The sequence below is a fragment of the Nonomuraea sp. NPDC050663 genome (assembly GCF_044456985.1).
Lineage (GTDB): Bacteria > Actinomycetota > Actinomycetes > Streptosporangiales > Streptosporangiaceae > Nonomuraea.
On sequence record NZ_JBITGL010000003.1, the window covers coordinates 764766 to 821134 of the forward strand.

The following is a 56369-nucleotide window of genomic DNA, read 5'->3' on the forward strand; positions in this document are numbered from 1 at the left end:
CCGACCAGGCCAGGGTGCTGAGGGTGACCGGCGTGGAGTCCGAGGCCGACCTGCCCTTCGCCGCCCTGCACCGGCTGCTGCGCCCGGTCCTGCACCACGCCGAATCGCTGCAGCCCCAGCAGGCCGGCGCCTTACGCGGCGCACTCGGGCTCGGCCGCCCCGCCCAGGGCGACCGCTACCTCGTCGGCCTGGCCACCCTCAGCCTGCTCGTGGACCTGTCGGCCGAAGGCCCGGTCCTGTGCCTCATCGACGACGCCCACTGGCTGGACGGCGAGTCGGCCGACGCCCTGCTGTTCGCCACCCGCCGCCTGCACACCGAACCCGTCATGGTCCTGCTCGCCGCCCGAGACCCCTTCCCCCCGACCGACCTGCCCGAACTGCGGCCGGCCACGCTGGAACCCGACGCCGCCCGGCAGCTCCTGGCCCGGAGAGCCCCCGACCTGCCGCCCGCCGTACGCGACCAGCTCGTCGCCGAAGCCCAGGGCAACCCGCTCGCCCTGGTCGAACTGCCCCGCATGCTCACCCCCGAGCAGCGCGCCGGCGCCCCGCTGTTCCTGTCCGCCGGTTCCGCGACGCCCGTGACCGACCGGGTGCTGGGCGGCTTCCGCGACAGGATCGCGGCGCTGCCCGAGGCCACCCGCTCCTGCCTGCTGGTGGCCGCCCTCGACCACCGTGATCTCGACCACCGTGCCCTCGACCACCGTGATCTCGCTGGCGGCCTCGCTCGTGACACCCTCGAACGCGATGGCCTCGACCACCGTGCCCTCACTCGCGACGGCCTCGACCGTGCGGGCCTCGAACGCGACGGCCTGGACGCGCTCGCCCGCGCCGCCGGCCGGCTCGGCGCGTCACTGGACGACCTCGCCCCGGCCGAACACGCCGGCCTCGTCCGCGTCACCACCGCCGGCGTCGCCTTCCACCACCCGCTCGTGCGCCGGGCCGTCCTGCTGGCCTGCGACATCGCCGCCCGGATGGCCGCCCACCGCGCGCTGGCCCAGGCCGCCGACGACGACCGCCGGGCCTGGCACCTGGCAGCCCTCACCCCGCACCCCGACGAGGAGGTGGCCGCACTGCTGGTGGAGCTGGCCGTACGCGCCCGGCAGCGCGGCGGTCAGACCGCCGTGTCCGCGGCCTACGCGCGGGCGGCGCAACTGTCGGCCGACCCCGCCCTCGCCGCCGGCCGATGGACGGCGGCGGCCGCGGCCGCGGTGGAGGCGGGCCTGTGGCGGCGCGCGGCCGACCTGGCCGACCAGGCCGTGCACCTGACCGCGACGACAACCGTCCCCGGGTCCGTCACCGCCGAACTCGCCGCCGTCCGCGCCAAACTGGCCGTCGAAGCCGACCGCCCCCTGCAGGCCGTCCGCCTGCTGCACCAAGGCGCCGAAGCGAGCACCGACCTGCCCACCCGGCTGTCGCTGCTCGGCCTGGCCGGCTACTACACCTGGGCCAGCGCCACCCACCCCGACCAGCCGGTCCTGGCCCGCCGCACCGAGGAACTCACCCCGGCAGGGGAAGGGCTGCCCGCCGTGGTGCGCTCCATCAACACCGCCTTCCGCCTCATCCTCGAAGGCCGACCCGTCGACACCCACGCCCACCTCACCCCAGGCCCCGCCGACCACGTTCCGCCCGAGCTGCGGTTCCTCATCGCCTTCCAATCCCTGCACCGCGCCGACCGGACCGGCATGCTCGCCGACGCCGCCGACCTCGTCGCCGGCTGCCGCGCCCAGGGACGCCTGGGACGCATGCCCCAGGCGCTGACCCTGCTCGCCATCGCCCAGCTGCTGGACGGCAGACATCCGGCCGCCCGCGCCACCGCCGCGGAAGGCATCGCCCTGGCCGCCGACCTGGGCCAGCCGTACTGGCGCGGCTACCTGGCCGGCGTCCAGGCCTGGCTGTCGGCGCTCGCCGGAGACGACCACCAGGTGGCCGAACTCGCCGAGCAGGCCGTCCACGCCGCCGACCACCGCAACTGGATGCCCGGAGCCTGCTGGGCGCAGTGCGCGCGAGTGATGCTCGACCTCGGGCAGGGCCGCCACGACGCCGTCCTGGCCCGGCTGGACGAGGCGATGACCGGACCCACCCGCCACGCCTTCATCTGGCGCTACCTGTGGCCCGACCACATCGAGGCCGCCATCCGCGTCGGACAGACCCGCCGGGCGGGGGAGCGGCTGACCGCCTACACGCAGTGGGCCGAGGCCACCGGCCGGGCCACCCCGCTGGCCGTCCTGCACCGCGTCCGCGCCCTGCTGGCCACCGAGAACACCGCGCCCGCCCTCTTCGAACGCGCCCTGACCCTGCACGCCGACGAGCCGCAACCCTTCGACGAGGCCCGCACCCGGCTGCTCTACGGCGAATGGCTGCGCCGCCACAAGAGCCGCGCCGAAGCCCGCACCCACCTGCACGCCGCCCTGGAGACCTTCGACCGGCTCGCCGCCACCCCCTGGGCCGCCCGCGCCGCCGCCGAACTGCGCGCCGCCGGCTACGCCCTGCCCGACCGCCCCCGCCCCGCCGGCCCGCTGGCCGTCCTGACCCCGCAGGAACTGCAGGTGGTACGGCTGGCCGTCACCGGCGCCTCCAACCGGGAGATCGGCGCGCACCTGTTCCTGAGCCCGCGCACCGTCGCCTCCCACCTGTACAAGGCCTTCCCCAAGCTAGGCGTCACCAGCCGCGCCGAACTGGCCCGCCTGATCGACCGGCTCGAGCCCCAGAGCACGAGCAGCGGCCCAGGCCCGCGCCAGACCGAACTCCGCCATCCCCCGAAACAGATCCCGCAGGGTCTCCTCGCCGGCGCCCGCACCCCTGGCCAGCTCGGCGTGCAGGCGCAATGACTCGCCCAGCGTCTGGTACAGCACGTCCACCGCCACACACGCGATCGCCCGCTCCCGGACAGTCAGCCCCGGCCTGGCCCAGCGCTGGGCCAGCTGATCCTCACTGAACGCCGCCAGCCCGGCGTCGACCCGCTCCAGCTCGCGTACGGCACGCGCCAGCACCCCGTGCAGCGGCACCGGCTCGATCGGCCCGGCCTCGGCCGCCTCCGGCAACCCGAGCTCGACCAGCCGCTGAAAACCCGAAACGACCACCGGATAGCCCACATACGGCGCCAGATGCCGAAACAGCTCCCGGATCGACTCCGGCTCCACCCCCTGGTCCAACGCCATCCGCACATGCATGGCCAGCGGCACCCCCAGATGCGGATGACACAGATCCGCCGTCAGGCAGACGAACGCCTTCTCCCGCACCGTCAGATGCGGCAACCCCCACAGATGGTGCCCGGCCCCCACCGCGAGCCTGGCGAACACCGGATCCAACGAGACCAGAGACTCAGCCCCGGCAAGTGATGTCACGAAACGCTCCGTTCAGGACAGACCGAGCGCCCGCAGGCGCAACCGGTCGAGGGTGTACTGCGGGACGACCCGCCCCAGCGTGCTCATCAGCCGCGACTTCCTGCCGACCGGATAACGCGAGCGAGGCCGGCGCGCGGTCAACGCGTGCAGCACCGCCCGCGCGACCACCTCGGGGCTCGACCCCGCACGCTCCTCCTTCAACCCGGCGGCGACCATGGTCCGGTACGCCGAGCCGTACAGCCGCCTGCCCTCCGCCCCCAGCGAAGCCAGCCGCGGCTCCAGCTCGTCTTCGAGCTTGTCGACGGCATCGGTGTGAATGGAACCCGGCTCGACGAGCACCGCGGCCACGCCGAACGGCTTCAGCTCCATGCGCAACGCGTCGTTGAGCGAGCGGATGGCGTGCTTGGAGGAGCACAACGGCCCGCCGAACGGCAGCGTGATCCAACTGCCCACCGAGCCGACCGTGACCACCCGCCCCTTGGAAGCCCGCAACTTCGGCACCATCACCTGCGTGACGGCCACCTGGCCGAAGACGTTGACCTCGTACTGCCGCCGCAACGCCTGCAGCGGCACGAACTCCACCGGGCCGGTCACCCCGATCCCGGCATTGTTGACCAGCGCGTCGAGCCGCCCGATCCGCTCACCGGCCTCGGCGACCTGCTCGCCGTCGGTGACATCGAGCAGGACCGGCACGACCCCGGAGCCGAGCGCCGCGGCGTCGGCCTCCTTACGCACCCCGGCGTAGACGGTGAAACCCTCCCCGGCCAGCATCAGCGCGGTCGCCCGCCCGATACCCGTCGAGGCGCCGGTCACCAGCACGGACTTGCCCATGAGCCCTCCTCTGCCATCGGTGCATCGATCAGCTTCATGCCGCCGACGCTAGAACCCGCCCCCGGCCCGCCGCCTCCGTCACCCGACTGAACTCCCGCGCCGTCACACCAGTACGGTGACGGTGATCACCTCCTCGCCCCGGTCCCCGGACACCGTGATCGACAGCTCCCACACCCCGTCCATCGTGAACACCTCCCGCGTGGCCACGAACACGCCGGGCCCGGCGAGCACGGTGGCGACCGGCGGCAGCGCGTGACCCATCGCCGGCATGACCGCTTTCTACCGTTCCGGCCATGACCCGACGACCTGAACCCTATTCGGCGATCGTGATGGCCATCCTGGCCCTCGCCTTCTGCGCCTGGGCCCTGTCCACCCTGCCCCTGCAGGGCGCGGCGATCCTCGTGGTGGCCAGCGTGCTCGGCTGGAGCGGCTGGATCACCTTCAGCTACACCCGCCCCGTCCGATCCCGCAAGGTGATCGCCGTCTACCTGTGCGCGGTCGGATTCCAGCTCATCCACATGGCCGAGGAGTACACCGGCGGCTTCCCTCACGAGATCGTCGAACTGTTCGACTCGCCACGCGACTGGCCCGAGAAGGAGTTCCTGCTCGTGTTCGTCTTCGGGTTCGGCGCGCTCTACTTCTTCGCCGGCGCCGGCGCCCTCTACCGCATCAGGGTCGCCAACTTCTTCCTGTGGTGGTACGCCCTGGGCGCCGGCCTGCTCAACGGCATCGCGCACTTCGTCTTCCCCATCATCAAGGGCGGCTACTTCCCCGGCCTCTACACCGCCGCCGGCCACCTGATCATGAGCGCCCTGCTGATCACCTTCCTGGTCCAGGAGCACCGCCGCCTCAAAGCCGAGGTGTGACACACCTCGCACCGCACTCCCGTCACACCACCCGCCGCGGCGGCATCTCCATGAACGCCAACACACCGCCGAACGGCAGGGACCACCATGAACCAGCCCAGGATCGCCCTCATCACCGGAGCCGCCAAGGGCATCGGCCGCGCCGCCGCCGACCTGCTCGCCGCCCAGGGGGTCACCGTCGTCATCGGCGCCCGCGACCCCCACCGCGGCGAGCAGGCCGCCGCCGCCATCCGCGCCGCCGGCGGCCATGCCCACGCCCTCACCCTGGACGTCACCGACGCCGCCACCGTGCATGCCGCCGCCTCCTGGATCGACGGCCGCTTCGGCCGCCTCGACATCCTGGTCAACAACGCCGCCATCACCGGCTCAGGCAACGCCGCCCCAAAGGACGCCCTCGACCGCGTACCCAGCGCCGTCGACGTGGACCTGGTCCGCGCCGTCTTCGACACCAACGTCTTCGCCGTGATCACCGTGACCAACACGATGCTGCCCCTGCTGCGGCGATCCCCGGCCGCGCGCATCGTCAACCTGTCGAGCCACTCGGCCTCCCTGACGATGACCGCCGAAGCCGACGGCCCCCTGTCAGGCCTCGTCTCGGCCGCCTACTCACCCTCCAAGGCCGCCCTGAACGCGCTCACCCTGCAATACGCCAACGAACTACGCAAGAACACCGGCATCCTCGTCAACGCCGCCGCCCCCGGCTACGTCGACACCGACATCAACGGCCACACCGGCGTGCTCACCCCGGCCCAGGGCGCCGCCGTGGTGGTGCGCCTGGCCACCCTCGGCCCCGACGGGCCGACGGGCGCCTTTCACAGCCAGGAAGGCCCCCTGCCCTGGTGACGGCGCCGCCCGTGAGGGCCCGCGATGCGCGCGGGCCCTCACAACTCCATGCGCAACACCATGCCCGGCCACTGACCCACCGTGAACGGCTCCTCCCGTACGAACCCGCACCCCTCGTAGAAGCCCACCAGTGCCCCGTCGTCACCGGCATAACAGTCCACCCGCAACACCCGCTTGCCGCGCGCCCTGGCCTCCCGCTCGGCCCACTCCAGCAACCCCGCACCCACCTTGCGCCCGGCGAACGCCCGGTCGATCACCAGCGCCTGCACATACAACTCCGGCTCCGGCGAGGCCTTCACATACGCCGGCGGCACCTCACCCACCGTCACCGTGCCCGCGGGCAACCCGTCGAGCACCGCGATCCGCATCCCGCCCGACTCCGCCCACGACCGCACCTGCTCCTCACGTTTGGCGTTCCCGGTGAACGGCTGATCACCCCACTGGCCCGTACGGCCCCGCGCCACCATCCACGCCACCGCGCTGTCGAACATCGCCAGCACCGCGGGCACATCGCCCACATTCCCCTTACGAATTTCCATCCGCCGACCATACTTGGACGGATGGAGATCCATCACCTCAACTGCGGCTCCATGCGGCCTCGCGGCACCAGCCCCACCGTCTGCCACGTCCTGCTCATCGAACACGCCACCGGCCTCGTCCTCATCGACACCGGCATCGACACCCACATCCCCCTGGTGTCGAAATGGCTGCTCAACCCCGCACTCGACCCCGACCAAACCATCACCGCCCAGCTCAAGACCCGCGGCATGAACCGCACCGACGTCACCGATATCGTCCTGACCCACCTGGACTTCGACCACGCAGGCGCCCTGCCCCGCTTCCCCCACGCCCGCATCCACCTGCACGCCGACGAGCACACCGCCCGCACCCACAGCCGCTACCAGCCCGCCCAATGGGCCCACGACCCCCGCTGGACCACCTACCACGGCACCGGAGACCCCTGGCTCGGCGACCTCACCGCCCTACCCCTCGACGGCCTCGACGACCTGCTCCTCATCCCGCTGCCCGGCCACAGCCCGGGCCACTGCGGCGTCGCCGTCCACACCGGCGGCCCCACCCCATGGCTCCTGCACGCCGGCGACGCCTACTTCAACCGCCACGCCGACCGCCCCACCCGCCTGAGCGAAGCCATGGTCGCCACCCACCACCGCACCCGCCTGGCCACCCGCCGGCGACTCGACCACTTGCCCGCCGACGCCGTACGCGTCTTCAGCGCCCACGACGCCGGCGAACTGGCTACCCTCGCAACGCCCGCGCCAGCAGATTCGACCCCTCCGCCACCACCGGCTCGGTGAGGAACACCGGCGACTGCGCCATGAACCGCGGCACCCCGCCCCGATGCTCATCGGCGGCGTGCACCGTGAACGGATGCACCAGGAACACATCCCCCGGCTCACCCGTCGCATAGGCCACCGGAAAACCACGACTGGCCTCGTCGACCACCGGACCGGCCTCCATCGGATCCAGCACCCGACCCGCGAGCGCCTCCGCGACCGCCCGATGCGAACCCACCCGGATCCGCGTCGGCGCGTCGTCGGCACCCACCGACGACAACAACGTCAGCAACAACATCGTCTGAGGACGCCCCCCGGTCGCATACCCGCCGTCCGGCAGCACCACATTCGCATCCACGTGCCAGCCCCGGTCATCGACGACCGCCTTACCCGGGAACCGCACCGGAATCATCCCCAGCGCGCCCCGCGGCGCCCAGCCGCCCTTCCCGCACACGACATCCAGCGCCTCGGCCACCAGATGACTGCGCGCCACCTCACCCAGCGGCCCCTGACCCGTCATGTCCGACGCCCACACCACCGGCTCGTCCCACCCGGAAACATCGTCGGGGGAGCGGCCGATCTGCGCCCACAACTGCGCCCGCGCCGCATCGGCCAGCTCACGCGGCGAAGCCCCCGCCAGCTTGACGAACCCGTCACGGACGAACGCCTCAACGTCGATGATCTGCATGCCCACCACCGTAGCCACCAGGTCAACCGAATTCCGGCGACCCCGATCTCAGACCAGGCTCAGCCTCAGAACAGGCCCCTCTCAGACCAAGCCCAGCCTCAGACCAGGCTCAGCCTCAGACCAGGCTCAGCTGATCGAACGGCCGCTCCACCACAGGCTCACCCACCGGCGCCATCCCATACGAGGCCGCCAGCTGCGCGATCTGCCCCACGATCCGCTCCTCATACGCCGCCGACGGCACCCCCGAACGGTCGTACAACTCCTCATACCGCTCCACCAGCGCCGGATGCCGCTCACCCAGCCACTGCAGGAACCACTGCCGCGTCCCCGACGGCAACCGCAACACCACCGGATGCACCCCCGACGCCCCCGACGCCGCGATCCGCCGCACCGTCGCCGCCAGCTGATCACCCGCATCCGTCAGCAACGGCAACACCGGCGCCATCAGCACATGCGTCGCCACCCCCGCCTGCGCCAGCGCCGACACCAGCTCCAACCGCGCCTGCGACGACACCGCACCCGGCTCCGTCGCCCGCCGGATCCGCTCATCGACCGACGCGATCGACACCGCCACCCGCGTGCCCGCCCGCGCCAGCACCTCCGCATCACGCAACACCAGCGGCGACTTGGTGTACACCGTCAACGCCACCCCGGCCCGCGCCGCTGCCGTCACGATCTGCGGCATCAACCCGTAGACGCGCTCCGCCTCCTGATAGCAGTCACCGCTGACCCCCACCGCCAGCGGCCGGCCATCCCAGCGCTGCACCTCACGCGCGAACCGCGCCGCCGCATTGGCCTTCACCACCACCCGCGTGTCGAAGTCACGCCCCGCATCCAGACCCAGCCGCCGATGACCACCCCGCGACACACACCCCAGACACGCGTGCGCACACCCCCGATACGGCGAGACCGCCCACCCCTGCGGGATCCCCGCCCAATCCGGCACCCGCTCGATGATCGTGCGCGCCTGGGTCTCGAGAAACCCGCCACGCAGCACCGACCGCCGCTCGATCAACGGCCGATCGTCTCGAGCCTTCTCCACAAGCGAAAGCGCGTCCCAACCCACACCACCCAATGGAACACGCATTCGAGCAACCCCGCAAGCTAATGTGCACAACCATGGCCTGGTTCCTGCTCGCCGTCGCGATCGCCACCGAAGTCCTCGCCACCACAGCCCTCAAACTCAGCAACGGCCTGACCAACTGGTGGACCGCCGCCGTCATCCTCGGCTACGCAGCCTCCTTCACCCTGCTGTCCCAAGCACTCAAACTCCAGCTCGAAGTCGGCACCGCCTACGCCGTCTGGTCCGGCGCCGGCACCGCCGCCATCGCCGTCATCGGCGCCCTGTTCCTGGGGGAGAGCCTCACCCTGGCCAAAGTCGCCGGCATCGTCCTCATCATCGGCGGCGTCGTCGTCCTCAACCTCGCCGGCACCTCCCACTGACCCGAAAACCCCTTCGCACCCCCACAAACCCCCTCCATAGACTCGAACGCGTGCTGAAGCCCGAATACCCCATCACCACCGAGCGCCTCACCCTGCGCCCCTTCACCCCCGACGACCTCGACGCCATCCACGCCTACAGCAGCCGCCCCGACGTCGCCCGCTACCTCTACTGGGAACCCCGCGACCGCGCCGCCGCCCAGACCTACCTCGACAAAGCCGTCACCCGCACCACCGTCAACGCCGAAGGCGACATCATCGACCTGGCCGTCACCCGCACCGACACCGGCCACGTCATCGGCAGCGTCCTGCTCATCCTCACCAGCCACACCCACCGCCAAGGCGAAATCGGCTACATCCTCCACCCCGACCACCACGGCCACGGCTACGCCACCGAAGCCTCCCGCGAAATGCTCCGCCTCGGCTTCGACGACCTCCACCTCCACCGCATCGTCGGCCGCCTCGACGCCCGCAACACCGCCTCCGCCCGCGTCCTGGAAAAACTCGGCATGCGCCGCGAAGCCCACCTCATCGAAAACGAACAGGTCAAAGGCGAATGGTGCGACGAAGCCATCTACGCCATGCTCAGCCGCGAATGGCACGCCCGATGACCACCACCCCCGGTGACCCCACCGGCCCCAGCGACTCCACCGACCCCACCAGCTCAGCCGGATACAGCCACCTCTTCGACGCCCACCCCGGCTACCTCAACACCGCCAGCTACGGCCTGCCACCCCGCACCGCCACCGACCACCTCACCACCGTCCTCGACCAATGGCGCACCGGCTCCACCGACTGGCACCCCTGGGACGCCACCGTCGGCCACGCCCGCACCGCCTTCGCCCACCTCATCCACGCCCACCCCGCCGACATCACCATCAGCTCCACCGCCAGCCAGATCATCTCCACCATCGCCACCGCCCTGCCACCCCGCGCCAGAGTCCTCATCCCCGACATCGAATTCACCAGCAACCTCTACCCCTGGCTCACCGCAGGCGCCACCGTCGAAACCGCCCCACCCGACCGCCTCGCCGACGCCCTCCACCCCGGCATCGACGCCATCGCCTTCAGCCTCGTGCAATCAGCCACCGGCCACGTCGCCGACCTGACCGCCATCACCACCGCAGCCCGCACCGCCGGCGCCCTCGTCATCGCCGACGCCAGCCAAGCCGCCGGCTGGCTCCCCATCACCACCACCGGCATCGACGCCCTCGCCTGCGCCGCCTACAAATGGCTCCTGGCCCCACGCGGCGCCGCCTTCGGCTACCTCTCACCAGCCCTGCGCGAACGCATGACCCCCCTGGCCGCCAACTGGTACGGCACAGCCGACCGCGACAACGGCTACTACGGCCTGCCCATGCACCTGGCCCCCGACGCCCGCGCCTACGACCTGTCACCCGCCTGGTTCAGCTACGTCGGCGCCGCCCCCGCCCTCCACCTGCTCAACCACATCGGCGTCCCCGCCATCCACCACCACAACCTCACCCTGGCCAACCGCCTGCGCACCGGCCTCGACCTGCCACCCTCCGACAGCGCCATCGTCAGCCTCGACATCGACGGCACCCGACTGCACCGCGCAGGAATCCGCGCCGCCACCCGCGCCGGCCGCACCCGCCTGTCCTTCCACCTCTACACCACAGAAGCCGACGTCGACGCCGCCCTGGAAGCCCTCACATGAACTCCCGCACCAGCCACGTGATCTACCACCTCGCCTACGCCACCCACTGGGCCGACGCGGGGGAGACCTACACCCACTCCACCCGCGGCCGCACCCTCGCCGACGAAGGCTTCATCCACTGCAGCACCGACCTCGACCAGCTCCGCGAGGTCGTCACCCGCTACTACACCGACGTCGACCCCACCGACCTCATCGTCCTGCACATCGACCCCACCGGGCTCGACATCCGCGTCGAAGGCGGCTTCCCCCACCTGTACGGCCCGCTGCCCCGCTCAGCCGTACACACGCACAGCACCCTCTGATCAACCGCACAGCACCCGCTGATCACGCATATGAAACCAGCTGATCACGCCGCGTAACGCCCGCTGATCACGCGCACAGCACCCGCTGAATCCGCCGCGCCGCCAGCCACAACCCCGCCGCCACCATCACCAGCAGATACGCGGCATGCCCCAGCAGACCCCACCCGACCTGCCCCAGCGCCAGCCCACGCACCAGCTCCACCGCATGGAACAGGGGAGTGGCCGCCACCATCGCCTCCAGCACCGGCGGATACGCGCCCACGGGGGAGAAGGTGCCGGAAAACAGGAACAACGAGAACTGCGCCGCCGTCAGCAGATCGAAATCCTGCCACCCCCGCATGAACGTCGACGCCGCCATCCCCACCGCGCCGAACGCCAACCCCACCAGCAACGTCGCAGGAAACGCCGCCAGCGCCCACCACGGCTCGGCCAGATCGAAGGCGACCATCACCACCAGGAACGCCGCCGTGTAGAACGCGCTACGGATCATCGCCCACGACAGCTCACCCAGCGCCACCTCGAACGGCCGCACCGGCGTCGCCAAAATCGCCTCGAACGTCTTGGCGTACTTCATCTTGAAGAAGAAGTTGAACGTCGTCTCCGCCAGCGCCCCGTTCATCGCCGACGCCGCCAGCATCGCCGGGGCCACGAACACCGCATACGAGATCACCTGCCCATCACCCAGCGGAATCTCACCCACCAGCGCACCCACGCCGACACCGATCGACAGCAGATACAGCAACGGCTCGAAGAACCCCGACAACAACACCAGCCAGTACGAGGCCCCGCTGCGCAACGCCCCCACGTTGCGGTTGACCACCGCACCCACCCGCCGCGGCGACACCCCCTGATCCAGGCTCCGCACCAGCCGCCTGGCCACCGCCACCGTCATCATCGCAAGCCCCTCATCACGCGCTCATCGCCTGCCCTCATCCCCGCGCCCGCCCTCGTCCCCGCGCCTGCGGCTAATCCCGCAGCCGGCGACCGAACGCCACCCGCGCCCACCACAACCCGCCCACCACGAACGCCCCCAGCACCGCCACATGCGCCCACGCCGGCCACGGCGTCACCTCACCCAGCGTCGCCCACCGGCACAACACCACCGCATGCCACAACGGCGACACATACGCCAGCACCCGCAACCAGCCCAGCTGCTCCACCGGGAAGAACACCCCAGAAAACAACGTCGCCGGAATCATCACGAACCGGAACAACAGCGCGAAGTAACTGTCATGCTCGATCGACGCCGCGAACGCCGTCACCGGAGCCGCCACCGCCACCGTCAACACCGCCGCCACCAGCGGCGTCACCAACGCCCACGCCGAGGCCAGCCCCCCGAACGGCCACACCACCAGCAGGAACACCGCGACCGCGATCTGCACCCGCACCACCAGATACAGCAACCAGCCACGCAACATGTCCCAGATCGACACCCGCGTCGCATACATCGCATGCGCCGAACGATCCCACTTGAACGACCCCAGCACCGGATACGTCGACTCACCCAACGCCATCTGGAACGCCGTCGACGCCAGCACCCCCGGCACGATCCACTGCGCGTAACTCACCCCGCCGAGCTCGCCCACATACTGCCCCACCCCCAGCCCGATACTGGCCAGGAACAGCAGCGGCAACGCGAACGACGAGAACAACGACGCCCGCCACAACCGCTTGTACAGCACCATGTAGCGCTCGAACACCGCATACGTCGCCGACGCCATCAGTCGACCAACGTCCGGCCGGTCAGATGCAGGAACACATCCTCCAGCGACGAACGCCGCACCAGCACACTCGACGGCGTCAACCCCCGCCGATGCACCTCGTTCACCGCCGCGTCGCCGTCCTTCGCGTACAACAGCAGCCGGTCGGGCAACGGATCCACCCGCTCACCCACACCCTCCAGCAACGGCACGAACCCGGCCAGCTCATCGAGCCCGAACCTCAACTCCACCACCTCGGGGGAGGAGTAGGCCTCGATCAGCTGACGCGGCGACCCCTCCGCCACGATGCGGCCCCGGTCCATCACCACCAGCCGATCACACAGCTGCTCGGCCTCATCCATGTAGTGCGTCGTCAGCACCAGCGTCACACCCCGCTGCTTCAACCGGAACAGCCGCTCCCACAGCAGATGACGCGCCTGCGGATCCAACCCCGTCGTCGGCTCGTCCAGCAACACCAGATCCGGATCGTTGACCATAGCCCGCGCGATCGTCAACCGCCGCTTCATCCCGCCCGACAGCGGCTCCACCAGCGACGACGCCTTCTCCGTCAGCTGCGCGAACTCCAGCAGCTCCTCCGCCTTCGCCCGCGCCTGAGCCCGGCTCAACCCGAAATACCGGGCATACGTCGTCAGGTTCTCCCGCACGTTCAGATCGGGATCCAGATTGTCGAGCTGCGGACAGACCCCCAGCCGCGCCCGGATCGCCGGACCCTCCACCCGCGGATCACGCCCCAGAATGCGCAACTCGCCCGCCGACGGCATCGACACACACGAGATCATCCGCATCGTCGACGACTTGCCCGCCCCGTTGGGCCCCAGGAACCCGAACGCCTCCCCGGGCGCCACCTCGACGTCGATCCCGTCGACCGCCGTGAAATCACCGAAGCGTTTGACCAGCCCACAGGCATGGATAAGAGGTTCAGCCACGTTAGGAGAGACTAAACGTCGCCCCCGACACTTCCGCAACCAGATAACCACCGAGGGAACACCCGATGGATCCCCGCACCGCCGCCCAGCACTTCGCCGACACCTGGCAACACGGCTGGACCCACCACGACGTCGACGCCATCATCGCCCTCTACACCGACGACGCGGTCCACACCTCGATGCCCTTCCGCCCCCCGCACACCGGCAAAACCCAGATCGCCGACTACATCAGGCGATCCTTCGAGGCCGAACACTCACCCCGCGTCGTCTTCTCCACCCCGCTCGTCGACGGCCCGCACGCCGCCATCGAATACCACGTCACCGCGGGGGAGACCACCCTGGCCGGCTGCGTCTTCGTCACCTTCGACAACGACGGCATGGCCGTACGGACCCGCGACTACTGGCACGAAACCCCCTGACCCGCCCCGAAGGCCGGGGGAGAGGCCCCTGCGAGCCCCGAAACGTTCCAGCCCGTTACAGCGGCACGCGCACCGACGGAGCGACCTGCGGCGCACCCATCGGGGGAGCCTGCATCGAGTTCTGCATCGGGTTCTGCTGCATGGGCGCGGGCATCGGCCGCACCATCTGCCGCGTCGTCTCCTCGGCCGGCGAAACCGGCATGGGACGCTGCTGGGCGCATCCGCCACGGCAGTATCCGTTGGTGACGATGAGCCGGCCACGCAGCGGCGTGTAGGAGTCACGTCCCGTCGCCGGAAGAACCCCCTGGCACGCCTGGCACAAGATTGCGTCGTTCCCCACGGGTGTACTCCTTTATCCAGATGTAGCTACTGCCAATCAGACTAAAGAGGTACATCACAGAAGTGTCGCAATTCCACGAGCCGTCAAGAGACCGGTCAGAAACTTCTACTTGACATAACGTCCATTATCAAGCAAATACATGATCACGTACGGCGAGCCGCCCACCACACCGGCATAGGCTGTGCACCATGAATCTGGGTCCCACCGAGATCCTCCTCTTCCTCGCCATCCCCACCATCATCATGGGATTCGGCGTCGTCCTCGTCGCCAGGAGCGCCAAGGCCAGAAGCAGAGCCAGCATCCCACGCCGACACCTCGACCCACACGAACTCGACACAACCGTCCAGACACTCGTCACCGACGGCCAGCACATCCAAGCCATCAAACTCGTCCGCGAGAACACCGGCATGCGCCTCGTCGACGCCAAAAACCTCATCGACGGCGTCGCCCGCGGCCAATCCCTGCTCCAGCACCCTGCCATCCAGCGCCTCGCACCCAGGCAACCCCACATCGCCCCCCATGGCCCCGACCTGGCCACCCGCGTCCGCGACCTCAAGGCCGCAGGCCGCACCGAACAGGCGATCTTCCTCGTCCGCGGCGAAACCGGCATGGACGAAGAGGCCGCCACCAAGTTCGTCGACATCCTCTGATCACAAGAACGCTCACAAAGACCCTGACCGCGCGGCATCGCAGCGCGTTACGATCGAGTCATGCCGAGCCTGGCGATCTCCACCACGGGCCTGATCCTCCTCACCGTTCTGGTGACTTTGGCGATCATCGCCCTGATCCTCCTGGCGGTGCGTTTCGTGCACCACCCCCGCAACAGTCTCACCGTCAGCGAGCACCTGATGGACCAGGCGCGCGAGCTCAAGGCCCATGGCCGGATGGACGACGCGGTGTTCCTGGTGCGCGGCGAGGCCGGGATGAGCCATCGTGCCGCGGTCCGCTTCGTCCGCCGTCTTTAGCGCCTCAAATCCGGAAATATACCGAAACCATACAGAAGGTGGATTCTGTCTGGTTTGGAATACCTTTCGTTGACCGTGACCCGACCGGGCGCCGCCCGGCGTCTGAGCCGCTGTGAAGCTGTCACGGCTCGTCACCCTCCTCCTGTCGGCTCTCGCGGCGGTCGCCGTGATGACGCTCCTGGTCACGACGCCTGCCGTACCGGACCACGGTCCGCCGCCGCCGTGCCCCTCCCGCTGGGACGGCGACCGGTTCGGCGGATGGGTCCCCGAGACGCCCCGTCTCGCTGGCGTGGAGGACCTGCTCGTGCCCGGCTCCCCCGCCGAGGTGCTGTTCTGCGCCTACCCTGGCGAGAACTACGAGACCCACCGCCCGCTCGGCGGTTCCCGCCGGGTGTCCGGTGCTGACCGGCTGGCCCGTGATCTGTCCTTCTTGCCCGCAACCCCGGCTGTCATGGGCTTCCCGGCCTGTTCCGTGTGGCGTTCGGCTATCCGGAGGGTCCCCCGGCCGGGGTGACGGTGCGGGGCGGGTGCCCGCGGGGGGCGTTCAACGGGCTGCTCGTGGCGGGGGTGGACGAGCCGGCGGGGCGGGAGGTGCGTGCGCTGGCCCCGCGCGGCTAAGGTGGCCCCTCTCCCCCGTCCGGCGCATGTGAACCTGGTGCATCTCATATGTGAGATATGGTTGCCGGTTATGGCAGACGACTACCTGGGCCGCATCGGCCGCCTGATCCGTGACGCACGTCAGCACCGTGGCTGGACTCAGCTTCAGCTGGCGGATGCGCTCGGTACGTCGCAAAGTGCGGTGAACCGGATCGAGCGCGGCAACCAGAACATCAGTCTTGAGATGATCGCGCGGATCGGTGAGGCGCTCGACAGCGAGATCGTGTCGCTGGGGTATGCGGGTCCGATGCATCTGCGGGTGGTGGGTGGTCGCCGGTTGTCGGGGGCGATCGACGTGCGGACGTCGAAGAACGCGTGTGTGGCGTTGCTGTGTGCGGCGTTGCTGAACGACGGGCGGACGATTCTGCGCAGTGTGGCGCGGATCGAGGAGGTGTACCGGATCCTGGAGGTGTTGTCGTCGATCGGGGTTCGGGCGCGGTGGGTGAACGGGGGCGATCTGGAGATCGTTCCGCCGTCGCGGCTGGAGCTGGAGGCGATGGACACCGAGGCGGCTCGCCGTACTCGCAGTGTGATCATGTTCCTGGGGCCGTTGATGCACCGGTTCGAGCAGTTCACGCTGCCGTATGCGGGTGGGTGTGATCTGGGGACTCGGACGGTTCAGCCGCATATGACGGCGCTTCGGCAGTTCGGGCTCGAGGTGGCGGCGACGCAGGGGTTCTATCACGCGCAGGTGGATTCGTCGGTGTCGCCGACGCGGGCGATCGTGTTGACCGAGCGGGGCGACACGGTGACGGAGAACGCGCTGATGGCGGCGGCGCGGCACGACGGGGTGACGGTGATCCGTAACGCGTCATCGAATTACATGGTGCAGGATCTGTGCTTCTTCCTGGAGGAGCTGGGGGTCAAGGTCGAGGGCATCGGGACGACGACGTTGACGGTGCACGGGATGCCGGTGATCGATCGGGATGTCGACTACTCCCCCAGTGAGGATCCGGTGGAGGCGATGTCGCTGCTGGCGGCGGCGGTGGTGACGGGGTCGGAGCTGACGATTCGCCGGGTTCCGGTGGAGTTCCTGGAGATCGAGCTGGCGGTTCTGGAGGAGATGGGGCTCGATTGTGATCGGGGGTCGGAGTATGCGGCGGCCAATGGCCGTACGCGGCTGGTGGATCTGACGGTGCGGCCGTCGAAGCTGGTCTCCCCCATCGACAAGATCCATCCGATGCCGTTCCCGGGGCTGAACATCGACAATGTGCCGTTCTTCGCGGCGATCGCGGCGTCGGCGCAGGGGTCGACGTTGATCCATGACTGGGTGTACGACAATCGGGCGATCTATCTGACGGAGCTGACGCGGCTGGGGGCGTCGGTGAAGTTGCTGGATCCGCATCGGGTGCTGGTGGAGGGCCCGACGCGGTGGCGGTCGGCGGAGATGATGTGTCCTCCGGCGTTGCGTCCGGCGGTGGTGGTGCTGCTGGCGATGCTGGCGGCCGAGGGCACGTCGGTGCTGCGGAACGTGTATGTGATCAATCGGGGGTACGAGGATCTGGCGGAGCGGCTGAATGCCGTCGGGGCTCGGATCGAGACGTTCCGCGACATCTGATCGGGGTGCTTTCCCCCGCTGGTGTGGAGTCGGTGCTGGGTGCCCGGGTGGTGAGCTGGGTGCCCGTGCAGCCGTGGGCGGTGGCCCGGGTGCTGCTCGATGACGGCCGGCGGGTGGTGGTCAAGGGTGACCGGGGTGTGCACCGTACGGCGGGGCGGCCGGCGCGTGAGGCGGCGGCGTTGCGGTTGCTGGCGGAAGGGCTGGGGGTGGTTCTGGCTCCTGGGGTGCTGGCGGCGGGGTCGTCGTGGGTGGTGATGGAGGATCTGTCGCCGAGGGTGGCGTTGGACGGGTTGATCCGGCGTGATGGGGTGGGGCCGCATCGGGGGCGGTTGGAGGCTTTCGCGCGGGCTTTGGGGACGTTGGGTGCGGTGAGCGCGGGCCGGGTGTCGTCGTTCGGTCCGCGTGACTGGCCGCCTGCCGGGGTTCCTGCCGGGCTGCCTGAGGTGGGGGTGGCGCTGGAGGGGGCGGCGTTGCGTGAGTTCGGGCTGGCGGTGGGGGTGCTGGTCGGGCCGGGGCCGTTCGAGGGGCTGAGTCATGGGGACGCCGAGGCGAACAATGTGCTGGTGTGCGCGCAGGGTGCGCCGGATGCGCGGCTGATCGACTTCGAGTTGTCGGGCAGGGCGCACGCGGTGCTGGACGCGGTGGGTTTTCATGTGCCGGGTCCGGCGTGGATGGCGGTCGGCGGCGCGGGTGAGGTGTATCGGCGGGCGCTGGCGGCCGGGGTGCCGCAGGCCGAGGATGACCGGGTGTACGGCGGGGCGCTGGGTGCGGCGTGCTTGATGTGGGCGGTGGCGCGGTTGCGGCGCTGGGAGGTGCTGGATTGTCGTCCTGCCGGCGATGCCAGCCGGGTGCAGCTGGTGTCGACGGTGGAGGCCGCTGCCGGGGTGGCGCGGGTGTGGCGGGTGTGGCCGGCGCTGTCGGGGTGGGCGTGGCGGGTGTCGGCGTGGTTGCGGGGCCGCTGGCCGGATGCCGACGTGGATGTGGCGGCGCTGGCGCCGTACGCGGTGCGGGGGCGTTAGGCGGCGGTGTGCGCGGTGTGGTCGCGGGCGCAGGCGTCGAGGAGTCCGGGCAGGAGCTGGTCGATGTCGTCGCGGCGCAGGGTGTTCATGCGGGAGGTGCCGGTGTAGTGCTGGCGGATGAGGCCGGCTTCGCGCAGGACGTTGAAGTGGTGGGTGGCGGTGGAGCGGGCGACGGGGATGTCGAAGTTGCCGCAGCTGATGGGGTCGTCGGCGAGGTGGAGCTGGGCGACGATGCTGCGGCGGACGGGGTCGACGAGGGCGTCGAGGACACCTTGGAGGGTGATGTCGGCGCTGTCGGGGTGGGGCGGGATGCGGCTGGTCATCGGGTCCTCCTCCGGTGTGTCGATGGCCGTCGAATGTCGAAGGTTATCAAACTTCTGGGCTGTGGTCGGCGTACGGCGTAGCGGCGCGGAAACTGTCGGTGGCCGCGGCTACCTTGGGGGCGCTGAGTGGTGCTGTGCGGTGTCGAGGGTGGAGGGGGTCGGGGTTGCGCCCTGCGGAGCTGAACCGGTTGTCGGTGGCCGAGGCGGCCGATCGGTATGTGGAGCTGGTGCGGGCGCGCACGCTGACGGGGGCGTTGTCGCCGTCGACGGCGGAGGTCTATGGGCGTGACGTGGCGACGCTGGTGGAGCTGGCGGGTGCTGAGACGGTGCTCGACGATCTGTCGGGGGCGGATGTCGATGCGATCTTGCTGGCGTTCGCGCGTAGGCCCGACGGGAGGCGGTCGGAGCCTGACGGGCGGATGCAGAGCGCGTCGTCGCAGGCGCGGTTTCGGCGGTCGATCTCGGCGTTGTTCAAGCATGCGACGTTGGCGGGGTGGGTGCAGATCAATCCGATGACGACGTCGACGGTGATGGCGCGTGAGCGGGGCGGGTTGCGTGCGGAGCGGCGGGCGTTGACGCGGGAGCAGGCGCAGGGGCTGATCGGTGCGGCGGCGTCGGCGTCTCCTGCGGTGGAGGGGCGGCGTGATCAGCGGGTGCAGGTGCGTGACGGGTTGATCGTGTTGTTGCTGGCGACGGTGGGTCCGCGGGTGTCGGAGCTGGTGCGGGCGAATGTGGAGGATTTCTTCACCAACGACGGTGTGCGGTATTGGCGGATCTTCGGCAAGGGCGGCAAGACGCGGGATGTGCCGTTGCCCGGGCTGGTGGGTCAGGCGTTGGACGCGTATCTGGTGGAGGGGCGTCCGGCGTCGTCGGAGAAGGCGTTGTTGTTGTCGTGGCGGGGGCGGCGGCTGGCGCGTGGGGATGTGCAGGGGGTGATCGATCGGGTGCAGCGGGAGGTGGATCCTTCGCAGCGGCGGTCGGTGACGCCTCATGGGTTGCGACATACGACGGCGACGCATCTGCTGGCGGACGCGGTGGACATGGACGCGGTGCGCCGGGTGCTGGGGCACAGCGATCTGTCGACGTTGGGGCGGTATCGGGATGAGCTGCCTGGGGAGCTGGAGGTGGCGATGCGGTCGCATCCGCTGCTGCGGCCTCGCAAGGGCGAGTGAGCGCCCGCCGGGTCTCGGACGTCTCGGGTCTCGGACGTCTCGGGTCTCGGTCTCGCGCGTTGTCCGGGGGCAGCGCCACGCCGGGCACCAAGGGCCACCGTCCCGAAGCCGCCCGCGACCGGTGCCTTGCGCTTGGCCGGGTCTCCCCCGGCCCAGGCCCTGGCTGGGCTGAGCCCCAGCCGGCCCATTCTCTGGCTGGGCTGCCTGGCTGGGGCCTCCTCCGGCTGGGGGTGCTCCCTAGCGGGCCCCTCCGAGTGACCAGGCCACCTTGGCGACGCGCTCCTGTGGTCGAAGGCTCCCCTGGCCAGGCACCCCGCTAGGCAGTGACCCGCTCGCCGGGTGGGCCGCAGGCCGGGTCCCTGCCGGCCGTGTGGGTCAGTCCCCCGTCGAGCCGCCTGTTGCCGCGGTGTTCAGCTGCGTGGTGGTCCGGCCCGTGAGGTCCTCGAGTGACACCTCGTGCCGTGTCCCGTCCTGCAGGATGACCGTGACGCCGCTGACCCCGCCGCGAGGGGAGGCGTTCTCGCGCGCCTCGGTCGTCGGCGCGTCCGGCCACCAGGCGGCGAAGTAGCCGCCGGCGACGGTCGCGGTCACGGTGCCGCGCGCCTCCGTGACGAGCTCCACGCCCACGACGCCGTCGCCGACTCGTCCGGTGACGGTGCGCACGCTTTCCTCGCTCGTGCTGAGGACCGCGCCCAGGGCAGCGCGTGCCGATCCGGCGGGGACGGGTGCGAGTGGTCGTGCGTCGGGTCCGGGGGTACTGCCGTGTGTGCCGATGAGGTCGCCGTCGAGGAGCAGGCAGGTGATTTCGGCGAGGTGGCTGCTGTTGTCGTTGACGTAGACGAGGGTCCAGGGTCCGCGGCCTTCGGTGACCACGGGGCGGAAGTCGAGGGGGCGGCCGGTGGTGCGCTGGGCGGCGTCGTGGGCGCTGTCGAGGCACGTGGTTTGGGCGTCGGTGGCGCGGTCGCCGGTGATGGTGTGCGGTGTGGCGGTCCAGGCGGCGATCGCAGAGCCTCCGCCGAAGATGCCGGGCAGGAGGAGGGCTGCGGCGGTGCCGAGGGCGAGTCCGCCGGTGAGGGTGGCGAGGCGTCCGGTGGTGAGGACGCGGCGGCGGGTCGAGGGCGGGAGCGTCCCGGCGGGGTGGGCGGGGTCGGCAGTGGTGGCAGTGGCGGCGGGGGTGGCGCGGTCGCCGGTGCCGGGGTGGGTGGGGTCGGTGGCTGTGATGCGGGTGAGCAGCGTTTGGGCTGCGGGGTGGGTGCTGGGGTCGAGGTCGGCGGGGGTGACGGCGGGGTCGAGGCCGCGCAGGGTGTGGTGGAGGGTGTCGTTCATCGGGTGCTCCGGGAGTCCACGGTGGCAGGCGCCACGGGCTGGGTGACGGCATCGAAGCGGGCATCGAAGCGGGCATCGAAGGTTGCGTCGAGGCGGGCGTCGAGCGCGGGGCTGAGGGGTGGGGTGGCACCCGGCGCGGCGTCCCGTCCCGTGTCGTGAGTGGTGCCGTGGCCTGTGTCCCGTGCGGCCTCGTGGGCGGTGTCGGCGTGGAGGCGGAGGGCTCGGCGGGCTCGGGTGAGTCTGAGCCGGAAGGCGACGGGTGAGATGCCGAGCACGCGGGCGGCCTGCGGGGCGGTGAGGCCGTCCCATACGGCCAGGGCGAGGGCTTCCTGGTGGCGTGGGCTGAGGCGCTGCCATGCCTGGAGGAGGTCGAGGCGTCGGGCGAGGAGGTCGGGGTCGAGTCCGGTGGCCGCGGTGCCGGTGAGTTGGTGGTCGGCGATGCGGATGGTGAGGGCGTGGCGGCGTTGGTCGGCTCGTTGTCCGTTGCGGAGGGTGCGGTGTGCTACGCCGTACAGCCAGGCTCGTGCTTCGTCGGTGGCGAGGGGGATGTCGTCGAGGCGTCGCCAGGCGACGAGGAAGACGTCGGCGACGATGTCTTCTGCGTGGGTGGGGTGGACGCGTCGTTCGACGAAGCGCAGCAGCGCGGTGTATGTCTGCTGGTAGAGGTGGGCGAAGCGCTGGGTGCGCGGTGGCCCGGTGTCGGTGGCGTTCATGTGTGGGTCATGTCCGGCAGGCGCTGGGGTGTGTCGTGGTGGGCCTGGGGTGTTCCGGCATGGCGGTGTCTCCGGGTCCGTGTGGCCTGTCTGGGTGGGGACGACTTTAGGAGGCCCTGGGGACGGGTGATCGCCGGGAGGCCGTCTGGTGGAGCCTCCCGGCGATACGTCGTGGGGTCAGGTCAGGCGCTGTGGGTGTTCTTCCTGACGAGGTGGTTGCCGATGACGAGGTAGTCGATCTCGGTGCCGAGGAAGCAGCTGATCGCGTCGGCGGGTGTGCACACGATGGGTTGGCCGGCGACGTTGAAGGAGGTGTTGATCAGGCAGGGCACGTCGGTGAGGGCGGTGAAGCGGCGTAGCAGGGCGGCCAGGCGGGGGGTGTCGTGGTCGCTGATGGTCTGGACGCGGCTGGTGCCGTCGACGTGGATGGCGCCGGGGATGACGTCGGTGAATTCGGCGTGGACCGGGAAGACGAAGGTCATGTACGGCGAGCGGGTCTTGCGGCCCATGTCGAAGATCTTCGGCGCGTCGGTCTCGAGGACGATCGGGGCGAAGGGGCGGAAGGGTTCGCGGTGTTTGACCCGGGTGTTGATGACGTCTTTGATGTCGGGGAATTTCGGGTTGGCCAGGATGCTGCGGTGGCCGAGGGCGCGGGGGCCGTGTTCGATGCGGCCTTGGAACCAGCCGATGACGACTTTCTCGGTGAGGAGTTTGGCGACGTGGTCGATGAGTTCGTCGTCGCCGAGGCGGTGCCAGGCGATCTGGTCGCCGAAGTCGTGCAGGGCCTGCTCGATGGCGGTGTCGTCGTATTCGGGCCCGAGGTAGGGGGTGATGGGCTGGGGCGTCCTGGGTTGTGCGGCGCCGGCGGGGTGGTTGAGCCAGGCGTGGACGGCGGCGCCGATGGCGACGCCGGTGTCGCTGGCGCCGAAGCTGACGTCCATGTCGGTGAAGTCGGAGCTTTCGAGCAGTTTGGTGTTGTTGACGCAGTTGAGCGCGACGCCGCCTTCGAACAACAGGTGGCGCAGGTCGGTTTTGGCTTCGAGGGCGCGTAGCTGGTGGCTGGTGACGACGGTGAGCATCTCCTGGGCGGCGGAGGCGAGGTTGGCCCGGTATTCGACGGTGTCCTGCAGGGGGCCGAAGTGTTGTTCGAGGAGGGGGTCGTAGCAGCGGGCGTCGTCGAGGTCGTGGGGCACGGTGAGGCTGTAGCGGCCGTCGTCGTGGAGCTGGATGAAGTGTTCGAGGAAGGGGTTGGGCGTGGGGGGTTCGGCGAAGCCGGACAGGCCCATGATCTTGTATTCGTCGATGTTGGGGACGAAGCCCAGGTAGCGGGTGATGGAGGCGAACAGCAGGCCGATGGAGTCGGTGGCGGTGATGGCCGATTCCTGGAAGATGGTGATCTTTCCGTCGCGGATCTCTCCGATGAGGGAGGAGAACAGTTCGGCGCGGCCGTCGCTGATGAGGAAGGCGCTGTCCTTGAGTCCGGCGGAGTAGTAGCCGGTCATGGCGTGGGCGAGGTGGTGCGGGACGAAGACGACCTTGTCGGGGTCGGGGGTGAAGCCGGTGCGGGCGGCGAAGTCGGCCAGGACGGCTTCGTGGCCGAGGGCGTCGATGATGAGGGTGCCGAGGCGGCGGAGCAGGTCGAGTTTGGCTTCGGCTTTCATCGGGGTGTGGGCGAGGCCGAGGAGGAGTCCGTTGACGACTTCGGTGCTGAAATTCCAGGGAATGGCGATGAGGTCGACGTCGGAGAATTCGATTCCGGCGAACTCGAGGCACCATTTGACGGAATTGATCGGGAAGTCGGAGGTTTTCTTCTCGCGGTTGAGTCGCTCTTCTTCGACTGCGGCGACGAGTTTGCCGTCGACCAGTAGGGATGCTCCGGCGTCGTGGCCGAGTATGTAGTGTTTGTCGATGCCGACGGCGCCGAAGTGTTCAGCGAAGATTCCAGCGCCGCGGGTGAAGCCGTTGCACCCCAGGACAATCATGTTGGCCTTCCTTCTCTGCTTCTGCGCTACGCGGTTCGGAATATTCGGGCGACTTTCCTGGCCAGCGTAAGGTCGAATGTGAATGGCCTTCAATAGGAGTGCCGCACCATCGTGGGTGCGTTTCTCATGGGCGGGTGTGCGTTAGGTGATGGCGAGGCGGCGGGCGTGTTCCTGGAGGGAGCGCACGCCGACGTCGCCGCGGATCATGGCTTGGATGCCGGCGGCCGCGGCGGCCAGGCCTTGGACGGTGGTGATGCAGGGGGTGCCGCGCAGGACGGCGGCGGTGCGGATCTCGTAGCCGTCGAGGCGGGGGCCGGAGTGTCCCGGGCTGCCGAAGGGGGTGTTGACGATGAGGTCGATGTGGCCGTCGAGGATGGCCTGCACGCAGGAACGTGAGCCGGTGGGGTCGTCGCTGTGCTTGCGCAGGATCTCGGTGGGCACGTTGCTGCGGCGCAGGACTTCGGCGGTGCCTTCGGTGGCGAGGATCTCGAAGCCGAGGTCGGCGAGGATCTTGACGGGGAAGATCATGGCGCGTTTGTCGCGGTTGGCGACGGAGACGAAGACGCGGCCTTTGGTGGGCAGTTCGCCGTAGGCGGCGGCCTGGGATTTGGCGTAGGCGACGCCGAAGCTGGTGTCGATGCCCATGACTTCGCCGGTGGAGCGCATCTCGGGGCCGAGGACGGTGTCGACGCCGCGGAAGCGGTTGAACGGCAGGACGGCTTCCTTGACGGCGATGGAGGCCTGGGGTGGCAGGTTGCCGCCGTCGCCGGTGGGCGGGAGCAGGCCTTCGGCGCGCAGGGAGGCGATGGTGGCGCCCATCATGATGCGGGCGCAGGCCTTGGCGAGGGGGACGGCGGTGGCCTTGGAGACGAAGGGCACGGTGCGGCTGGCGCGGGGGTTGGCTTCCAGGACGTACAGGACGCCGGCGAACATGGCGTATTGCACGTTGAGCAGTCCTCGTACGCCGACGCCGTGGGCGATGGCGCGGGTGGCGTCGCGGATGCGGGCGATGTCGGTGGAGGCCAGGGTGATGGCGGGCAGAGCGCAGGCGGAGTCGCCGGAGTGGATGCCGGCTTCCTCGATGTGTTCCATGACGCCGCCGAGGTAGATGTCGTGGCCGTCGTAGAGGGCGTCGACGTCGATCTCGATGGCGACGTCGAGGAACTTGTCGATGAGGACGGGCAGGAGGGGGTGGTCGCCTTCCTGGCGGGCCAGGTGGGCGGCCATGTAGGCGGCCAGGGTGCGTTCGTCGTAGGTGATGGCCATGCCGGCGCCGCCCAGCACGTAGGAGGGGCGGACGAGGACGGGGTAGCCGATGTCGGCGGCGATCCGCAGGGCGTCGTCGACGGTGCGGGCGGTGTCGTGGCGGGGGGCCAGGAGCCCGGCGTGGGCCAGCACGCGGCCGAACGCGCCGCGTTCTTCCGCGAGGTGGATGGCTTCCGGCGGGGTGCCGGCGATGGGCACGCCGGCGTCCTTGAGTGCTTGGGCCAGGCCGAGCGGGGTCTGGCCGCCGAGCTGGACGATCACGCCGGCGACGGGTCCTGTGCGTTGTTCGGCGTGGACGACCTCGAGGACGTCTTCGAGGGTGAGGGGTTCGAAGTAGAGCCGGTCGGAGGTGTCGTAGTCGGTGGAGACGGTTTCGGGGTTGCAGTTGACCATGACGGTCTCGAATCCGGCGCGTGACAGCTCGAACGAGGCGTGGACGCAGGCGTAGTCGAATTCGATGCCCTGGCCGATGCGGTTGGGGCCGCTGCCGAGGATGATGACTTTCGGGCGGTCGCCGTACGGCACCTCGGATTCGACGTCGTAGGTGGAGTACAGGTAGGGGGTCGTGGCGGCGAACTCGGCGGCGCAGGTGTCGACGGTGTGGTAGACGGGCCGTACGCCGAGGTTGTGCCGGAAGTGGCGGACGGCGGCTTCGGTGGTGGCGCGGATGTCGGCGATCTGCCGGTCGCTGAAGCCGTGGGCCTTGGCGCGCAGGAGCCGCGTGGTGTCGAGTCGTCCTGCGGCCAGGGCGGCGGCCTCTTCGTGCAGGAGGTGGAGCTGGTCGATGAACCACGGGTCGATGCCGGTCGCCTCGGCCAGCTCTTCGGGGGTAGCGCCGGCGCGGATGGCCTGCTGCATGGTGCGCAGCCGTCCGTCGTGCGGGGTACGGCAGGCCTCCAGCAGGGTGGTCTTGTCGCCGGGCTCCCCCGCCCAGCTGAAGGAGGAGTCCTTCTTCTCCAGGGAGCGCAGCGCCTTTTGGAGTGCTTCGGTGAAGCAGCGGCCGATGGCCATCGCCTCCCCCACCGATTTCATGTGGGTGGTGAGGGTCTGGTCGGCTCCGGCGAACTTCTCGAAGGCGAAGCGGGGTGCTTTGACCACGATGTAGTCGAGGGTGGGTTCGAAGGAGGCGGGCGTGCGGCGGGTGATGTCGTTGGGGATCTCGTCGAGCGTGTAGCCGATGGCGAGCTTGGCGGCGATCTTGGCGATGGGGAAGCCGGTCGCCTTGGAGGCCAGGGCGCTGGAGCGGGAGACGCGCGGGTTCATCTCGATGACGATCATGCGGCCGGTGCGCGGGTCGATCGCGAACTGGATGTTGCAGCCGCCGGTGTCGACGCCGACCTCGCGGATGACCGCGATGGCCACGTCGCGCATGTTCTGGTATTCGCGGTCGGTGAGGGTCAGCGCGGGCGCCACGGTGACGCTGTCGCCGGTGTGCACGCCCATCGGGTCGATGTTCTCGATCGAGCACACGATGACGACGTTGTCGGCCTTGTCGCGCATCACCTCCAGCTCGTACTCCTTCCACCCGAGGATCGACTCCTCCAGGAGCACCTCGGTGGTCGGCGAGGCGTCCAGGCCCGCCCCGGCGATGCGTCGCAGCTCCTGCTCGTCGCGGGCCAGGCCGGATCCGGCGCCGCCCATGGTGAAGGAGGGCCGCACGACCAGCGGATAGCCCAGCTCCCCCGCCGCGGCCAGGCACTCCTGCAGGGTGTGGCAGATGAGCGAGGCGGCACTGGAGGCGTTGAGTCCCTGCTCGCGGGCGACCTTCGCGACGATCTGCTTGAACGTCTGGCGGTTCTCGCCGGCCTGGATGGCGTCGAAGTCGGCGCCGATGAGTTCGACATCGTAGTGGTCGAGGACTCCGGAGGCGTGCAGGGCGACGGCGGTGTTGAGCGCGGTCTGGCCGCCCAGGGTGGGCAGGAGCGCGTCGGGGCGTTCCTTGGCGATGATCTGCTCGACGTAGGCGGGGGTGATGGGTTCGACGTAGGTGGCGTCGGCGAACTCGGGATCGGTCATGATCGTCGCCGGGTTGGAGTTGACGAGGATGACGCGGAAGCCTTCTGCCTTGAGCACGCGGCAGGCCTGGGTGCCGGAGTAGTCGAACTCGCAGGCCTGGCCGATGACGATCGGCCCGGAGCCGATGACGAGGATCGAGTGGATGTCCTCACGTTTGGGCACGGCTCATGACCTCGCAGAAGTCGTCGAACAGGGTGGAGGCGTCGTGGGGGCCGGCGGCGGCCTCGGGGTGGTACTGCACGCTGAAGGCGGGCGCGTGCAGCAGGCGCAGCCCTTCGACGCAGCCGTCGTTGAGGTCGACGTGGGTGACTTCAGCCTCGCCGTAGGGGGTGCCGAAGGGCCCGTCCGCAGGAGCGTCGACGGCGAAGCCGTGGTTGTGGGCGGTGATCTCGACCTTGCCGGTGCGCCGGTCCTGGACGGGGTGGTTGACGCCGCGGTGGCCGTAGCGCAGCTTGTAGGTGGCCAGGCCGAGGGCGCGGCCGAGGAGCTGGTGGCCGAAGCAGATGCCGAAGAACGGGATCTTGGCGGCGAGGACCTGCTGGAGCACGCTCACGTCGGCGGTGGCGGGGTCGCCGGGGCCGTTGGAGGAGAACACGCCGTCGGCTCCGATCGCGGTGATCTGCTCGAAGGTGGCCGTGGCGGGCAGCACGTGCACCTGGCAGCCGCGCTCGGCCATGCGCTGCGGGGTCATGCCCTTGATGCCCAGGTCGATCGCGGCGACGGTGAAGCGCCTCTCGCCGATCGCCTCGACGACGTACGGCTCGGCGGCCGACACCTGGCCGGTCAGGGCGGCGCCTTCCATGCGCGGGCTGTGCCGTACCCGTTGGAGCAGGTGGGCGATCGGCTGGGCGGGGCGGGTGAAGATGCCGGCGCGCATGACGCCGCGTTCGCGCAGGTGGCGGGTCAGGGCGCGGGTGCCGCGCAGGGCGATGCCGACCACGCCCTGCTCACGCAGGTAGGTCTCCAGGTCGCCGGTGGCGCGCCAGCTGGAGACGACGCGGGAGGGTTCGCGCACGACGTAGCCGGCGACCCAGACCTTCGACGACTCCGGATCTTCGTCGTTGACGCCGGTGTTGCCGATGTGCGGCGCGGTCATGGCGACGATCTGGCGGTGGTAGGAGGGGTCGGTGAGGGTCTCCTGGTAGCCGGTCATCGCGGTGGTGAAGACCATCTCGCCGAAGGTCTCGCCGTCGGCGCCGTACGGCACGCCGTGGAAGACGCGGCCGTCTTCGAGGACCAGCACAGCCAGGCCGGACTGACTCATTGTCCGATGGTGACAGTGGCCCGGTGGCGGCCGGTGGAAGTCTTGCCGGTTTCTTTCAACCCTGCGGTGTGGGGCTCAGGCGCAGCGCGAGGTGGTCGAGGGAGACGTCGAGGGCCTCGGCGAGGGCGGCGATGGTGAAGAAGGCGGGGGTGGCGATGCGGCCGGTCTCGATCTTGCGCAGGGTTTCGGCGGAGATGCCGGCCAGGGCGGCGACCTCGACGATGCTGCGTTCGCCGCGGGCTTGGCGCAGGAGGGTGCCGAGGTGTTCGCCGCGGCGGCGTTCCTGCGGGGTCATGGGAGGTCGCACCATGTCTGCCAGCCTACCCGTCCGGGATACAAATACCAGCGGGATAAAAATACCGGTATTGTTATCGGCATGGTGGAACTGAAGACGACATCGGAGATCGAGGCGATGCGGGAGGCCGGCCGCGTGGTCGCCGCCGCGTTGCGGGCCGTGCGCGAGCAGGTGGCGCCCGGCGTGAGCCTGCTGGAGCTGGACGAGGTGGCCGCGGCCGTCATGGACGAGCACGCCGCCAAGCCCGCGTTCCTGCACTACCGGCCGCATTTCGCGCCGACGCCGTTCCCCGCGGTGATCTGCACCTCCGTCAACGAGGTGATCGTCCACGGCATCCCCACCCGGCGCCGCCTGGAGCGGGGCGACCTGCTGAGCGTCGACTGCGGGGTGTACCTGGACGGCTGGGCGGGCGACGCCGCGTTCAGCATGACGGTCGGCGCCGGGCGGGCCGAGGACCTGGAGCTGATCGCCACGGCCGAGGCGGCGCTGGCCGCGGGGATCGCCGCGGCGGTGCCGGGTGCGCGCCTGGGTGACGTCGGGCACGCGATCGGGCAGGTGGCCGCGCGCGGCGGCTGTGGGGTGCCCGACGGTTTCGGCGGGCACGGCATCGGCCGCCACATGCACGAGGACCCGTCGGTGCCCAACCGCGGGCGGCCGGGCCGCGGCATGGTGCTGCGCCCCGGGCTGGTGCTGGCCATCGAGCCGATGCTGGTGGCCGGTGGTGACGGCCGCTATCACGAGCTGGCCGACGGGTGGTCGCTGGCCAGCGTGAGCGGGCGGCGCGCCGCGCATGCCGAGCACACGGTGGCCGTCACGCAGGAGGGTCCGCTGGTGCTCACGGCCCTGTGACCGACGATGCGGTAGGCTGTACCGTATGGCGTACGGTCAAGGGTTCGGCAGCATCGAGATCGCCGGCGCCCGGGTCAACAACCTCCGCGACATCAGCCTGTCGATCCCGAAGAACCGGCTGGTGGTCTTCACCGGGGTGTCCGGCTCGGGCAAGTCGTCGATCGTGTTCGACACCATCGCGGTGGAGTCGCAACGCCAGCTGAACGAGACGTTCACCCCCTTCGTCCGCAATCGGCTGCCCCGCTACGACAAACCCGACGTGAGCGCGATCGCCAACCTGTCGGCCACGATCGTGGTGGACCAGAAACCGGTCGGCGGCGGCTCCCGCTCCACCGTCGGCACCCTGAGCGACATCTCCCCCATGCTGCGGGTGCTGTTCTCCCGTTACGGCACCCCCAGCGCCGGCTACTCCCACGCCTACTCCTTCAACGACCCCGCCGGCATGTGCCCCGGCTGCGACGGCCTGGGCCGCAGCCTGCGCCTGGACTTGGAGGCCTTCCTCGACGAGGAGCTGTCGCTGGATCAGGGCGCGATCCGCTTCCCGCCGTTCGGGGTGGGCACCTGGCAGTGGCAGATCTACGCCCGCTCGGGCACCTTCGACCCGGCCAGACCGCTGCGCGCCTACAGCGCGGCAGAACGCGACAAGCTCCTGCACGGCGAGGGCTTCACGGTGCGGGTGCACGGCAAGAACGGCAGCGTCAACACGATGGCCTTCGAAGGCCTGGTCACCCGTTTCACCCGCCTGTACCTCAAACGCGACACCTCCGCGCTGGCCGCCCGCACCCGCGCGCAGGTGGAGCAGGTGGTGAGCGAGGGACGCTGCCCCGGCTGCGACGGAAAGCGCCTCAACGCCGCGGCGCTGGCCACCAGGATCGGCCCGCACTCGATCGCCGACTACGGCGCGATGGAGGTCACCGACCTGCTCGCCGTCCTGCGCGGCCTCAGCGATCACGGAATAGGCGATCACGGGCTCGGCGATCACGGGCTGGGCACCCGCGGCCTGGACAATCCCGCGGTCGACGGCGCGGTGCGCGGCCTGGAACGCCTGGAGGCGATCGGCCTGGGCTACCTGTCGCTGGAGCGGGAGACCTCCACCGTGTCGGGCGGCGAGGGCCAGCGGCTGAAGATGGTGCGCCACCTCGGCTCGGCCCTGACCGGCATGACCTACATCTTCGACGAACCCAGCTCCGGCCTGCACCCGGCCGACGTCGGCCGGGTCAACCAGCTGCTGCTGGCCCTGCGCGACAAGGGCAACACGGTGCTGGTCGTCGAACACGACCCCGACGTGATCGAGATCGCCGACCACGTCATCGACCTGGGGCCCGGCGCCGGAGTCCACGGCGGCGCCGTCGTCTACGCCGGAACCGTCGAGGGCCTGCGCCGCTCCGGCACCACGACCGGCCGCCACCTGGCCGCCCGCCGCCCCCTCAAGACGCCGGTCCGCGAGCCGCGCGGCCACCTGGAGGTGGCCGGCGCCGACCTGCACAACCTGCGCCAGGTCAGCGTGCGCCTGCCCCTGGGCGTGCTCACCTGCGTCACCGGCGTGGCCGGATCGGGAAAATCGACGCTCATCGGCCGGGTGCTGCCCGCACAGCACCCGCACGCGGTCGTCGTCGACCAGGGCGCCATCGGCGTGTCGTCCCGCTCCAGCCCCGCCTCCCACATCGGCGCGCTGGAACCGATCCGCAAACTCCTGGCCAAAGCCTCCGGCCGGCCGCCCGGCCTGTTCAGCTCCAACGCCGCCGGAGCCTGCCCGGCGTGCGAGGGACGCGGCCTGGTCCACACCGATCTGGCCTTCATGGACCCGGTGACGACCGTGTGCGAGGCGTGCGGCGGCACCCGCTTCTGCGACGAGGCCCGGCGCCACCGCTGGAACGGCAAGACCATCGTCGACATCCTGGCCCTCGACGCCGAGCAGGCGTGCGCCTTCTTCGCCGGCCAGCGCGCCCTGGCCGCGAAACTGTCGACGCTGGTGCAGGTCGGGCTCGGCTACCTCACCCTCGGCCAGCCGACCAGCACCCTGTCGGGCGGCGAACGGCAGCGGCTCAAACTCGCCGGCGAGCTGGGCGCCAGCGCGAACCTGTACGTGCTCGACGAACCCACCACCGGCCTGCACCCGGCCGACGTGCACGCGCTGGTCGACCTGCTGGAGCGGCTGGTCGAGCAGGGCAACACCGTCGTCGTCATCGAGCACGACGTCGAGGTGATCAAACGCGCGGACTGGGTGGTGGACCTGGGGCCCGGCGGCGGACGCCACGGCGGGCAGGTGATGTTCGAGGGCACCCCGGCGCAGCTGCTGGCCGACGCCGGCTCGGTGACCGCCCGTCACCTGCGGCGATCGGTCGAAGGGCTCACTCCTGCTCCAGCGCCACCATCAGGTGGGTGACCAGCTCGCCGGGCGGGGTTCGCGCCGGATCGGAGACGTACACCTCGCGGATCGGCCCCGCCGCCGGGACGCCGCGTTCGGCGCACCAGGCCAGCAGCGCGTGGGCGGTCAGGTCGATCTGGTCGTACGGCCCGACGTGCGTGGCGGCGGCGAAGGAGCCCCCGGGCAGGATCCGCTCCCCCGGCCCGGCGGCGACCCCGGCAGTGACTCCGGCGGTGACCCCGGCGGTGACCCCGGAGGTGACCCCGGAGGTGACCCCGGAGGTGACCAGGGCGACCTCGACGGTGAGCGGCTCGCTCAGCTCCACCGGGAACAACCCGATGAGCTGCGGCCCCCCTTCACCGACCTCATGGGAGGCCAGGAGGCGGGCGACGGCCGCCGAGGTGGCGCGGGCGATGTCACCCGGCCCGGAAGCCTGCTCGGCGGCGACGACGACCGGGCGGGGCGGTTCGTGGACGATACGCACCCGCGCCCGCGGCAGCCCGTCGGCCATCACCCGCTCCAGCGTCGCCAGCGCCCTGCGGCGCCGCTCCAGCTCCGCCTCCAGTCCGGCCCGCACCCCCGCCAGCGCGCCTGCCGTACCCGACAGCACCTGCGCCACCACCGGCAGCGGCACGTCCAGCGAGCGCAGCAACCCGATCGACAACGCCTGCCTGGCCTGCCCGGCCCGGTAGTAGCGGTAGCCGGTCACCTCGTCGACCCGCGCCGGGCACAGCAGCCCCAGCTCGTCGTAGTGGCGCAACTGCTTGACGCTCAGCCGCGCCAGCCGGGCGAACTGCCCGATCGTCAGCAGCTCTTCCCGCATGTCCCCGTGCATGACACCACCCAACCAGGTTGCGTCTGACGTCGCGTGAGGGTTCATCCTGGAAGGCATGAGCTTCTCCGTGGGACAGGTCTCGCGCCTGGCCGGGATCACGGTGCGTACCCTGCACCACTACGACGAGATCGGCCTGCTGTCGCCGACGATGCGCACCAGCGCCGGCTACCGCCGCTACACCGACGACGACCTGGTACGGCTCCAGCAGATCCTCTTCTACCGCGAGCTCGACTTCGGGCTGGAGGAGATCGCCGTCATCCTCGACGACCCCGGCGCCGACGAGCTGACCCACCTGCGCCGCCAGCACGAACTGCTCCTGCGGCGCCGCGACCGCGTCCAGGACCTGGTCGCCGCCGTCGAGCTGGCCATGCAGGCATGTACCCGGCACATCAGGCTCACCCCGGAGGAACGATTCGAGGTGTTCGGCACCTTCCGCCCCGAAGACCACGACGCCGAGGTGGAGCGGCGCTGGGGCGGCAGCAAGGAGTTCGAGCAGTCACGCCGCCGCGTCGCCTCCTACACCAAGGCCGACTGGCTGCAGCTCAAAGCCGAGGCCGCGACCCTCAACGACGACCTGGTGGCGGCGATGAAGGCCGGGCTGCCCGCCGACGACGAACGCGTGCTCGCCCTGGCCGAACGGCACCGCGGCCACATCAGCCGCTGGTTCTACGACTGCTCGCACGACATCCACGCCTGCCTGGCGCAACTGTACGTGGACGATCCGCGCTTCACCGCCTCCATCGACGCGGCGGCGCCGGGCCTGGCCGTCTACCTCAGCCAGGCGATCACGGCCAACGCAGCGAACGCAGCCAGGCGCTCAGCGCGGCGTTGACCTCGGCGGGGCGCTGCAGCGGCGGCAGGTGGCCGGTGCCGGGCAGGTCGACGCGGCGCGCCCCCGCGATGCCGCGCGCCAGCACCGCCGAGACCTCCTGGATGGCGGGCACGTCGTCCAGCCCGTTGATCACCAGCGTGGGCGCGGTGACCTCGCCCAGGCGAGCCTCTGCGGCCAGGTCGTGCTCGACGGGGGCGGGCGCCGACCACTGGCGGGTCAGCAGCCGGGTCAGCATGTCGACGGCCAGCTCCCACACCTGCGGGTCGAGCTCGGCCGGGTCACGGTCGGGGCCGGCCACCTGCCAGGCGGTGTGCGCGCGAGCGTAGGCGGCCACGTCGGCGGGCCGGGGTACGGCACGGCGTTCGCGGTAGGCGGCCAGCCGTTCGGCGGGGACGACGGCGTGCACCCGCTCGCGCACCTGGGCGATCATCTCGGGCGGCCAGGTGTGGCCCGACAGTCCGGAGCTGATCAGGGCCAGGCCGCGCACCCGGTGCGGCTGCGCCAGCGCCGCCTCCACCGCGTAGGAGCCGCCCATCGAACAGCCCACCAGCGCCGCCCGCTGCACGCCGAGCGCGTCCATGACCGCCAGCAGGTCGAGATGGTGGGTGACGGGGCCTGGCGGGTCGTCGGAGTCGCCGTGCCCGCGCCAGTCGTAGGTGATCACCCGGTGGGTGGGGGCCAGGTGGGCGACCTGGTGGTGCCACATGCGCCGGTCGGCGATCCCCGCATGGACCAGCACCACGGCGGGCCCGTCGCCGTGTTCCTCCACCGCCAGGCCGTCGATCTTCTTCATGCCGCCACGCTAGGCCCTGCCCGGCGCCGGCGCGGGACGTGCGTGAGGGTTTTTCAGGCGGCGTGCAGGCCCAGCGCCGCCGCCGTGAGCGGCCTGGCCAGGGAGGGCCGCGTCAGCAGATCCACCGAATCCGACAACTGGTCGGCGCACCCCACCGGCGGCAACGCGGCGATCACCGGGTCGGACACCTGCGCCATCAGCGCCTCAGCGAACCGGTCACCGCCGATCACCCGGAACGGCCGGTCGTGGAAGGGCCGCACCGCCACCTCCAGCGGCTCGGTCAGCTTGATCCGGTTGTGCAGTCCCGCCAGGCGTTCGTAGGCGGCGCACAGGCCCGCCTCCCGCTCCCGCCACGACCGGGCCGCCAGCGCGGCGCCCAGGGCCTCGGCCAGTTCCGCCGAGCCGGGCACCCGCGCCAGCGCGCTGCCCAGCCATTTGGCGTAGGGCGGGTAGCGGCGCCGCATCAGCAGCGCCAGCCGCATCACCTCGCGAGCCAGCCGCGCCCCCACCACCGCCGAGCCCGCCTCGTCGCCCACCTCGCCGCACCGGCCGGGGAAGGGCTCTTCCTGGGCGATGCGCCGCCACTGGCAGGCCAGCACGTACCGCCACACATCGCCGGGATACCAGCGCAGCCGATGCCGTACCGCCTCCAGCTCCCCCAGCCCGTCGTGGAAGACCTCGCCGAGCGTCACCTCCGCCAGGCTCTGCCACGTCGCCGACAGCCAGTCGACCAGCCCCATGCCCTCACGCGGGTCGAACCCGAGCCGCTCACGCAACCACGGCCCCAGCTCCGCCACCTGCACGCCCGGCCCGCGCTGCTCGTGGTAGGCGAAGGTGGTGGGAAAGCCGCCGAAACGTTCGGGCAGGCGGGTGACGATCTGCTCGCGCACCTGCTCCACCGCGCCGGGCTCGACGAACACCAGCACCCTCGGCCCCCAGTCGTGGTCGACCGAGCGCGGGGTGTCGAAGGCCAGCACCTCCGAGCCCGGCCCGATCAGGGCGGCGCTGTGCGGGTACGGCTCGGCCAAGGGGGCGACGACCTGCGTGTAGAAGTCGCGGGACAGATCCATGCCAGGAACGAAACGGTTCATCACCGCCTCACTGTGCCTCGCGGGCATGCCCGGCTTCACCAGGTTTTTCGCGGCGCCGTCCACCACGAGGCCTTCCGGCGTCCGCCAAGGGCGGGCCATGGAGGTCAACTCGCCCGCCGGCGCGCGTCAAGGCACGTCAAGCGGGCACCTGCCGCCGGTAGGGTGCCCGTCAGGTGCCGGGCACCCAGGCGGCGCCCACCCGGCGGCGCACGAAACCGATCCGCTCGTACACCCGCAGCGCCGCGGCGTTGCCGTCGTCGACCATCAGCGCCGCCCTGCCGTACTCCTCGGCCAGCCGCGCCGCGACCCAGCCGCACAGGCGTCCGGCCAGCCCGCGACCACGGACCGAGGTGTCGGTGGCCACCCCCGCCAGCAGCCCGACCGACGGCGCGCTCCACGCGTCGGCCGCGACCGCCACCAGGCGCCCCTGCTCGCGGATGCCGGCCCAGCGCCGCACCCCGGATCCGCCGGGCACGGCGTAGGAGTCGGGCGCGTGAACGGCCAGCAACGCGGCCACCTCCTCGTCGGCCGAGGCGGGCAACCACCCCACCCCCTCGCCGGAGACGGGCGCCGCGGGCCGCGCGAGTGACATCCAGGAGAAACCGGCAGGGCCGTCCAGCGCGTCGAGTTTGCGCACCACGTCGGCGACGAGCTCGGCCTCGCCCAGCGGGCGATACTGGGAGCCGCCCACCGCCAGGGCGTGCTCGACCAGCGGGCACACGTCAGCGGCAGGGCCGTACAGGCCGAGCCGGTCACGGCGCGCGACGTCGGGCGCGGCCACCACCAGCGCCCGCCCCACACTCCACGCCCGCACCCCGCTCGAAGGCGCGCCGAGGTCCTGGGCCAGCCACACCATCAGGTCGTCGTCACCGCACGCCGCCCGCACCTGGCCGGCCGAGGTCAGCTCCCGCATCGAACACCCGCCTCCGGCAGGTCGCGCCTCACAGGATCGCGCCCGGCCGGTAGGCGGCCGCCTGCGGGAAGCCGGCCACCAGCCGCTCCACCCGCGCCGCCACCGCCCGTACCTGGTCGGCCGCCGCACCCGTGAACGACGCCTTGTCGGCCAGCAGCCCCCGCAGCTGCGCCTCGTCCAGCGGGAAACGCTCGTCGCCGCCCAGCCGCGCCAGCAGCGTGTTGGCCGCCCCCTCGCCGCGCATCGCCAGCGCCGCCGCCACCGCGTGCTCCTTGATCAGCTCGTGCGCCTGCTCGCGGCCCACGCCCGCCCGCACGGCCGCCATCAGCATCTTCGTCGTCCCCAGGAACGGCAGATACCGCTCCAGCTCCGCGTCGATGACGGCGGGGAAGGCCCCGAACTCCTCCAGCACCGTCAGCATCGTCTCGACCAGGCCGTCGAAGGCGAAGAACGCGTCCGGCAACGCCACGCGCCGCACCACGCTGCACGACACGTCGCCCTCGTTCCACTGATCGCCGGACAGCTCGGCCGTCATGGAGGCGTAGCCGCGCAGGATCACCATCAACCCGTTGACCCGCTCGCACGAACGCGTGTTCATCTTGTGCGGCATCGCCGAGCTGCCGACCTGCCCCTCGGCGAACCCCTCGGTGACCAGCTCGTGGCCGGCCATCAGCCGGATCGTCCTGGCCAGCGAGCTCGGCGCCGCAGCCAGCTGCACCAGCGCCGAGACCACGTCGTAGTCGAGCGAACGCGGATACACCTGGCCGACACTGTCGAAGGCGTCGGCGAACCCCAGATGCGCCGCCACCCGCCGCTCCAGCTCGGCCAGCTTGCCGCGGTCGCCGCCCAGCAGGTCGAGCATGTCCTGCGACGTGCCGACCGGGCCCTTCACCCCGCGCAGCGGGTAACGCTCCAGCAGCTGCGCCAGCCTGCCGTAGGCGGCCAGCAGCTCGTCGGCGGCGGTGGCGAACCGCTTGCCCAGCGTGGTGGCCTGCGCGGCGACGTTGTGCGACCGCCCCGCCATCACCGTGTCCTCATAGCGGACACCCAGCTCGGCCAGGCGCGCCAGCAACGCCACCACCCGGTCACGCACCAGCAGCAGGCTGTCGCGGATCTGCAACTGCTCCACGTTCTCGGTCAGGTCACGCGAGGTCATGCCCTTGTGGACGTGCTCGTGACCGGCCAGCGCGTTGAACTCCTCGATGCGCGCCTTCACATCGTGACGCGTCACCCGCTCCCGCTCGGCGATCGAGGCCAGGTCGACCTGCTCGACCACCTTGTCGTAGTCGGCCACGACCCCGTCCGGCACGGCCACGCCCAGCTCCGACTGCGCCGACAGCACCGCCAGCCACAACCGGCGCTCGGCGACGACCTTCGCCTCGGGAGACCAGATACGGGCCAGCTCGGCGGAGGCGTAACGAGCGGCGAGCACATTGGGGATACGCGGCTTGGCAGTCACGTTGCCCCAGCCTACCGCCCCGCCCGCCCCCAGATCGGCTCCGGGTACCGGCCCGGCGCCGACCTAGGGCGGGGCGGGTACGGTGGGCGCCATGTCACAGGTCTGGCCGGTCATCACCGCCATGTACGACGCCTACGCTCGCGGCGACCGCGCCGGGGTCGACGCCCTGCTGCACCCCGAGTGCACCATCTTCGACTCCGCCTCGCCCGAGCTGATCACCAGCCGCGCCCAGCTGGAAGCGGTCCGCGACGCCCGCCCCGCATCCGGCCCCGCCTCTGACCCCGCCTCTGACCCCGCCTCTGACCCTGCCGAGATCGGTGTCACCCCGGGCGAACCGGTCATCCAGGAGTGGGGCGACACCGCCGTCGCCGCCTACGTCCTGCGCGTCGACTTCGCGCACGGCGAGCCGGAACTGGTGCGCACCACGACGGTCCTGCGCCGCGACCAGGGCCGCTGGCTCATCGCCCACGTCCACGAGAACACCATCTGACCTGCGCATATACTGGCAGCGCAGGGCGTGGCGCACAGCCCGCCGCGCCACCGCAGGGCGCGATGCACAGCCAGGCGGCAAGGGGGCGGTCCTATGGTTCGCGGCATACCCCTCGCTAGGAGCGCCATGACCGCCACCGGATCCGACACCAGCACCCGCACGCTGCCCATCGGCGCGGCCTTCGACCGCATGCCGTTCACCCGCCGGCACGTGCTGGCGGCCGCGGCCCTGTTCATCGCCTTCGTCATCGAATCGTGGGAACAGCTGGCCCTCATCTACGTCTCGGCCGACCTCGGCCCCGCCTTCGGCATCGACGAAGGCGGCATCGGCCTGGTGCTGTCGGCGGTGGCGTTCGGCATGATCCCCGGCGTGCTCATCTGGGGGCCGGTCGCCGACCGCATCGGCCGCCGCCCCACCTGCTTCTGGTCGCTGATCGCCTACGGCGTCATCGCCCTGGCCTCCGCGTTCGCGCCGAACCTGGGCGTCCTGCTCACCCTGCGCGTCGCCTCCGGCCTGGCCCTGGCCGGCGTCTACACCATCACCTTCCCCTACTTCCTGGAACTGCTGCCCACCAAGCAGCGCGGCAAGGCGGCCGTCTACCTGTCCATCGGCTGGCCCATCGGCATGCTCGCCGCCATCGGCGCCTCCGTCGCCCTCGGCGACCTGGGCTGGCACGTCGTCGTCATCGCCAGCGCCGCCGCGGGCCTGTGGGCCTTCGCCATCCGCGCCTGGGTGCCCGAATCGCCGTACTGGCTGGCCGCCCGCGGACGCCAGGACGAAGCCCGCGCCGTCCTGGCCCGCCTCGGCAGCCCCGACACCGGCCCCGGCACCACCTACACCGTCGACACCCGCCAGCTCGGCAACCCCCTCGGCCTGTTCCGCGGCGGCCTCGCCAAGATCACCATCGTGATGCTGGTGCTGAACTTCGCCTTCAACTGGGGCTACTGGGGCCTGCAGACCTGGCTGCCCACCCTCCTCATGGACCGCGGCCTGACCATGTCGGCCTCGCTCGGCTTCGCCGCCCTGTCAGCCCTCATGATGATCCCCGGCTACATCAGCGCCTCCCTGCTGACCGCCCGCTACGGCCGCAAGAAGATCTTCCTCCTGTACGTCGTCGCCGCCGTCGCCGGCGGGCTGTGGTTCGCCACCGCCGGCTCCACCTGGCAGCTGTACGCCGGAAACTTCGTGCTGTCGTTCTTCTCCCTGGGCGCCTGGGGCGTGTGGAACACCTGGAACGGCGAGTTCTACCCGACGGCACTGCGCGGCACCGGCTACTCCTGGGCCACCGCCGCCCAGCTCGTCGCCACCACCATCGCCCCCTCCGCCGTCGGCGCCCTGCTCGCCGGCGCCACCGGCTTCACCCCCACGATGCTCATCATCAACGCGTTCATGCTGCTCACCGCCCTGCTGGCGCTGCCGCTGCCGGAAACCGAAGGACGCGAGCTGACATGATCGGCGGCCTCGCGACGCTACGGCGAGCCACCGCGCTCGCCGTAGTCCGCGACGGCCTACCGATCCACCTGAGCCCCCACCTGAGCCCCCTCCGGGCCGATCCCGGCTCCCCTCCGGGATCGGCCACCCCCGCTTCCACCTCGCCGGCAGACCCGTCGCCGCTCGACCAGCTGTCCGCCCCGGCGCTCGAAGCCGCCCTGCGCGACACCCTCGCCCGAGCCCCCGGACTCAAAGCCGTCTGCCTGGCCGTCGACCTGCCACCCGGCCACGGGGCGCCCGTCGCCGCCGTCCGCATCGGCGGCCCCTGCCCGCCCGCCCTGGCCCCCCGCCTCGGCATCGGCCACACCACCGCCACCGGCAGCGTCGCCACCATCGTCCGAGGCGGCCACGACCTGACCGGACGCCCCCTCGCCCCGCTCGACCTGCCCGCCCTGCGCCACTTCGCGCTCACCTGCGGCCTGCGCGACTTCGCCGTCACCGCCACCGGCTCGCCCGTCCTGGCCGACCACGAACTCCAGGCCGCCGCCGCCATCGCCGACGAGGTGCCCGGCGCCCGCATCACCCTGTCCTACGAGTACGGCAGAGCGGGCCTGCGCGAGCGCGAACAGTGGGCCATCGCCAACGCCGCCCTGTGCCCCGCCGCCTCCCGGCTGGCCGACCACGTCACCCGCCTGCTCCACGGCCTGCCGCTCTACCTCGCCCGCACCGGCGACGGCCTGGTCTCGGCCCACTACTTCCGCCGCTACCCCCTCACCTGCGCCGAAGGCGCCACCACCAGCCTCAGCCACGCCCAGCAAGCCCTCGACCACCGCACCGCCCCCACCACACCCGGCGCCGGCCGTACGACACCCGGCGACGCCAGCCGTACGACGCTCACCCCCGCCCAGTGCGCCGCCTACGGAGCCACGCTCGCCGTCCCCATGGCCGGAGTCGAACGCATCGTGCGCGCCCGCGGCACCGCCGAGCTCGACCGCGCCGTCGGCGACGCCCAAGACGAAGCCCTGACCCGCGTCCTGTCCGCCGGCGCCGTCCCCGGCTCGGCCCGCGTCTCGTCGGTCGCCGTCAACCCGCTGTCGTACCTGCCCGACGGCCTGTTCCGGCTGCGAGTGCGCGCCGAGGGAGCCACCCCATGACCGACCCCACTGGCCCGACCGGCCCGACCGGCCCGACCGGCTCGTACGGCGACGCAGAGCCGGCCGCGCCCGCCCGCATCGACCGCGCCAACCTGCCCGCCTACGCCACCGGAGCCGGTCTCCTGGCCACCGGCGCCGCCGAGTCGGCCTTCGCCCTCGTGCGCGACTGGGCCCACGACATCCTGGCCACCGGCGTCCCCCTCATCACCCCCGCCGACCTGCCACCCGACGCCCTGTGCGTCGTGGTCACCCTCGTCGGCTCCACCACCGCCCTGGCCGAGCAACTGCCCACCGGCGACGAACCCGCCCGCGCCATCCACGCCCTCGAACGCCGCACCGGCACCCCCGCCGCCGCCATCGCCGCGCTCAACCTCGCCGCCGAGAACGCCATCCTGCCCCTCATCGCCGCCGCCCAGCTCGGCCTGCCGCTCGTCGACGGCGACGGCACGGGCCGCGTCTTCCCCCTCGTCGAACAGACCACCTACACCCTGGCCGGCCTCAGCCCGGCACCCCTGGCCCTGGCCGGCGCCGCCGGAGACCTCGTCCTGCTCGAAACCGGCCGCGTCGAGGCCACCCTGCGACCGGTGGTGCTGTCGATGGGCGGCTGGGCGGTCGCGGCCTGCTACCCGATGCGCGCCGACGACCTGGCCCGCGCCATCGTCCCCGGCACCGTCAGCCGCCTCCTGCACGCCGGCAAACCCGACACGCCTGGCGGCTCCGACCACACCGACCGCCCCGGCCACACCGACCGCCCCGGCCACACCGACCGCGCCCATCTCACCCGTCGCGCCGACCGGTCCCTGGCGGCGCCGTACGGGGTGAGCCGTCTGGCCGTGGGCGTCATCACCGCCGTCGACGGCGTCTACCACCACACCCTCGACGCCCCCGCCACCGGCCTGCCCTCCCTGCCCTCCAGCGTCGTCGTCCGCGAAAGCGACGGCCTGCAACGCCAGATCCGCCTCGAAGCGCACAACGAATTCGTCCTCGCCCTGGCCGACGGGGCCCTGGCCGCCACCGCGCCCGACCAGATCTGCCTGGTCTCGCTCGCCGACGGCCAGGTGATCGACGTCGACCGGGCCGAACCCGGCATGGAAGTGGAGGTCCTCGTCGTGAGAGCCGCCCCGATGTGGCACACCGAGCAGGGGCGCGCCCTCGGCGGCCTGCCCGCCTTCGGGATCACCCTGTGAAGCCGCGGGCACCCGGACGCCCATCCGGAGACCCAGCCGGGCGCTCAGCCGTACGCGCGGCCGGGTGGGAGACGCCGGTCACCGTCGCCGAACTCGTCGACGCCGGCCCGTTGACCGGAGCCCGCATGTTCGGCGACGGCGACAGCCCCGTCCACCAGGTGCGCATCGTCGACGAGCTGTCGGTGATGGCCTCCGTCGGCCCGCACACCGCCGTCGTGCTCACCGGTTCGGCGGCGCGCGGCGGGTGGGCGGTGGAGATGGCCATGCGCCGCGCCTGGGAGCAGGCCGCCGCCTGCGTCATCGCCCCCGCCGGCGCCGCCGGGGCCGGGTCGGGCGAACTGCTGGCCGAACGCCTCGGGGTGACGCTGGTGTTCGTCGAGGAGGACCCGCTGGTGACCGCCGTCCGCGTCGCCTCGGCCGCGGCCAGCCCGCAGGCGGCGCGCACCCAGCTGCTCGCCCGCTGCGCCACCCGCCTGGCCGAGGCGGGGGCGTCGGCGCGCAGCGTGCTGGGGGTGCTCAACGCCGAGCTGCCCGGTACGGCGGTGGCGCTGGTGGACGTTCACGGCACCGTACTGGCGGGCAGACGCGCCGCCGTACCGGATGCCACGCCGCACAACACGAGCGGCAAGATGCTGGCCGAGCTGCTCGTGCCCGGCCCCGACGGCAGCGTGCTGGGGCGGCTGGTGGCCACCGGCGCGCCTCGATCGCCGGTGTGGGCGCCGGTGGTCGCCGCCGTCCTCGGCCTGGCCGTCGCACCGCTGACGGCGTGGGCGGCCACCGAGCGGCTGCGCGCCGAACGTTCCTTCGCCTGGCAGCAGGCCCTGGCCGAACGCCTGCTCGCCGACGCGCACGAGGAAGACCCCCGGACGCAAGCAGAACCCGCCACGACAGGGGAGCGGCTCCCCGACGCCAGGACCAAAGCCGCCGACGCCACGGCCGAGGCCGCCGCGCTCGGCTGGAGCGTGCACGGCCCCCTGACCGCCTTCCTCCTCACCGCCCACGCCCCGCACGCCGTCGACGACGCCACCGCCCGGGCCGCCCTCACCCACGCCCTCGGACCCGTCCCGGTGCTGCGACGCGACGGCGGATGGGCCGGATGGTCGCCGCAGCCGCCCGACCGGCTGGCCGCCGACCTCGCCCGCGCGCTCGCCACGCTCCCGCACCCCGCCTCGGCGGGCCTCGCCGCACCCGCCCCCGGCCTGCGCACCCTGGCCCAGGCGCTGCTCGGCGCGCACGCAGCCGCCCTCGTCGCAGCCCCTGGCGCGGTCGCCCGCGCCGACCGCATGGGCCCGGCGGAACTGCTGGCCGCCCTGCCCGCCGCCGTCCTCGGCCCGCCCGCCCACGTGGTGCTCGCCCCGCTCCTGCAGGCCGACCGCGACGGCACGCTGCTGCGCACCCTGGCCGCGGTGCTGGGCGAGGGCGGACCGCTGCGCGCCGCCGACAAGCTCGGCGTGCACCGCAACACCGTCACCACCCGCCTGGAACGTGTCCGCGCCGCGGGCTACGACCTGGACGACCCGGCCACCCGCCTGGCCCTGCACCTGGCCGTCCACCTGCACACCAGCACGTGAGCGCCGGGATCAGCCCGCCGTGCCGTACCCGCCGCCACCGCCGGACTCGCACCGCAGCACGTCGCCCGCCTTCACCGGCAGCGCGTTGACCTTCAGCATGCGCCGCTCGCCCGCCGTCCCCGGGTTCAGGCACACCGACGGCGGCACGCCCGCGCCCCCGCCGGACAGCCCCCACGCCGGCGTCACCGACCGCTCGAACCACAACGACAACGACGTCGGCCCCAGGAACTCGTACTCACGCACCACCCCGTCGCCGCCCCGCCACCGACCGGAGCCGCCGCTGCCCGGCCGCATCTCATACCGGCGCACCCGCACCGGGAACAACGTCTCCAGCACCTCGATCGGCATGTCCCGCAGGTCGCCGTTCACGTTGTTGATCAACGCGCTCTCGCCGTCGCCGCCCTCCCAGGCGCCCCACCCGCCGACGGTCGCCTCCTGCGAGACGTACAGCTTGCCGGTGCGCGGATCGGTGCCGGCGAACTGCACGATCATCGAATCGCCGTACGAAGCGGCCGCCGCCTTGCCCGGCAGCACCGGCGCCAGCGCCTTGACCACCAGGTCGATCAGCAACCCCAGATGCGAGTAGTAGTACTGGCAGGCCGCCGGCGAGCGCGCCGCCAGCATCGAACCGGGCCGCGTCCGCACCGTCAGGGGACGGAACGAGCCGCCGTTCAACGGCACCTCGCCCGACACCAGCAGCTTGTAGGCGACCCGCACCGCCGCCACCGCCTGGGCGGCGCCGCAGTTCACCGGACCCGTCGCCTGGTCGGCGCAGTCGGTCAGATCCACCGCGACGCCGTCGCCCGCCACCGTGACCGTCACGTTCACCGGCAGCGGCGCCTCCAGGTCGATGCCGTCGTTGTCGAGGAAGCCGCCCGCCCGGTACACCCCGTCGGGGATCGCGGCGATCGCCTCGCGCTCCAGCCGCTCGGTCTGCGCGAAGATCTCGTCGCGGGCGGCCATCACCGTCTCCACCCCCCACCGCGACACGATCTCGGCCAGCCGCCGCTGCCCGGTCATCGCGCACGCCACCTGCGCCCGCATGTCACCCAGCGTCGCGTGCGGGAAACGCACGTTGCGGGCGATCACCTCGTGCAGGTCACGGCACGGCTCACCACCGGCGTAGATCTTCACCGGGCCCAGCCGCAGCCCCTCCTGGAAGATCGACGTGGAGTCCATGGACCCGCCGGGATCCTTCGACCCCATGTCGAGCCAGTGCGCCCGCGACGCCGCGAACCCCACCAGCTCACCCTCCACGAAGATCGGGCCGTAGACGGTCACGTCGTTGAGGTGGGTGCCGCCGATGTAGGAGTCGTTCAGCACCCACACATCGCCCGGCGACCACACCTGCCTGCCGTACAGCCGCTCGGTCTCGCGCGTGCACACCTCCAGGTTGCCCAGGAAGATCGGCAACCCCGACGACTGGCCGAGCACGTTGTGCTCGCGATCCAGCAACGCCACCGCGCAGTCCTTGGCCTCGTAGATCACCGGCGTGTACGACGAGCGGATCAGCGTCGTGTTCATGTCCTGCGCCGCCTGCAGCAACGCGCAACGGATGATCTCCGTCGTGACCGGGTCGATCATGATGCCACCTTGATGATGAGAAAGCCGAACTCGTCGACCGACACCAGGCACCCCGGCGGCACCACCGTCGTGGCCGTCTCCTCCACCACGACCGCCGGACCCGCCAGTTCCCCGCTCAGCGCCGCCCGCCGCACCACCGGCGTCTGGTGCTCGACCCCGTCGAACACCACCGTCCGCACCGCCGCCGCGTGCTCCAGCGCCACCGGCGGCGCGGCCTGCGCCCGGGGGAAGGACCCCAGTCCCGTCGAGCGCAGCAACACGAACTCCACCGCCGCCTCCGGCGTCGCATGCCCGTAACGCGCGGTGTGCGCCTCGGCGTAGCGGGCCGCGATCCGCTCCAGGAACCCCGGCGAGGCCGGCTCCTCGGCCGACCGCAGCGGGATGGTCAGCGTGTAATCCTGACCCTCGTAGCGCATGTCGACCGCGTGCTCCACCCGGCGCCGCTCCCCGGCCACCCCCTGACCTGCCAGCTCACGCAACGCCGACGCCTCCAGCCGCGCCAGCGCCCCCGCCATCGCCGGACCGTCCAGATCGTCCTGCTGGCGGAAATGCGGCTCGGTCAGATCCCGCCGCACATCGGCCTCCAGCATCCCCCACGCCGAGAACGCGCCGGGGAACCGCGGCACCACCACCTCACCGATGCCCAGCTCCCGCGCGATGAACGCCGCGTGCATCGCCCCCGCCCCGCCGAACGCCACCAGCGAGAACGCCCGCGGCTCGATCCCATGCTCCACCGTGATCGTCCGGATCGCCTGCGCCATCTTCGCGTTGGCCACCTGACAGATGCCCTCCGCCAGCCGTACCGGCTCCATGCCCAGCTCGCCCGCCAGCCCCGACACCGCGGCCGACGCCGCCCCCACGTCCAAGCTCATCAGCCCGCCCGCGAACCACTCGGGATCCACCCGGCCCAGCACCACGTTCGCGTCCGTCACCGTCGGCCGCATCCCCCCGCGCCCGTAACACGCGGGCCCCGGCACCGCGCCCGCCGACTCCGGGCCCACCCGCAACGCCCCCGCCTCCGCATAGGCCAGCGACCCGCCGCCGGCGCCGATCGTGTGCAGGTTCACGATCGGCATCAGCACCGGGAACCCCTCGATCGACGCCTCCGTCGCGATATCCGGCCGGCCGTCGACCACCAGCGACACATCGAACGACGTGCCGCCCATGTCCACGCAGATCGCGTTACGCCGGCCCCCCAGCAGCCGCGCCACCGCCACCCCGCCCATCGTGCCGCCCACCGGCCCCGACAGCAGCGTCTGCAACGGCCGCGCCATCGCATGAGCGGCGTTGACCAGCCCGCCCGACGACTGCATCACATGCACCGGCACCCCGAGCCCCCGCTCGGCGAAACGCGCCCCGATCCCCGCCAGATACCGCCGCACCACCGGACCCGTGTACGCCTCCAGCACCGCGCTGGAGGTGCGCTCGTACTCGCGCCACTCGCGCGCCGCCTCGTGCGACAGCACCACCAGCACCCGATCGCCCAGCTCCTCGCGCAGGATCTCGCCCGCCCGCACCTCGTGCACCGGATCGGCGTAGGAGAACAGCAGGCACACCGCCACCGCGTCGAAGCCCTCCTCCAGCGCCCGCCGCGCCGCCCGCCGCACCGCCTTCTCATCCAGCGGCGCCAGCTCCCGGCCCCGCCAGTCCAGCCGCCCGCCGGCCTCCATCACCCGCTCACGCGGCACCAGCGGCACCGGCTTGCGATAGCGCAGGTCGAACATGCGCGTACGGTTACCACGCGCGATCTGGTAGACGTCGGCGGCGCCCTCACTCGTCAGCAGCAACACCTTCGCGCCCTTGCGCTCCAGCAGCGCGTTGAGACCCTGCGTGGTGCCGTGCACGAAGAAGGAGATGTCAGCCGGATCGGCCCCCACCCTGTCCAGCGCCGCGAACACGCCCTCGGCCAGGTCGCCGGGCGTACTCGGCGCCTTCGACGCCACCACCTGCCCGGAACGCTCGTCGTAGCGGACCACATCGGTGAAGGTGCCGCCGATGTCCATGGCGACGCGAAAAGTCATGCAGCCACGCTATGGCGCGCACCCCGGTGGACGGCAGTGCCAACTGCACAACCCCCGACCCCGGAGTGGGCGACATGCCCGACAATGGGTCACGTGACGGCCTTCGCCTGCGCCGCCTGCGACATCCTCCTGACCGCGCCCCTGTCCCGCGTCACCCTGCCCGTCCACGCCCACCAACGCTGGGGACACGACCTGATGGGCGTCCTCATGGAACCCGGCACCTACGCCGTCGACCCCCACCACAGGCACGCCCCCGGAGCCATCGTCATCGCCCCGGGCGACATCCGCGACACCGTCCTGATACCGGACAGATGCTTCGGCATGTGCTGCGGGACCGACGAAGGCCACGGCCCCAACCTCGCCTGCCTCCGATGCGGCACCCCGGTCGCGGTCCGCATCGACGACTGCGGCCGATGGCAGAGCACCTGGCTCCACCCACCCGCCGTCCGCACCGTCCCAGGCCCAGAACTCCCCATCATCGCCTGGGACGACCTGGCCCCCGGCACCCCACCAGTCCACCCCTCCGGCGCATGGAACCCGATGTGGGCCGCCGCCATCGCCGAAACCCTCGCCCACATCCTGGCCCTGTCGGACGGCGCCGCGCTCACCCTGCCCCACGGCCTGCTCTCCGACACCCTGCGCATCCCCCTCGACGCCCTGCTCCCGCACAAGCCACCCGCCACCACCCCACCCAGGACGCTCGCCCTGGCCGGACCAGGCCTGCCCGCCGCCCCCGGCACCCCCGCCACCATCGCGATCGTCCCGCGCCATCCGCAGACCGGCCACCTCTGGAGCCCCGGCGACACCACCCCGGTCGCCCCGCTCGCCGCGGAGGTCTGGACCTACCTCGCCCACCCCCACGACCGCATCCCAGCCCCGATCGCCGGCACCCTGCCCGACGACGGCGGCTACACCCGCGCACGGCTGCCCTACTTCACCTTCCAGCCGGACCGGGACGTCTTCCTCGCCACCCTCGCCCGCCTGCCCCAACTCCAGCAACCCTGGCTGCGCGCCATCCACGACCAGGTCAACGTCCGGCCCTACGCCCGGCCCTTCTAAGCCCTCTAGGGTCTCACCGGGTTTCTGAGCACCTCGGTGAGGGCCGAAATGCTCTGATCGCCATAGCCCGCCTCAGCCGCCCGCCTCACCAGGCCGTGCAGCGGGGCCAGCCACGCCGTGTCGACGTTCGTCTCCTTGGCCAGATCCTCATCGTGGGATTCCCCCGCCAGGAAAAGGTTCACCGAGGAGGCGGCGTCGCCGTAGTCACCGCTGTCGATCTCCTTGGCGTAGATCGGCAACAGGGACTTGATCATGTCCAGCCACTTGCCTGCGAAACGCACCATCGTGTCCACCTCCCGCCCACGCGCCTGTACGGCGGCGGCGCCCTGGAAGAAGCCGACGAGCGCCGGCAGCAACATGGCGCCCACCGCCATCTCGTACAAGGCGGCGAGGTCGGCCTCGTCGCCAAGGTGGACGGTGTCACCCCCCAGCACCCGCAGCACAGCCTCGAACTCCTCGAAGACCGCCCTGTCGCCGCTGTAGTACAACAGGGTGTCGGCCGCTCCCACGGCCGAGGGCACGTTCTTGACCGCCCCGGCCAGGAACCGCGCGCCCTGGCCAAGGGCCCAAACGGCCATCTCACGGGCACCGGCCGGGGAACCGCTGTTGAGCGTGACCAGAGCCCGCCCACGCAACGACGCACCGGCCGGGCTCAACGCCAACCGGGTGTCCTCGAACGTGGTCAGGCAGGTGACGACCAGCGGAGCCGCCGTCACCGCATCCTCGACGGCCTCCACATGCCTGGCACCCATGGCGACGAGCGGCGCGGCCTTGGCAGCCGTCCTGTTCCAGACATGGGTCGGATGCCCGGCCCTGACGAACGACTCGGCCAGCGCCGAACCCATCGAACCCAGCCCGATGACGCTCACCGGCGTCACATTCCTTGCGATCATGTGCGAACTCCAGTCACAGAGACACCAAAGCGGTCTCATCCATGCTGGCCGGAGCACCCGCATTACCTCAAGTACCGACATTCTTGCCAGGTACTGACATGAATGTAAGCATGAGCTGGTGAAACGGACATTCACCTGCGGCCTCGACGCCGCCATCGCCGTCATGGGAGGCAAGTGGAAAGGGCTCATCCTCTTCGCACTCCAGGACGGCCCCCTGCGCTTCGGCGAACTGCGGCGCGCGGTGCCCGGCATCAGCGAACGAGTACTGATCCTGCAGCTGCGCGAGATGGAGACCACCGGGCTGCTGCATCGCGAGGTCTACCACCAGGTCCCGCCAAAGGTGGAGTACTCCCTCACCGACTTCGGACACTCCCTGAACACCGCGATGGCACCCCTCGGAGAGTGGGGCGAGCAGCACCTCGACCACATCGAAAACATCCCATGGGACCAAGCCGGATGAACTCACGAGAAACGCCCGGCACCCCCGCGAACGGGGACACCGGGCGTCTCTCGCAAAGAGATCAGCCGACCGGGACCGGCGTCTTGTCCGGCTCCGGAGCCACCTGCTTCGGCTTGCCGCCGAACCGCTCCTTCGTCCGCTCCACCATCACGTACAACGTCGGCACCAGCACCAACGTCAGCAGCGTCGACGACACCAGACCACCGATCACCACGATCGCCAGCGGCTTGGAGATGAACCCGCCCGACCCCGTCACACCCAACGCCATCGGCGTCAGCGCGCAGATCGTCGCCACCGCCGTCATCAGGATCGGACGCAACCGCCGGCGGCCACCCTCCAGCACCGCCTCCACGATCCCCATGCCCTGCTCCCGATACTGGTTGATCAGGTCGATGAGCACGATCGCGTTGGTCACCACGATGCCGATCAGCATCAGCATGCCGATCAGAGCCGGCACACCCATCGGCGTGTCCGTCGCCACCAGCAGACCCACCGCGCCCGTCGCCGCGAACGGCACCGACACCAGCAGGATCAGCGGCTGCACGAAACTACGGAACGTCGCCACCATGATCATGAACACGATCGCGATCGCCGCCAGCATCGCCAGACCCAGATCGCCGAACGCCTCCTGCTGATCGGCCGACACGCCACCCAGCTCGTAATTCACACCCAGCGTGTCGAGCTTGGCCTGCAGCGCCGTCGTCACCGCACCCAGATCGGCCGCATCCGCCTTAGCCGACACCGTCGCAGAACGCTCACCATCGATGCGCGTCACCTGCGTCGGACCGTCGACCTCCTCCACATCCGCCACCGACGACAGCTTCACCATCCCGGAAGCCGTCGGCAGCTGCAGCTTGCGCACCGCATCCAAATCCTCGGGCGCCTCACCCACCCGCAACACCAGGCTCGACGCCCGGCCGTCCAGGCTCACCTGACCCAGCGGAGCACCACGGAAGGCCTGCGCCACCGTCTGACCGATCTGCGCCTCGCTCAACCCTCGAGCAGCGGCCTTCTCCCGATCGACCCGTACCTCGATCCGCGGCGCCGACGCCTCCAGGTTCGACGACACCTCACGAAGCCCCGGCACATCCTTCATCGCCGCAGCCACACTGTCGGCAGCAGACCTCAGCCCCGCCGCATCAGCACCACGCACGATCACCTCGACGCCGTCGGAAGCGAAACCGCCACCGCCCTGACCGCCGACCGACACCTCACCGACACCCGACATCTTGCCGAGCTCCGAGCGCAGCCGCTCCTCAACCGCCGGCGTGTCCGTACCCTCAGCGACGGTCACCGAGTACGACACCCGATCGGCGCCACCACCCAGCCCGCCCATCATGGCGTTGCCGCCACCGACGGTCACCTGGTACGAGTCGACCTCGTCGATACCCGCCAGCAGCTCCTCGACCTTCTTCGCCGCCTTGTCGGACGTCTCCAGGTCGGTGCCCACCGGCATCCGCTGCGTCATCGAGATCGTGTCCTGACCGGCCGAATCGATGAAGTTCGTCTGCAGACTGCCCGCCATCCCCATCGTCCCGGCGAACACCAGCACACCGATGAGCAACGTCACCAGACGACGACGCGTCGCGAACCGCAACACCGGCAGGTACATGCGCTGCAACGGAGAACGCAGCTCCTTGTCCTGCACCGCCTGCGCCTCCGCCGGCGACAGCGGCTTGGCCTTCAGGAACCAGAACGCCAGCACCGGGATCACCGTCAGCGACACCACCAGCGACGCCAGCAACGCCACCGTCACCGTGATCGCGAACGGCGCGAACAACTCACCCACCATGCCGCCGACGAACGCGATCGGCGCGAACACCGCCACCGTCGTCAACGTCGAGGCGGTCACCGCACCCGACACCTCACGCACCGCCGTCACGATCGCGGCCCGCTTGGCCTCGCCGTACCCGAGATGTCGTTTGATGTTCTCCAGCACCACGATCGAGTCGTCGACCACCCGGCCCACCGCGATCGTCAGCGCGCCCAGCGTGAGCATGTTCAGCGAATAGTCGCCCGCCCACAACACGATCAGCGCGATCACCACCGACATCGGGATCGACACCGCCGTCACCAACGTCGAACGCACCGACAACAGGAACACCAAGATGATCAGTACGGCGAAGCCCAGACCCAGCAGACCCTCGGTCGCCAGATCCTCGATCGAGCGCTCCACGTACGGCGCCTGGTCGAAGATCACATCCACCCGGCTGTCGGAGGAGTCACCCAGCTGACGCGTCAACGCCGGAAGCTGCTCACGCACCTCGTGCGAGATCGCCACCGCGTTCCCGTCGGGCTTCATCGTGATCGACACACCCAGGCTCGCCTTGCCGTTGGTCCGCGTCAACGCGGTCGCATCGGCCAGCTTGCGCTCGATGAAGGCGACATCACCCAGCTTGACGGGCGGCAACGGCTTCGGCGTGGCAGTAGGCACGGCGGCAGGCCGCTGCTGCGTACCAAGCTGACCAGTCTGACCAGGCTGACCCTGCTGACCAGGACGCCCCTGCTGCTGAGCCGGCTGCTGCAACGACGGCTGCTGAGGCGTCAGGTACAGATCCTTCAGCTTCTCGATCGAATCCACCCGCGACCCGACCTGCACCGTCAGCGTCCGATCATCGGACGTGAGCGACCCCGCCGGAATCGGCGTGCCGTTGGCCCGCAGCACCTCGGGAATCTGCGCCGGCGACACCCCCGCCACCAACATCTTGCCCAGATCCGGCGTGATGACCACCTGCTCGTCACGCACACCCGTGACCGTCGCCTCACGCACACCCTCGATCGCCTGCAACTCAGGGATCATGATCGTGCGCAGCTTGTCGGCCATCGCCCGCTCGTCGCCGCCGTCACCGACCGCCAGCACCAGCACCGGGATGTCGTCCGTCGACCCCGCCACCACCTGCGGATCCACCGAATCCGGCAACGGCGCCCTGCTGACCGCCTGCTGCATCTTGCTCACAGCCGCGTCCATGTCGGTGCCGTAGGCGAACGCCACCTGGATCTGCGTCATGCCTTCCTTGGAGGTGGAGGTCACCTCCTCCACACCCTCCAAGCCGGCGAAGGAATCCTCGATCGGCTTGGCCACCTGCTCCTCGACGATCTCGGGAGAAGCGCCGGGGTAGGCTGCCATCACAAAGGCGCCAGGGAACGACAACGACGGGAACAACTGCTGCTTCAGCTGCGGGATGGTGAACACCCCGAACGCGCTGAGCACCAGCGAGATCAACACCACCAGGCTGCGGTTGGCCAGACTAGCCCGCGCCAATCCAGTCATGCGGGACCCCCTCCAAGAGTTCGCCCCACCCTAACACTTTGCCTTGCCCAAATATTTAGCCTCACCTGGGCTTCCTGATAACCTTCTCAGGAAGCGAGAGGTGAGAGTGAGCGACGAACGCGAAGAGCTGATCAAACGCATCGGGGAATCCCAGCGCCACCTGGCACGAGCCTTCGCCCGGCACCGTTCACCCCTGGCCACCAGCAACCTCACCATGCGCCAGCTGCACGTGCTGATGTTCCTGGCCGTCACCGGCTCGGCCTCGGGCCGCGACATCGCCGCCAGCCTCGGCGTCAGCCTGGGCACCGTCACCGGCATCGTCGACCGCCTCGTCGCCCAGGAGCTCGTCGACCGCCACGAGGACCCACGCGACCGGCGCGTGCGCCGGGTGGAGCTGACCGAAGCGGGCCGCGCGATGCTCGAAGAGATCAACAACGCCGGCCTGGAGCACTACCGCCGGATCATGGAACGCCTCGACACCGACACCCTGCGCGCCCTCGACCACGTCACCGGGAAGATCCTGGCCGCCTTCGACGAAGGTGATTTCGGCAGTTAAGAGGGGTAGTTTTCTGCCAGCCGAGCGGCTTTACTTTGTAGATTAACAAGGGGAGCGAGCAGGCACACCACCGACACCGCCGCCACCAGCACCCGGTAGTCCACCCACAACGCCAGCAACGCCCCCGCACCCACCGACACCAGCTGCCCGGCACCCGCCACCGCGTCGTAGGCGGTCGAGACCCGCCCCATCACCTCATCGGGACTGCGCCGCTGCAGCAACGTCCGCATCGCCACCCCGCTCAGCGTCAGCCCGGCACCCGCCAGCGCCATCGCCCCCACCATCACCGCCTCGACCGGCACCAGCCACAAACCGATCGCCAGGCCGTACAAGAACACCCCCGCACCCACCATCGCCGGCTCCCCGAACCTGGCCACCAGCCGCGCCGACCCCAGCCCGCACCCCACCGCGCCCACCCCCAGCGCCACCGAAGTGAACGCGGTGAACTCCGGCCCGCGCCCCAGCGCCTCGATCACCGCGAAGATCAGCGACTCCGTCGCCCCCGCCACCAGGAAGAACAGGCTCAGGCACGCCATCGCCCTGCGCAGCACCGGCTCACCCCACACGTGCCGCGCGCCCGCGCCCACCTCCACCCGCAGGCTCACCCACGCCCGGCGCGGCGGCCGCGGCACCGACGGGAGCATCGCGAAACACCCCGCCGCCACCACGAACGTCAGCACGTCGAACACCACCACCGACCACAACCCCACCCCGGCGTACAACGCCACGCCCAGCAGCGGCCCCAGCAACCGCAGCCCCTGCCGCGTCGAGGTCAGCAACGCGTTGGCCCCCGCCAGCTCCCGCGCCGGCAACATGCCCTTCAGCAACCCCGCCAGCGCCGAGAAGATCACCGTGTACGACAGGCCCATCCCCACCGCCACCGGATACACCAGCCACGCCGTCGACCGCCCCGACACCAGCGCCAGCGGCGAGACCGCCACCGCCGAGACCAGGCACGCCACCATCAGGAGCCGCCGCCGATCGACCCGGTCGATCACCACCCCCAGCAGCGGAGCGAACACCATCGGCACCGTGAAGAACAACAACACCAGCCCGGCCGCGCTGTTGGAGCCCGTCAGCGTCTTGGCCAGGATCGCCGGCATCAGCAGCAGCGACGCATCGCCCAGCATGCTGGCCGCCAGGCCCGCGAACACCCACCGGAAGTCGCGCCTGGCCAGCACAGCCATCCACCCAGCCCCCTCACGCCAGCAACGAGAACGCCCGCCCCGTCGGCAGCACCGGCACCGCGCTGTGCACCATCGAGAAATGGTCCATGCCGGGCACCACCACCGTCAGCACCGGACACTCCGCACGCGACGGCCCCCACTCGAACCACCACGCCCGCATGCCCTCGGCCTCCAGCACGTCGAGCAGCAACTCCACCTGACCGGCCACCGGCCGCTCCGGCACCACCTCCACCTCGCACGACGCCTCGAACCGCAACCGATCCAGCAACGGACCCGGATCCACCCGCGCGCACCGCTCCAGCAACGGCCACTCCCGCAAGCTCGCCAGCCGCGCCTGCAGCGTCAGATCCACCCCCAGCCCCATGTTGAACGCCGACTGCGCCAGCTCCGTCAACGCCCGCTCCACCGCGTAGGCGGCACTCAGCGACGCCCCGGAACCCAGCACCCCCGGATCACCGCCCGGCCGCGACGGCAACGCGCAGAACGCCGGCACCCCCAGATCCGAGGTGATCTCCACCACCAGGGGAGGAGCACCCAGCCGCTCACCCACCTCGTCGAACAACTGCCGCAGATCCGGCGGCAACCCCTCACGAGGTACGGCACGCAGCGGCGAACCGTCGTCGAGGTACCAGCGCAGCAGCGCGTGCGACAGGCAGTCGCGCTCGACCACCTCCAGCAGCGCGTGCAACACCGCCTCGTCACGGTCCAGCCCGGTCGCCGTCCCGTTGTCGTAGGCGTAACGCAGATACGGCGCATACACCTGCAGGTCGTCACCGGGCACCGGATGATCACGGCACGCGGGGGAGCGCGCGAAGGCGGGAAACCACACCTCCCCGGTGCCGCGCAGCGGCGAAAGCGGCAGGCAGGCCACGTTCACCTGCGCGAAGTCGTCGGCCAGGCGCGCCAGCATGCGCTCACCACGCAACGCCTCCTGCTCCACCACCCGCTTGATCGGCAGCACCCGCACCCGCGGATCCTCCGGCAGGCCCGCCTGCCCCCGATCGTGCAGCAGGTGCTGCCACGCCTCGAAGAGAGCGCTGGCCCGGCTCTGCCGCCCGGCGCCCTTGCCCAGCGACTCGGCCACCAGCTCGCCACGGCCGTCCAGCAGCGAACAGC

The 56369-nt window shown here is 70.9% G+C and carries 53 protein-coding genes and 1 pseudogene (2 of these 54 cut by a window edge); 26 read left to right on the plus strand and 28 right to left on the minus strand.

Annotation, left to right across the window (positions count from 1 at the left end; all coding sequences use genetic code 11):
* Positions 1–2627: pseudogene (locus tag ACIBH1_RS12435) on the plus strand (AAA family ATPase); its annotated part reaches 145 nt to the left of the window's first position; the annotation flags it as partial.
* A gap of 24 nt (positions 2628–2651) precedes the next feature.
* Here the strand turns inward: ACIBH1_RS12435 and ACIBH1_RS12440 are convergent.
* From ACIBH1_RS12440 to ACIBH1_RS12450, 3 genes are all read right to left on the minus strand, one after another.
* Positions 2652–3344, minus strand: coding sequence for a carboxymuconolactone decarboxylase family protein (locus ACIBH1_RS12440; protein WP_397313777.1), 693 nt, complete (start codon positions 3342–3344; stop codon positions 2652–2654).
* A gap of 12 nt (positions 3345–3356) precedes the next feature.
* The gene (locus ACIBH1_RS12445) at positions 3357–4175 is read right to left on the minus strand and encodes an SDR family oxidoreductase (RefSeq protein ID WP_397313778.1); all 819 of its coding nucleotides are present in this window, start codon (positions 4173–4175) and stop codon (positions 3357–3359) included.
* A 102-nt stretch (positions 4176–4277) separates the two neighbouring features.
* Positions 4278–4445 carry a hypothetical protein gene (locus tag ACIBH1_RS12450; protein ID WP_397313779.1) on the minus strand — a complete coding sequence of 56 codons (168 nt, stop codon included), beginning with the start codon at positions 4443–4445 and terminating at the stop codon, positions 4278–4280.
* A gap of 23 nt (positions 4446–4468) precedes the next feature.
* Between ACIBH1_RS12450 and ACIBH1_RS12455 the strand changes: the two genes are divergently transcribed.
* Positions 4469–5041: an HXXEE domain-containing protein gene (locus ACIBH1_RS12455; protein ID WP_397313780.1), complete on the plus strand. Its 573-nt coding sequence runs from the start codon at positions 4469–4471 to the stop codon at positions 5039–5041.
* Positions 5042–5128: 87 nt separating this feature from the next.
* Complete coding sequence (locus ACIBH1_RS12460) at positions 5129–5884, plus strand: SDR family NAD(P)-dependent oxidoreductase (RefSeq protein WP_397313781.1); 756 nt, start codon at positions 5129–5131, stop codon at positions 5882–5884.
* Between the two features lie 38 nt (positions 5885–5922).
* Here the strand turns inward: ACIBH1_RS12460 and ACIBH1_RS12465 are convergent, their stop codons facing one another.
* Positions 5923–6423, minus strand: coding sequence for a GNAT family N-acetyltransferase (locus ACIBH1_RS12465; RefSeq protein ID WP_397313782.1), 501 nt, complete (start codon positions 6421–6423; stop codon positions 5923–5925).
* Between the two features lie 21 nt (positions 6424–6444).
* On the opposite strand from ACIBH1_RS12465, the gene ACIBH1_RS12470 reads away from it, so the two are divergent.
* Positions 6445–7200 (plus strand): MBL fold metallo-hydrolase, encoded by a 756-nt coding sequence (locus ACIBH1_RS12470; RefSeq protein WP_397313783.1) that lies wholly within the window; start codon positions 6445–6447, stop codon positions 7198–7200.
* Here ACIBH1_RS12470 and ACIBH1_RS12475 read toward each other — a convergent pair.
* Together ACIBH1_RS12475 and ACIBH1_RS12480 are read right to left on the minus strand one after the other, a co-directional pair.
* Positions 7142–7867 carry a phytanoyl-CoA dioxygenase family protein gene (locus ACIBH1_RS12475; protein ID WP_397313784.1) on the minus strand — a complete coding sequence of 242 codons (726 nt, stop codon included), beginning with the start codon at positions 7865–7867 and terminating at the stop codon, positions 7142–7144. The two genes, ACIBH1_RS12470 and ACIBH1_RS12475, sit on opposite strands and share 59 nt — an antisense overlap.
* 115 nt (positions 7868–7982) lie before the next feature.
* Complete coding sequence (locus ACIBH1_RS12480; protein ID WP_397313785.1) at positions 7983–8954, minus strand: radical SAM protein; 972 nt, start codon at positions 8952–8954, stop codon at positions 7983–7985.
* 32 nt (positions 8955–8986) lie between these two features.
* Here ACIBH1_RS12480 and ACIBH1_RS12485 point away from each other — a divergent pair, with 32 nt between their 5' ends.
* Genes ACIBH1_RS12485 through ACIBH1_RS12500 form a run of 4 tightly spaced genes read left to right on the plus strand, consistent with a single transcriptional unit; the run spans position 8987 to position 11287 of the window.
* Entirely contained in the window at positions 8987–9310 is a 324-nt protein-coding gene (locus ACIBH1_RS12485) for a DMT family transporter (protein WP_397313786.1), read from the plus strand.
* A 50-nt stretch (positions 9311–9360) separates the two neighbouring features.
* Positions 9361–9918 carry a GNAT family N-acetyltransferase gene (locus tag ACIBH1_RS12490; protein ID WP_397313787.1) on the plus strand — a complete coding sequence of 186 codons (558 nt, stop codon included), beginning with the start codon at positions 9361–9363 and terminating at the stop codon, positions 9916–9918.
* Positions 9915–10985, plus strand: a complete 1071-nt coding sequence (locus ACIBH1_RS12495; RefSeq protein ID WP_397313788.1) for an aminotransferase class V-fold PLP-dependent enzyme — start codon at positions 9915–9917, stop codon at positions 10983–10985. The genes ACIBH1_RS12490 and ACIBH1_RS12495 overlap by 4 nt, the downstream gene beginning before the upstream one ends.
* Complete coding sequence (locus tag ACIBH1_RS12500; protein ID WP_397313789.1) at positions 10982–11287, plus strand: DUF952 domain-containing protein; 306 nt, start codon at positions 10982–10984, stop codon at positions 11285–11287. The genes ACIBH1_RS12495 and ACIBH1_RS12500 overlap by 4 nt, the downstream gene beginning before the upstream one ends.
* A 67-nt stretch (positions 11288–11354) precedes the next feature.
* On the opposite strand, the gene ACIBH1_RS12505 is transcribed toward ACIBH1_RS12500, so the two are convergent.
* The 3 genes from ACIBH1_RS12505 to ACIBH1_RS12515 all read right to left on the minus strand — a co-directional run bounded on the left by ACIBH1_RS12505 (position 11355) and on the right by ACIBH1_RS12515 (position 13934).
* The gene (locus ACIBH1_RS12505) at positions 11355–12182 is read right to left on the minus strand and encodes an ABC transporter permease (protein WP_397313790.1); all 828 of its coding nucleotides are present in this window, start codon (positions 12180–12182) and stop codon (positions 11355–11357) included.
* Positions 12183–12252: 70 nt separating this feature from the next.
* Positions 12253–13008 carry an ABC transporter permease gene (locus tag ACIBH1_RS12510; protein WP_397313791.1) on the minus strand — a complete coding sequence of 252 codons (756 nt, stop codon included), beginning with the start codon at positions 13006–13008 and terminating at the stop codon, positions 12253–12255.
* Positions 13008–13934, minus strand: a complete 927-nt coding sequence (locus tag ACIBH1_RS12515; RefSeq protein ID WP_397313792.1) for an ABC transporter ATP-binding protein — start codon at positions 13932–13934, stop codon at positions 13008–13010. The genes ACIBH1_RS12510 and ACIBH1_RS12515 overlap by 1 nt, the downstream gene beginning before the upstream one ends.
* A gap of 65 nt (positions 13935–13999) precedes the next feature.
* On the opposite strand from ACIBH1_RS12515, the gene ACIBH1_RS12520 reads away from it, so the two are divergent.
* Complete coding sequence (locus tag ACIBH1_RS12520) at positions 14000–14353, plus strand: nuclear transport factor 2 family protein (RefSeq protein ID WP_397313793.1); 354 nt, start codon at positions 14000–14002, stop codon at positions 14351–14353.
* A 55-nt stretch (positions 14354–14408) separates the two neighbouring features.
* On the opposite strand, the gene ACIBH1_RS12525 is transcribed toward ACIBH1_RS12520, so the two are convergent.
* Positions 14409–14693, minus strand: a complete 285-nt coding sequence (locus tag ACIBH1_RS12525) for a hypothetical protein (protein ID WP_397313794.1) — start codon at positions 14691–14693, stop codon at positions 14409–14411.
* 188 nt (positions 14694–14881) lie between these two features.
* On the opposite strand from ACIBH1_RS12525, the gene ACIBH1_RS12530 reads away from it, so the two are divergent.
* From ACIBH1_RS12530 to ACIBH1_RS12550, 5 genes are all read left to right on the plus strand, one after another.
* On the plus strand, positions 14882–15343 hold the full coding sequence (locus ACIBH1_RS12530; protein WP_397313795.1) for a hypothetical protein: 462 nt from the start codon (positions 14882–14884) through the stop codon (positions 15341–15343).
* A 60-nt stretch (positions 15344–15403) separates the two neighbouring features.
* Positions 15404–15658: a hypothetical protein gene (locus ACIBH1_RS12535; RefSeq protein WP_181609901.1), complete on the plus strand. Its 255-nt coding sequence runs from the start codon at positions 15404–15406 to the stop codon at positions 15656–15658.
* Positions 15659–15770: 112 nt separating this feature from the next.
* Positions 15771–16172, plus strand: a complete 402-nt coding sequence (locus ACIBH1_RS12540; RefSeq protein WP_397313796.1) for a hypothetical protein — start codon at positions 15771–15773, stop codon at positions 16170–16172.
* A 174-nt stretch (positions 16173–16346) separates the two neighbouring features.
* Positions 16347–17873 (plus strand): helix-turn-helix domain-containing protein, encoded by a 1527-nt coding sequence (locus ACIBH1_RS12545; RefSeq protein ID WP_397313797.1) that lies wholly within the window; start codon positions 16347–16349, stop codon positions 17871–17873.
* Between the two features lie 50 nt (positions 17874–17923).
* A complete protein-coding gene (locus ACIBH1_RS12550) occupies positions 17924–18892 on the plus strand; it encodes a phosphotransferase family protein (RefSeq protein WP_397313798.1) in 969 nt (322 codons plus the stop codon).
* On the opposite strand, the gene ACIBH1_RS12555 is transcribed toward ACIBH1_RS12550, so the two are convergent.
* Complete coding sequence (locus ACIBH1_RS12555) at positions 18889–19215, minus strand: ArsR/SmtB family transcription factor (RefSeq protein ID WP_397313799.1); 327 nt, start codon at positions 19213–19215, stop codon at positions 18889–18891. The genes ACIBH1_RS12550 and ACIBH1_RS12555 overlap by 4 nt on opposite strands.
* A 194-nt stretch (positions 19216–19409) precedes the next feature.
* Between ACIBH1_RS12555 and ACIBH1_RS12560 the strand changes: the two genes are divergently transcribed.
* Positions 19410–20387, plus strand: coding sequence for a tyrosine-type recombinase/integrase (locus ACIBH1_RS12560; protein WP_397313940.1), 978 nt, complete (start codon positions 19410–19412; stop codon positions 20385–20387).
* A 375-nt stretch (positions 20388–20762) separates the two neighbouring features.
* Here the strand turns inward: ACIBH1_RS12560 and ACIBH1_RS12565 are convergent, their stop codons facing one another.
* From ACIBH1_RS12565 to ACIBH1_RS12590, 6 genes are all read right to left on the minus strand, one after another.
* Positions 20763–21713, minus strand: a complete 951-nt coding sequence (locus ACIBH1_RS12565; protein ID WP_397313800.1) for a hypothetical protein — start codon at positions 21711–21713, stop codon at positions 20763–20765.
* The gene (locus ACIBH1_RS12570) at positions 21710–22426 is read right to left on the minus strand and encodes an RNA polymerase sigma factor (protein ID WP_397313801.1); all 717 of its coding nucleotides are present in this window, start codon (positions 22424–22426) and stop codon (positions 21710–21712) included. Before ACIBH1_RS12570 ends, ACIBH1_RS12565 begins: the two co-directional genes overlap by 4 nt.
* 182 nt (positions 22427–22608) lie before the next feature.
* Entirely contained in the window at positions 22609–24408 is a 1800-nt protein-coding gene (locus tag ACIBH1_RS12575; protein ID WP_397313802.1) for a carbamoyltransferase, read from the minus strand.
* Positions 24409–24549: 141 nt separating this feature from the next.
* Positions 24550–27852, minus strand: coding sequence for a carbamoyl-phosphate synthase large subunit (gene carB, locus ACIBH1_RS12580; RefSeq protein WP_397313803.1), 3303 nt, complete (start codon positions 27850–27852; stop codon positions 24550–24552).
* Positions 27839–28954, minus strand: coding sequence for a glutamine-hydrolyzing carbamoyl-phosphate synthase small subunit (gene carA, locus ACIBH1_RS12585; protein ID WP_397313804.1), 1116 nt, complete (start codon positions 28952–28954; stop codon positions 27839–27841). Before carA ends, carB begins: the two co-directional genes overlap by 14 nt.
* Before the next feature lie 55 nt (positions 28955–29009).
* Positions 29010–29264: a helix-turn-helix domain-containing protein gene (locus ACIBH1_RS12590; RefSeq protein ID WP_397313805.1), complete on the minus strand. Its 255-nt coding sequence runs from the start codon at positions 29262–29264 to the stop codon at positions 29010–29012.
* 66 nt (positions 29265–29330) lie between these two features.
* Here ACIBH1_RS12590 and map point away from each other — a divergent pair, with 66 nt between their 5' ends.
* Both map and ACIBH1_RS12600 read left to right on the plus strand, forming a co-directional pair.
* Positions 29331–30098, plus strand: a complete 768-nt coding sequence (map, locus tag ACIBH1_RS12595) for a type I methionyl aminopeptidase (RefSeq protein ID WP_397313806.1) — start codon at positions 29331–29333, stop codon at positions 30096–30098.
* A 25-nt stretch (positions 30099–30123) separates the two neighbouring features.
* Positions 30124–32484: an ATP-binding cassette domain-containing protein gene (locus tag ACIBH1_RS12600; RefSeq protein WP_397313807.1), complete on the plus strand. Its 2361-nt coding sequence runs from the start codon at positions 30124–30126 to the stop codon at positions 32482–32484.
* Here ACIBH1_RS12600 and ACIBH1_RS12605 read toward each other — a convergent pair.
* On the minus strand, positions 32450–33301 hold the full coding sequence (locus tag ACIBH1_RS12605) for a MerR family transcriptional regulator (protein ID WP_397313808.1): 852 nt from the start codon (positions 33299–33301) through the stop codon (positions 32450–32452). The genes ACIBH1_RS12600 and ACIBH1_RS12605 overlap by 35 nt on opposite strands.
* Positions 33302–33356: 55 nt before the next feature.
* On the opposite strand from ACIBH1_RS12605, the gene ACIBH1_RS12610 reads away from it, so the two are divergent.
* Positions 33357–34133, plus strand: coding sequence for a MerR family transcriptional regulator (locus ACIBH1_RS12610; protein ID WP_397313809.1), 777 nt, complete (start codon positions 33357–33359; stop codon positions 34131–34133).
* Here ACIBH1_RS12610 and ACIBH1_RS12615 read toward each other — a convergent pair.
* The 4 genes from ACIBH1_RS12615 to purB form a co-directional block, all read right to left on the minus strand.
* Positions 34087–34926 (minus strand): alpha/beta fold hydrolase, encoded by an 840-nt coding sequence (locus ACIBH1_RS12615; RefSeq protein WP_397313810.1) that lies wholly within the window; start codon positions 34924–34926, stop codon positions 34087–34089. The two genes, ACIBH1_RS12610 and ACIBH1_RS12615, sit on opposite strands and share 47 nt — an antisense overlap.
* Positions 34927–34979: 53 nt before the next feature.
* Positions 34980–35996, minus strand: coding sequence for a DUF4037 domain-containing protein (locus ACIBH1_RS12620; RefSeq protein WP_397313811.1), 1017 nt, complete (start codon positions 35994–35996; stop codon positions 34980–34982).
* Between the two features lie 190 nt (positions 35997–36186).
* Positions 36187–36930 carry a GNAT family N-acetyltransferase gene (locus ACIBH1_RS12625; RefSeq protein ID WP_397313812.1) on the minus strand — a complete coding sequence of 248 codons (744 nt, stop codon included), beginning with the start codon at positions 36928–36930 and terminating at the stop codon, positions 36187–36189.
* A 28-nt stretch (positions 36931–36958) separates the two neighbouring features.
* On the minus strand, positions 36959–38389 hold the full coding sequence (purB, locus tag ACIBH1_RS12630) for an adenylosuccinate lyase (protein WP_397313813.1): 1431 nt from the start codon (positions 38387–38389) through the stop codon (positions 36959–36961).
* 91 nt (positions 38390–38480) lie between these two features.
* Here purB and ACIBH1_RS12635 point away from each other — a divergent pair, with 91 nt between their 5' ends.
* The 5 genes from ACIBH1_RS12635 (at position 38481) to ACIBH1_RS12655 (ending at position 44222) form a co-directional block, all read left to right on the plus strand.
* Positions 38481–38879 carry a nuclear transport factor 2 family protein gene (locus ACIBH1_RS12635; RefSeq protein ID WP_397313814.1) on the plus strand — a complete coding sequence of 133 codons (399 nt, stop codon included), beginning with the start codon at positions 38481–38483 and terminating at the stop codon, positions 38877–38879.
* A gap of 126 nt (positions 38880–39005) precedes the next feature.
* On the plus strand, positions 39006–40331 hold the full coding sequence (locus ACIBH1_RS12640) for an MFS transporter (protein WP_397313815.1): 1326 nt from the start codon (positions 39006–39008) through the stop codon (positions 40329–40331).
* A complete protein-coding gene (locus ACIBH1_RS12645; protein ID WP_397313816.1) occupies positions 40328–41464 on the plus strand; it encodes a hypothetical protein in 1137 nt (378 codons plus the stop codon). Before ACIBH1_RS12640 ends, ACIBH1_RS12645 begins: the two co-directional genes overlap by 4 nt.
* Positions 41461–42651 carry a DUF917 domain-containing protein gene (locus ACIBH1_RS12650; RefSeq protein WP_397313817.1) on the plus strand — a complete coding sequence of 397 codons (1191 nt, stop codon included), beginning with the start codon at positions 41461–41463 and terminating at the stop codon, positions 42649–42651. Before ACIBH1_RS12645 ends, ACIBH1_RS12650 begins: the two co-directional genes overlap by 4 nt.
* Positions 42648–44222, plus strand: a complete 1575-nt coding sequence (locus ACIBH1_RS12655) for a helix-turn-helix domain-containing protein (RefSeq protein WP_397313818.1) — start codon at positions 42648–42650, stop codon at positions 44220–44222. Before ACIBH1_RS12650 ends, ACIBH1_RS12655 begins: the two co-directional genes overlap by 4 nt.
* A 9-nt stretch (positions 44223–44231) precedes the next feature.
* On the opposite strand, the gene ACIBH1_RS12660 is transcribed toward ACIBH1_RS12655, so the two are convergent.
* Together ACIBH1_RS12660 and ACIBH1_RS12665 are read right to left on the minus strand one after the other, a co-directional pair.
* Positions 44232–45806, minus strand: coding sequence for a hydantoinase B/oxoprolinase family protein (locus ACIBH1_RS12660; protein WP_397313819.1), 1575 nt, complete (start codon positions 45804–45806; stop codon positions 44232–44234).
* The gene (locus ACIBH1_RS12665) at positions 45803–47827 is read right to left on the minus strand and encodes a hydantoinase/oxoprolinase family protein (protein ID WP_397313820.1); all 2025 of its coding nucleotides are present in this window, start codon (positions 47825–47827) and stop codon (positions 45803–45805) included. The genes ACIBH1_RS12660 and ACIBH1_RS12665 overlap by 4 nt, the downstream gene beginning before the upstream one ends.
* Positions 47828–47920: 93 nt before the next feature.
* On the opposite strand from ACIBH1_RS12665, the gene ACIBH1_RS12670 reads away from it, so the two are divergent.
* On the plus strand, positions 47921–48886 hold the full coding sequence (locus tag ACIBH1_RS12670) for a hypothetical protein (protein ID WP_397313821.1): 966 nt from the start codon (positions 47921–47923) through the stop codon (positions 48884–48886).
* Positions 48887–48891: 5 nt separating this feature from the next.
* Here ACIBH1_RS12670 and ACIBH1_RS12675 read toward each other — a convergent pair whose 3' ends face one another.
* Positions 48892–49779, minus strand: coding sequence for an NAD(P)-dependent oxidoreductase (locus tag ACIBH1_RS12675; protein ID WP_397313822.1), 888 nt, complete (start codon positions 49777–49779; stop codon positions 48892–48894).
* A gap of 115 nt (positions 49780–49894) precedes the next feature.
* On the opposite strand from ACIBH1_RS12675, the gene ACIBH1_RS12680 reads away from it, so the two are divergent.
* Positions 49895–50239 (plus strand): winged helix-turn-helix transcriptional regulator, encoded by a 345-nt coding sequence (locus ACIBH1_RS12680; RefSeq protein WP_397313941.1) that lies wholly within the window; start codon positions 49895–49897, stop codon positions 50237–50239.
* A gap of 61 nt (positions 50240–50300) precedes the next feature.
* Here the strand turns inward: ACIBH1_RS12680 and ACIBH1_RS12685 are convergent, their stop codons facing one another.
* Positions 50301–53510 carry an efflux RND transporter permease subunit gene (locus tag ACIBH1_RS12685; protein ID WP_397313823.1) on the minus strand — a complete coding sequence of 1070 codons (3210 nt, stop codon included), beginning with the start codon at positions 53508–53510 and terminating at the stop codon, positions 50301–50303.
* A 100-nt stretch (positions 53511–53610) separates the two neighbouring features.
* Between ACIBH1_RS12685 and ACIBH1_RS12690 the strand changes: the two genes are divergently transcribed.
* Positions 53611–54066 carry a MarR family winged helix-turn-helix transcriptional regulator gene (locus tag ACIBH1_RS12690; protein WP_397313824.1) on the plus strand — a complete coding sequence of 152 codons (456 nt, stop codon included), beginning with the start codon at positions 53611–53613 and terminating at the stop codon, positions 54064–54066.
* Here ACIBH1_RS12690 and ACIBH1_RS12695 read toward each other — a convergent pair.
* Positions 54063–55253: an MFS transporter gene (locus tag ACIBH1_RS12695; protein WP_397313825.1), complete on the minus strand. Its 1191-nt coding sequence runs from the start codon at positions 55251–55253 to the stop codon at positions 54063–54065. The genes ACIBH1_RS12690 and ACIBH1_RS12695 overlap by 4 nt on opposite strands.
* A 13-nt stretch (positions 55254–55266) precedes the next feature.
* On the minus strand, positions 55267–56369 hold the 3' portion of the coding sequence (locus tag ACIBH1_RS12700) for a YcaO-like family protein (protein ID WP_397313827.1). It continues 133 nt past the right edge of the window; only the last 1103 of its 1236 coding nucleotides appear in the window; its start codon lies beyond the right edge, outside the window; its stop codon occupies positions 55267–55269.

Coding starts and splice junctions, on each gene's coding strand:
- ACIBH1_RS12445 (WP_397313778.1), bottom strand. CDS start 4,175: ATGGGCAAGTCCGTGCTGGTGACCGGCGCCTCGACGGGTATCGGGCGG.
- ACIBH1_RS12450 (WP_397313779.1), bottom strand. CDS start 4,445: ATGCCGGCGATGGGTCACGCGCTGCCGCCGGTCGCCACCGTGCTCGCC.
- ACIBH1_RS12455 (WP_397313780.1), top strand. CDS start 4,469: ATGACCCGACGACCTGAACCCTATTCGGCGATCGTGATGGCCATCCTG.
- ACIBH1_RS12460 (WP_397313781.1), top strand. CDS start 5,129: ATGAACCAGCCCAGGATCGCCCTCATCACCGGAGCCGCCAAGGGCATC.
- ACIBH1_RS12465 (WP_397313782.1), bottom strand. CDS start 6,423: ATGGAAATTCGTAAGGGGAATGTGGGCGATGTGCCCGCGGTGCTGGCG.
- ACIBH1_RS12470 (WP_397313783.1), top strand. CDS start 6,445: ATGGAGATCCATCACCTCAACTGCGGCTCCATGCGGCCTCGCGGCACC.
- ACIBH1_RS12475 (WP_397313784.1), bottom strand. CDS start 7,867: ATGCAGATCATCGACGTTGAGGCGTTCGTCCGTGACGGGTTCGTCAAG.
- ACIBH1_RS12480 (WP_397313785.1), bottom strand. CDS start 8,954: ATGCGTGTTCCATTGGGTGGTGTGGGTTGGGACGCGCTTTCGCTTGTG.
- ACIBH1_RS12485 (WP_397313786.1), top strand. CDS start 8,987: ATGGCCTGGTTCCTGCTCGCCGTCGCGATCGCCACCGAAGTCCTCGCC.
- ACIBH1_RS12495 (WP_397313788.1), top strand. CDS start 9,915: ATGACCACCACCCCCGGTGACCCCACCGGCCCCAGCGACTCCACCGAC.
- ACIBH1_RS12500 (WP_397313789.1), top strand. CDS start 10,982: ATGAACTCCCGCACCAGCCACGTGATCTACCACCTCGCCTACGCCACC.
- ACIBH1_RS12505 (WP_397313790.1), bottom strand. CDS start 12,182: ATGATGACGGTGGCGGTGGCCAGGCGGCTGGTGCGGAGCCTGGATCAG.
- ACIBH1_RS12510 (WP_397313791.1), bottom strand. CDS start 13,008: ATGGCGTCGGCGACGTATGCGGTGTTCGAGCGCTACATGGTGCTGTAC.
- ACIBH1_RS12520 (WP_397313793.1), top strand. CDS start 14,000: ATGGATCCCCGCACCGCCGCCCAGCACTTCGCCGACACCTGGCAACAC.
- ACIBH1_RS12530 (WP_397313795.1), top strand. CDS start 14,882: ATGAATCTGGGTCCCACCGAGATCCTCCTCTTCCTCGCCATCCCCACC.
- ACIBH1_RS12535 (WP_181609901.1), top strand. CDS start 15,404: ATGCCGAGCCTGGCGATCTCCACCACGGGCCTGATCCTCCTCACCGTT.
- ACIBH1_RS12545 (WP_397313797.1), top strand. CDS start 16,347: ATGGCAGACGACTACCTGGGCCGCATCGGCCGCCTGATCCGTGACGCA.
- ACIBH1_RS12555 (WP_397313799.1), bottom strand. CDS start 19,215: ATGACCAGCCGCATCCCGCCCCACCCCGACAGCGCCGACATCACCCTC.
- ACIBH1_RS12565 (WP_397313800.1), bottom strand. CDS start 21,713: ATGAACGACACCCTCCACCACACCCTGCGCGGCCTCGACCCCGCCGTC.
- ACIBH1_RS12570 (WP_397313801.1), bottom strand. CDS start 22,426: ATGAACGCCACCGACACCGGGCCACCGCGCACCCAGCGCTTCGCCCAC.
- ACIBH1_RS12575 (WP_397313802.1), bottom strand. CDS start 24,408: ATGATTGTCCTGGGGTGCAACGGCTTCACCCGCGGCGCTGGAATCTTC.
- carA (WP_397313804.1), bottom strand. CDS start 28,954: ATGAGTCAGTCCGGCCTGGCTGTGCTGGTCCTCGAAGACGGCCGCGTC.
- ACIBH1_RS12590 (WP_397313805.1), bottom strand. CDS start 29,264: ATGGTGCGACCTCCCATGACCCCGCAGGAACGCCGCCGCGGCGAACAC.
- map (WP_397313806.1), top strand. CDS start 29,331: ATGGTGGAACTGAAGACGACATCGGAGATCGAGGCGATGCGGGAGGCC.
- ACIBH1_RS12600 (WP_397313807.1), top strand. CDS start 30,124: ATGGCGTACGGTCAAGGGTTCGGCAGCATCGAGATCGCCGGCGCCCGG.
- ACIBH1_RS12605 (WP_397313808.1), bottom strand. CDS start 33,301: ATGCACGGGGACATGCGGGAAGAGCTGCTGACGATCGGGCAGTTCGCC.
- ACIBH1_RS12610 (WP_397313809.1), top strand. CDS start 33,357: ATGAGCTTCTCCGTGGGACAGGTCTCGCGCCTGGCCGGGATCACGGTG.
- ACIBH1_RS12615 (WP_397313810.1), bottom strand. CDS start 34,926: ATGAAGAAGATCGACGGCCTGGCGGTGGAGGAACACGGCGACGGGCCC.
- ACIBH1_RS12620 (WP_397313811.1), bottom strand. CDS start 35,996: ATGGATCTGTCCCGCGACTTCTACACGCAGGTCGTCGCCCCCTTGGCC.
- ACIBH1_RS12625 (WP_397313812.1), bottom strand. CDS start 36,930: ATGCGGGAGCTGACCTCGGCCGGCCAGGTGCGGGCGGCGTGCGGTGAC.
- ACIBH1_RS12635 (WP_397313814.1), top strand. CDS start 38,481: ATGTCACAGGTCTGGCCGGTCATCACCGCCATGTACGACGCCTACGCT.
- ACIBH1_RS12640 (WP_397313815.1), top strand. CDS start 39,006: ATGACCGCCACCGGATCCGACACCAGCACCCGCACGCTGCCCATCGGC.
- ACIBH1_RS12645 (WP_397313816.1), top strand. CDS start 40,328: ATGATCGGCGGCCTCGCGACGCTACGGCGAGCCACCGCGCTCGCCGTA.
- ACIBH1_RS12650 (WP_397313817.1), top strand. CDS start 41,461: ATGACCGACCCCACTGGCCCGACCGGCCCGACCGGCCCGACCGGCTCG.
- ACIBH1_RS12660 (WP_397313819.1), bottom strand. CDS start 45,806: ATGATCGACCCGGTCACGACGGAGATCATCCGTTGCGCGTTGCTGCAG.
- ACIBH1_RS12665 (WP_397313820.1), bottom strand. CDS start 47,827: ATGACTTTTCGCGTCGCCATGGACATCGGCGGCACCTTCACCGATGTG.
- ACIBH1_RS12675 (WP_397313822.1), bottom strand. CDS start 49,779: ATGATCGCAAGGAATGTGACGCCGGTGAGCGTCATCGGGCTGGGTTCG.
- ACIBH1_RS12685 (WP_397313823.1), bottom strand. CDS start 53,510: ATGACTGGATTGGCGCGGGCTAGTCTGGCCAACCGCAGCCTGGTGGTG.
- ACIBH1_RS12695 (WP_397313825.1), bottom strand. CDS start 55,253: ATGGCTGTGCTGGCCAGGCGCGACTTCCGGTGGGTGTTCGCGGGCCTG.